This window comes from Fodinicola acaciae, from assembly GCF_010993745.1.
Taxonomy (GTDB): domain Bacteria; phylum Actinomycetota; class Actinomycetes; order Mycobacteriales; family HKI-0501; genus Fodinicola; species Fodinicola acaciae.
This window is the reverse complement of sequence record NZ_WOTN01000001.1, coordinates 115,344-171,049: the sequence shown is the minus strand read 5'-3', so window position 1 is coordinate 171,049 and position 55,706 is coordinate 115,344. Positions and strand designations below refer to the sequence as shown.

Annotated in this window: 59 protein-coding genes and 2 pseudogenes (2 of these 61 cut by a window edge); 34 read left to right on the top strand and 27 right to left on the bottom strand. The window is 67.0% G+C overall.

The features are described 5' to 3' along the window. Positions 1-143, bottom strand: partial view of an LLM class flavin-dependent oxidoreductase gene (locus tag GNX95_RS00785; protein WP_163504927.1) — the 5' portion only. The gene continues 757 nt to the left of window position 1, outside the view; 143 of the gene's 900 nt are visible here — the first part of the coding sequence; its start codon is at positions 141-143; its stop codon lies off the left edge, out of view. Between the two features lie 86 nt (positions 144-229). Between GNX95_RS00785 and GNX95_RS00780 the strand changes: the two genes are divergently transcribed. The 4 genes and pseudogenes from GNX95_RS00780 (at position 230) to GNX95_RS42910 (ending at position 2,579) form a co-directional block, all read left to right on the top strand. Then, the gene (locus GNX95_RS00780; protein WP_163504924.1) at positions 230-1,024 is read left to right on the top strand and encodes a helix-turn-helix domain-containing protein; all 795 of its coding nucleotides are present in this window, start codon (positions 230-232) and stop codon (positions 1,022-1,024) included. A gap of 4 nt (positions 1,025-1,028) precedes the next feature. After that, positions 1,029-1,685, top strand: a complete 657-nt coding sequence (gene merB / locus GNX95_RS00775) for an organomercurial lyase (protein WP_222853319.1) — start codon at positions 1,029-1,031, stop codon at positions 1,683-1,685. Positions 1,686-1,894: 209 nt separating this feature from the next. Beyond that, a pseudogene (locus GNX95_RS44120) lies at positions 1,895-2,158 on the top strand (Scr1 family TA system antitoxin-like transcriptional regulator); the annotation flags it as partial. Position 2,159: 1 nt separating this feature from the next. Next, positions 2,160-2,579 carry a Scr1 family TA system antitoxin-like transcriptional regulator gene (locus GNX95_RS42910; protein ID WP_163504922.1) on the top strand — a complete coding sequence of 140 codons (420 nt, stop codon included), beginning with the start codon at positions 2,160-2,162 and terminating at the stop codon, positions 2,577-2,579. An 81-nt stretch (positions 2,580-2,660) separates the two neighbouring features. Here GNX95_RS42910 and GNX95_RS00765 read toward each other — a convergent pair whose 3' ends face one another. Next, positions 2,661-3,275, bottom strand: coding sequence for a bifunctional 4-hydroxy-2-oxoglutarate aldolase/2-dehydro-3-deoxy-phosphogluconate aldolase (locus tag GNX95_RS00765; protein ID WP_163504920.1), 615 nt, complete (start codon positions 3,273-3,275; stop codon positions 2,661-2,663). A 44-nt stretch (positions 3,276-3,319) separates the two neighbouring features. On the opposite strand from GNX95_RS00765, the gene GNX95_RS00760 reads away from it, so the two are divergent. The 7 genes from GNX95_RS00760 to GNX95_RS00730 all read left to right on the top strand — a co-directional run bounded on the left by GNX95_RS00760 (position 3,320) and on the right by GNX95_RS00730 (position 12,568). Continuing rightward, on the top strand, positions 3,320-4,111 hold the full coding sequence (locus tag GNX95_RS00760) for an IclR family transcriptional regulator (RefSeq protein ID WP_163504918.1): 792 nt from the start codon (positions 3,320-3,322) through the stop codon (positions 4,109-4,111). A gap of 49 nt (positions 4,112-4,160) precedes the next feature. Beyond that, positions 4,161-5,192 (top strand): LacI family DNA-binding transcriptional regulator, encoded by a 1,032-nt coding sequence (locus GNX95_RS00755; protein ID WP_163504916.1) that lies wholly within the window; start codon positions 4,161-4,163, stop codon positions 5,190-5,192. 190 nt (positions 5,193-5,382) lie between these two features. Then, complete coding sequence (locus GNX95_RS00750; RefSeq protein ID WP_163504915.1) at positions 5,383-6,744, top strand: ABC transporter substrate-binding protein; 1,362 nt, start codon at positions 5,383-5,385, stop codon at positions 6,742-6,744. Positions 6,745-6,751: 7 nt separating this feature from the next. Next, positions 6,752-7,690: a carbohydrate ABC transporter permease gene (locus tag GNX95_RS00745; RefSeq protein ID WP_163504913.1), complete on the top strand. Its 939-nt coding sequence runs from the start codon at positions 6,752-6,754 to the stop codon at positions 7,688-7,690. Between the two features lie 10 nt (positions 7,691-7,700). Further along, positions 7,701-8,591: a carbohydrate ABC transporter permease gene (locus GNX95_RS00740; RefSeq protein ID WP_222853318.1), complete on the top strand. Its 891-nt coding sequence runs from the start codon at positions 7,701-7,703 to the stop codon at positions 8,589-8,591. A gap of 26 nt (positions 8,592-8,617) precedes the next feature. Beyond that, positions 8,618-10,231 (top strand): glycoside hydrolase family 13 protein, encoded by a 1,614-nt coding sequence (locus tag GNX95_RS00735; protein ID WP_246281473.1) that lies wholly within the window; start codon positions 8,618-8,620, stop codon positions 10,229-10,231. A gap of 51 nt (positions 10,232-10,282) precedes the next feature. Further along, entirely contained in the window at positions 10,283-12,568 is a 2,286-nt protein-coding gene (locus GNX95_RS00730; RefSeq protein WP_163504911.1) for a discoidin domain-containing protein, read from the top strand. 450 nt (positions 12,569-13,018) lie between these two features. On the opposite strand, the gene GNX95_RS00725 is transcribed toward GNX95_RS00730, so the two are convergent. Both GNX95_RS00725 and GNX95_RS00720 read right to left on the bottom strand, forming a co-directional pair. Beyond that, complete coding sequence (locus tag GNX95_RS00725; RefSeq protein ID WP_163504909.1) at positions 13,019-14,053, bottom strand: MBL fold metallo-hydrolase; 1,035 nt, start codon at positions 14,051-14,053, stop codon at positions 13,019-13,021. Further along, positions 14,050-14,553 carry a gluconokinase gene (locus GNX95_RS00720; protein WP_222853596.1) on the bottom strand — a complete coding sequence of 168 codons (504 nt, stop codon included), beginning with the start codon at positions 14,551-14,553 and terminating at the stop codon, positions 14,050-14,052. Before GNX95_RS00720 ends, GNX95_RS00725 begins: the two co-directional genes overlap by 4 nt. Positions 14,554-14,652: 99 nt before the next feature. On the opposite strand from GNX95_RS00720, the gene GNX95_RS00715 reads away from it, so the two are divergent. From GNX95_RS00715 to GNX95_RS00700, 4 genes are read left to right on the top strand one after another with little or no spacing between them, the layout of a single operon-like run. Continuing rightward, positions 14,653-14,952: a Dabb family protein gene (locus GNX95_RS00715; RefSeq protein WP_163504908.1), complete on the top strand. Its 300-nt coding sequence runs from the start codon at positions 14,653-14,655 to the stop codon at positions 14,950-14,952. 60 nt (positions 14,953-15,012) lie between these two features. Next, positions 15,013-15,339, top strand: coding sequence for a DUF3224 domain-containing protein (locus GNX95_RS00710; protein WP_163504906.1), 327 nt, complete (start codon positions 15,013-15,015; stop codon positions 15,337-15,339). 44 nt (positions 15,340-15,383) lie between these two features. Further along, positions 15,384-15,773 carry a VOC family protein gene (locus tag GNX95_RS00705; protein ID WP_163504904.1) on the top strand — a complete coding sequence of 130 codons (390 nt, stop codon included), beginning with the start codon at positions 15,384-15,386 and terminating at the stop codon, positions 15,771-15,773. Between the two features lie 34 nt (positions 15,774-15,807). Further along, positions 15,808-16,239, top strand: a complete 432-nt coding sequence (locus GNX95_RS00700) for a hypothetical protein (protein ID WP_163504902.1) — start codon at positions 15,808-15,810, stop codon at positions 16,237-16,239. Here GNX95_RS00700 and GNX95_RS00695 read toward each other — a convergent pair. Both GNX95_RS00695 and GNX95_RS00690 read right to left on the bottom strand, forming a co-directional pair. Then, on the bottom strand, positions 16,224-16,925 hold the full coding sequence (locus GNX95_RS00695; protein ID WP_222853317.1) for a helix-turn-helix domain-containing protein: 702 nt from the start codon (positions 16,923-16,925) through the stop codon (positions 16,224-16,226). The genes GNX95_RS00700 and GNX95_RS00695 overlap by 16 nt on opposite strands. A gap of 41 nt (positions 16,926-16,966) precedes the next feature. Then, complete coding sequence (locus GNX95_RS00690) at positions 16,967-17,965, bottom strand: LCP family protein (protein WP_163504900.1); 999 nt, start codon at positions 17,963-17,965, stop codon at positions 16,967-16,969. A gap of 87 nt (positions 17,966-18,052) precedes the next feature. Between GNX95_RS00690 and GNX95_RS00685 the strand changes: the two genes are divergently transcribed. The 6 genes from GNX95_RS00685 to GNX95_RS00660 all read left to right on the top strand — a co-directional run bounded on the left by GNX95_RS00685 (position 18,053) and on the right by GNX95_RS00660 (position 21,716). Next, entirely contained in the window at positions 18,053-18,697 is a 645-nt protein-coding gene (locus tag GNX95_RS00685; protein ID WP_222853316.1) for a LysE family translocator, read from the top strand. A gap of 70 nt (positions 18,698-18,767) precedes the next feature. Beyond that, a complete protein-coding gene (locus tag GNX95_RS00680; protein ID WP_163504898.1) occupies positions 18,768-20,108 on the top strand; it encodes an acyltransferase family protein in 1,341 nt (446 codons plus the stop codon). Positions 20,109-20,210: 102 nt separating this feature from the next. After that, complete coding sequence (locus GNX95_RS00675; RefSeq protein WP_187369578.1) at positions 20,211-20,492, top strand: DUF6879 family protein; 282 nt, start codon at positions 20,211-20,213, stop codon at positions 20,490-20,492. 215 nt (positions 20,493-20,707) lie between these two features. Next, positions 20,708-20,866, top strand: coding sequence for a helix-turn-helix domain-containing protein (locus GNX95_RS44115; protein ID WP_163507736.1), 159 nt, complete (start codon positions 20,708-20,710; stop codon positions 20,864-20,866). 205 nt (positions 20,867-21,071) lie between these two features. Continuing rightward, a complete protein-coding gene (locus GNX95_RS00665; protein ID WP_343034738.1) occupies positions 21,072-21,446 on the top strand; it encodes a Scr1 family TA system antitoxin-like transcriptional regulator in 375 nt (124 codons plus the stop codon). 57 nt (positions 21,447-21,503) lie between these two features. Beyond that, positions 21,504-21,716, top strand: a complete 213-nt coding sequence (locus GNX95_RS00660; protein WP_163504894.1) for a hypothetical protein — start codon at positions 21,504-21,506, stop codon at positions 21,714-21,716. Here the strand turns inward: GNX95_RS00660 and GNX95_RS00655 are convergent. Further along, the gene (locus GNX95_RS00655; RefSeq protein WP_163504892.1) at positions 21,713-23,689 is read right to left on the bottom strand and encodes an acetoacetate--CoA ligase; all 1,977 of its coding nucleotides are present in this window, start codon (positions 23,687-23,689) and stop codon (positions 21,713-21,715) included. The genes GNX95_RS00660 and GNX95_RS00655 overlap by 4 nt on opposite strands. A 76-nt stretch (positions 23,690-23,765) precedes the next feature. On the opposite strand from GNX95_RS00655, the gene GNX95_RS00650 reads away from it, so the two are divergent. Further along, complete coding sequence (locus GNX95_RS00650; RefSeq protein WP_163504890.1) at positions 23,766-24,359, top strand: sugar O-acetyltransferase; 594 nt, start codon at positions 23,766-23,768, stop codon at positions 24,357-24,359. Further along, entirely contained in the window at positions 24,353-25,309 is a 957-nt protein-coding gene (locus GNX95_RS00645; protein WP_163504888.1) for an LLM class flavin-dependent oxidoreductase, read from the top strand. The genes GNX95_RS00650 and GNX95_RS00645 overlap by 7 nt, the downstream gene beginning before the upstream one ends. A 60-nt stretch (positions 25,310-25,369) precedes the next feature. On the opposite strand, the gene GNX95_RS00640 is transcribed toward GNX95_RS00645, so the two are convergent. The 4 genes from GNX95_RS00640 to GNX95_RS00625 all read right to left on the bottom strand — a co-directional run bounded on the left by GNX95_RS00640 (position 25,370) and on the right by GNX95_RS00625 (position 28,703). Next, complete coding sequence (locus tag GNX95_RS00640; RefSeq protein WP_163504885.1) at positions 25,370-26,137, bottom strand: beta-ketoacyl-ACP reductase; 768 nt, start codon at positions 26,135-26,137, stop codon at positions 25,370-25,372. Between the two features lie 99 nt (positions 26,138-26,236). Then, the gene (locus tag GNX95_RS00635) at positions 26,237-26,977 is read right to left on the bottom strand and encodes an SDR family oxidoreductase (protein ID WP_163504883.1); all 741 of its coding nucleotides are present in this window, start codon (positions 26,975-26,977) and stop codon (positions 26,237-26,239) included. A 60-nt stretch (positions 26,978-27,037) separates the two neighbouring features. Then, a complete protein-coding gene (locus GNX95_RS00630) occupies positions 27,038-27,949 on the bottom strand; it encodes an alpha/beta fold hydrolase (RefSeq protein WP_163504881.1) in 912 nt (303 codons plus the stop codon). A 1-nt stretch (position 27,950) separates the two neighbouring features. Next, positions 27,951-28,703: an SDR family oxidoreductase gene (locus GNX95_RS00625; protein WP_163504879.1), complete on the bottom strand. Its 753-nt coding sequence runs from the start codon at positions 28,701-28,703 to the stop codon at positions 27,951-27,953. Positions 28,704-28,823: 120 nt separating this feature from the next. Between GNX95_RS00625 and GNX95_RS00620 the strand changes: the two genes are divergently transcribed. Further along, positions 28,824-29,885 (top strand): CapA family protein, encoded by a 1,062-nt coding sequence (locus GNX95_RS00620; RefSeq protein ID WP_163504877.1) that lies wholly within the window; start codon positions 28,824-28,826, stop codon positions 29,883-29,885. On the opposite strand, the gene GNX95_RS00615 is transcribed toward GNX95_RS00620, so the two are convergent. From GNX95_RS00615 to GNX95_RS00590, 6 genes are all read right to left on the bottom strand, one after another. Continuing rightward, a complete protein-coding gene (locus GNX95_RS00615) occupies positions 29,874-30,815 on the bottom strand; it encodes an RICIN domain-containing protein (RefSeq protein ID WP_163504875.1) in 942 nt (313 codons plus the stop codon). The genes GNX95_RS00620 and GNX95_RS00615 overlap by 12 nt on opposite strands. Positions 30,816-30,876: 61 nt before the next feature. Next, positions 30,877-31,473, bottom strand: a complete 597-nt coding sequence (locus GNX95_RS00610; RefSeq protein ID WP_163504873.1) for a C40 family peptidase — start codon at positions 31,471-31,473, stop codon at positions 30,877-30,879. 68 nt (positions 31,474-31,541) lie between these two features. After that, positions 31,542-32,123: a CHAP domain-containing protein gene (locus GNX95_RS00605; protein ID WP_163504871.1), complete on the bottom strand. Its 582-nt coding sequence runs from the start codon at positions 32,121-32,123 to the stop codon at positions 31,542-31,544. Positions 32,124-32,228: 105 nt separating this feature from the next. Next, on the bottom strand, positions 32,229-33,857 hold the full coding sequence (locus GNX95_RS00600) for an acyl-CoA dehydrogenase family protein (RefSeq protein WP_163504869.1): 1,629 nt from the start codon (positions 33,855-33,857) through the stop codon (positions 32,229-32,231). Beyond that, positions 33,841-34,473 (bottom strand): TetR/AcrR family transcriptional regulator, encoded by a 633-nt coding sequence (locus GNX95_RS00595; protein WP_163504867.1) that lies wholly within the window; start codon positions 34,471-34,473, stop codon positions 33,841-33,843. The genes GNX95_RS00600 and GNX95_RS00595 overlap by 17 nt, the downstream gene beginning before the upstream one ends. Positions 34,474-35,015: 542 nt before the next feature. Next, positions 35,016-35,441 carry a hypothetical protein gene (locus tag GNX95_RS00590; protein WP_163504865.1) on the bottom strand — a complete coding sequence of 142 codons (426 nt, stop codon included), beginning with the start codon at positions 35,439-35,441 and terminating at the stop codon, positions 35,016-35,018. A 106-nt stretch (positions 35,442-35,547) separates the two neighbouring features. Here GNX95_RS00590 and GNX95_RS43985 point away from each other — a divergent pair, with 106 nt between their 5' ends. From GNX95_RS43985 to GNX95_RS00565, 5 genes are all read left to right on the top strand, one after another. Then, positions 35,548-37,689 carry a cytochrome P450 gene (locus tag GNX95_RS43985; RefSeq protein ID WP_222853313.1) on the top strand — a complete coding sequence of 714 codons (2,142 nt, stop codon included), beginning with the start codon at positions 35,548-35,550 and terminating at the stop codon, positions 37,687-37,689. Beyond that, positions 37,689-39,062, top strand: a complete 1,374-nt coding sequence (locus tag GNX95_RS00580; protein ID WP_222853312.1) for an aldehyde dehydrogenase family protein — start codon at positions 37,689-37,691, stop codon at positions 39,060-39,062. Before GNX95_RS43985 ends, GNX95_RS00580 begins: the two co-directional genes overlap by 1 nt. Beyond that, a complete protein-coding gene (locus GNX95_RS00575) occupies positions 39,059-39,859 on the top strand; it encodes an SDR family oxidoreductase (RefSeq protein ID WP_222853311.1) in 801 nt (266 codons plus the stop codon). The genes GNX95_RS00580 and GNX95_RS00575 overlap by 4 nt, the downstream gene beginning before the upstream one ends. A gap of 40 nt (positions 39,860-39,899) precedes the next feature. Continuing rightward, positions 39,900-40,937, top strand: coding sequence for a copper resistance D family protein (locus tag GNX95_RS00570; protein ID WP_163504861.1), 1,038 nt, complete (start codon positions 39,900-39,902; stop codon positions 40,935-40,937). Between the two features lie 81 nt (positions 40,938-41,018). Next, complete coding sequence (locus tag GNX95_RS00565) at positions 41,019-42,404, top strand: hypothetical protein (protein WP_163504859.1); 1,386 nt, start codon at positions 41,019-41,021, stop codon at positions 42,402-42,404. A 2-nt stretch (positions 42,405-42,406) separates the two neighbouring features. Here GNX95_RS00565 and GNX95_RS00560 read toward each other — a convergent pair whose 3' ends face one another. From GNX95_RS00560 to GNX95_RS00550, 3 genes are all read right to left on the bottom strand, one after another. Further along, positions 42,407-43,399 (bottom strand): LacI family DNA-binding transcriptional regulator, encoded by a 993-nt coding sequence (locus GNX95_RS00560; protein ID WP_163504857.1) that lies wholly within the window; start codon positions 43,397-43,399, stop codon positions 42,407-42,409. A gap of 68 nt (positions 43,400-43,467) precedes the next feature. Continuing rightward, positions 43,468-44,412: a ribokinase gene (locus tag GNX95_RS00555; protein ID WP_163504855.1), complete on the bottom strand. Its 945-nt coding sequence runs from the start codon at positions 44,410-44,412 to the stop codon at positions 43,468-43,470. Then, the gene (locus GNX95_RS00550; protein WP_281356857.1) at positions 44,409-45,044 is read right to left on the bottom strand and encodes a KpsF/GutQ family sugar-phosphate isomerase; all 636 of its coding nucleotides are present in this window, start codon (positions 45,042-45,044) and stop codon (positions 44,409-44,411) included. Before GNX95_RS00550 ends, GNX95_RS00555 begins: the two co-directional genes overlap by 4 nt. Before the next feature lie 181 nt (positions 45,045-45,225). Between GNX95_RS00550 and GNX95_RS00545 the strand changes: the two genes are divergently transcribed. Continuing rightward, positions 45,226-45,768, top strand: a complete 543-nt coding sequence (locus GNX95_RS00545; protein WP_163504853.1) for a YbhB/YbcL family Raf kinase inhibitor-like protein — start codon at positions 45,226-45,228, stop codon at positions 45,766-45,768. A gap of 120 nt (positions 45,769-45,888) precedes the next feature. On the opposite strand, the gene GNX95_RS00540 is transcribed toward GNX95_RS00545, so the two are convergent. Further along, positions 45,889-46,932, bottom strand: coding sequence for a GDSL-type esterase/lipase family protein (locus tag GNX95_RS00540; RefSeq protein WP_163504851.1), 1,044 nt, complete (start codon positions 46,930-46,932; stop codon positions 45,889-45,891). A gap of 94 nt (positions 46,933-47,026) precedes the next feature. Here GNX95_RS00540 and GNX95_RS00535 point away from each other — a divergent pair, with 94 nt between their 5' ends. Together GNX95_RS00535 and GNX95_RS00530 are read left to right on the top strand one after the other, a co-directional pair. Beyond that, on the top strand, positions 47,027-47,536 hold the full coding sequence (locus GNX95_RS00535) for a tetratricopeptide repeat protein (protein WP_246281472.1): 510 nt from the start codon (positions 47,027-47,029) through the stop codon (positions 47,534-47,536). Between the two features lie 7 nt (positions 47,537-47,543). Further along, complete coding sequence (locus GNX95_RS00530; protein WP_343034854.1) at positions 47,544-48,566, top strand: DUF222 domain-containing protein; 1,023 nt, start codon at positions 47,544-47,546, stop codon at positions 48,564-48,566. 155 nt (positions 48,567-48,721) lie between these two features. Here GNX95_RS00530 and GNX95_RS00525 read toward each other — a convergent pair whose 3' ends face one another. The 5 genes from GNX95_RS00525 to GNX95_RS00505 are packed head-to-tail and all read right to left on the bottom strand — an operon-like array spanning position 48,722 to position 54,407. Beyond that, entirely contained in the window at positions 48,722-49,411 is a 690-nt protein-coding gene (locus GNX95_RS00525; RefSeq protein ID WP_246281471.1) for a gamma-glutamyl-gamma-aminobutyrate hydrolase family protein, read from the bottom strand. Continuing rightward, positions 49,408-50,172, bottom strand: a complete 765-nt coding sequence (locus GNX95_RS00520) for a 3-oxoacyl-ACP reductase (protein WP_163504847.1) — start codon at positions 50,170-50,172, stop codon at positions 49,408-49,410. Before GNX95_RS00520 ends, GNX95_RS00525 begins: the two co-directional genes overlap by 4 nt. Positions 50,173-50,182: 10 nt before the next feature. Then, positions 50,183-51,538: an aldehyde dehydrogenase family protein gene (locus GNX95_RS00515; RefSeq protein WP_163504845.1), complete on the bottom strand. Its 1,356-nt coding sequence runs from the start codon at positions 51,536-51,538 to the stop codon at positions 50,183-50,185. After that, positions 51,535-52,893, bottom strand: a complete 1,359-nt coding sequence (locus GNX95_RS00510) for a glutamine synthetase family protein (RefSeq protein ID WP_163504844.1) — start codon at positions 52,891-52,893, stop codon at positions 51,535-51,537. Before GNX95_RS00510 ends, GNX95_RS00515 begins: the two co-directional genes overlap by 4 nt. Further along, positions 52,890-54,407, bottom strand: a complete 1,518-nt coding sequence (locus tag GNX95_RS00505; protein ID WP_163504843.1) for an amino acid permease — start codon at positions 54,405-54,407, stop codon at positions 52,890-52,892. Before GNX95_RS00505 ends, GNX95_RS00510 begins: the two co-directional genes overlap by 4 nt. 66 nt (positions 54,408-54,473) lie before the next feature. On the opposite strand from GNX95_RS00505, the gene GNX95_RS00500 reads away from it, so the two are divergent. Next, a complete protein-coding gene (locus tag GNX95_RS00500) occupies positions 54,474-55,178 on the top strand; it encodes a FadR/GntR family transcriptional regulator (protein WP_163504842.1) in 705 nt (234 codons plus the stop codon). On the opposite strand, the gene GNX95_RS42895 is transcribed toward GNX95_RS00500, so the two are convergent. Then, a complete protein-coding gene (locus GNX95_RS42895; RefSeq protein WP_425483871.1) occupies positions 55,179-55,382 on the bottom strand; it encodes a winged helix-turn-helix transcriptional regulator in 204 nt (67 codons plus the stop codon). Between the two features lie 24 nt (positions 55,383-55,406). Between GNX95_RS42895 and GNX95_RS44110 the strand changes: the two are divergent. Further along, a pseudogene (locus tag GNX95_RS44110) lies at positions 55,407-55,706 on the top strand (MFS transporter); its annotated part runs 3 nt beyond the window's last position; the annotation flags it as partial.

Here is a 55,706-nt window from a genome sequence, read left to right as displayed (position 1 = left end):
GTACGCGCCAACACGGATTCGCCGGTCCACACCGAGTCGAGGCCCGCTTCCTCGGCGCGCCGCGCGAACCGCACCAGGCCTGCCGCGTCGTGCCGGCCGGTCATCGCGGTCTCACGGCTCGGCAGCATGATCCCGATCTGCATGGTCGCATCCTGACCGGCCGCGAGAACGGCGTCCATTACCTCGGAGGTAATAGGCTTCCGGCACCCGCCGCCGTAGAGTCGCCGTTGTGGTCGCTCCTCAACAAACGCTGCGCATCGGTCCGCTGCTGCGCGACTGGCGGCAGCGCCGGCGGCTGAGCCAGCTTGAGCTCGCACTGATCGCCAACATCTCGGCGCGCCATCTCAGCTTCATCGAAACCGGTCGCGCGCAGCCGAGTCGCGACATGGTGTTGCGACTGGCCGAACATCTCGACGTGCCGGTCCGGGCGCGCAACGCACTTCTGGTCGCCGCCGGCCACGCACCCGCATACTCGGAGACTCCGTTGGATGCGCCGGAAATGCACGACGTACGCGTCGCGATCGACACGATCCTGGCCGGCCACGAGCCATATCCGGCGCTGGTCATGGACGAGAGCTGGACCTTGGTCGCCAGCAACACCGGCATGACCGCATTGCTCGACGGCATTTCGCCTGAACTGCTCAAGCCGCCGATCAATGTCATGCGGCTCGCACTGCATCCGGACGGCGCCGCGACGCGGATCGTCAATTTGGCTCAGTGGCGCGAACATCTGCTCGCTCGGCTGCATCGGCAGATCGTCGCGAGCGGCAGCGAGGCGCTGAAGAAGCTCTACGACGAGGTTGTCGCGTACGGCGCTCCGGTCGATGACCACCCGGCTTTCCCTTCCGCCGCAGACCTTGTCATTCCGATGCGGATCCGCCAAGGTGACGCTGAGCTGTCTTTTTTCAGCACTATCGCCACCTTCGGCACGCCGATGGACATCACCTTGACAGAGCTGGCCATCGAGTCGTTCTTCCCCGCCGACGAACCGACGCGACGCGCGTTTGCCGGCGCTGTACGGTGAAAACGTGGATGAGGACGTACGCCTTGCCGTTTATGCTCGCCTGAGCGCCACCGGCATCGAGCCGACTGTCGCGGACCTGGCCATGGACACCGGACTGGACGTCGCAACCGTCACCGCCGCACTCGGCCGGCTGCACGAAAGCCGCGACCTCGTGTTGCGCGACGGACACATCGTGATGGCGCATCCCTTTGCCACCATCCCGCTCGGATTTTCCGTGATGGGGACCAAAACCCTGTGGTGGGGTGGCTGCGCCTGGGACTCCTTCGCGATCCCTCACCTGGTGCCGGCCGAGCCGGAGGTGCTGGTCGCCACCCGCTGCCGCAACTGCGGCACGCCCCACGCCTGGACCGTACGCGCCGACGAGCCACCACCGGGACCGCAGGTCGCGCATTTTCTCCTGCCAGTCGCCAAAGTCTGGGACGACGTCGTGCGCGCGTGCGACAACCAACGGATTTTCTGCGACTCCGCCTGCGTCACCACCTGGCTGGCCCGTACGCACAATCCGCGCGGCTACGAAATGGACCTGGCCACCCTGTGGCGGCTCGCACGAGGCTGGTATGCCGGCCGCCTGGACCGCGGCTACCAACGCCGCGAGCCGTCATCCGCCGCCTCGTACTTTGCCTCCGTCGGCCTCACCGGCCCCTTCTGGGGTCTCGGCTAGCGACCTCCTGGCTACACTCCGCTATTGACGCATACCCTGGCATACAAAGGCCGGTACGCTCCCGGAGGCCGAGTTGACCGAAGATCCCGAGACACTCGTCAGGTGCAACTACACGTCTGACCGGCCAGCAGCTCGCGGAGCCGCACGGTTGGCACCAGAGCAAGGTCTCGCGGATCGAGGCCGGCAAGTAAACGCCGTCAGACGCCGACATCCGAGCATGGACAGCCAGCTGTGACGCGACGAGCGAAACAGCGAACCTGCTCGCGGCACTTCACACGCTCGAAGATCATTATCGCCAATTCCGCCGCCAGCTGCGCTACGGCCAGGCGTCCTATCAGCGCGACTACTCGAAAATCGAGGCGAACAGCAGCGTTGTCCGAAACTTCGAGTCGGCGCTGATCTCAGGTTTGTTACAGACTCCGGAATACGCCTACACACTCCTCGAACCAGGCATGGACTACTACGGCGCGCCGGATGATCTGGACGACGCCGTGGCTGCTCGCATGGGGCGGCAACAACTGCTTCTACCGGCGAGGCAGGCGTATTCACATCGCGCTAACCGAAGCTGCGCTGCGATACCGAGTGTGCACACCAGAGATAGTGCACGGCCAGTTCGACAGACTCGTGAGCGCGACCACAATTCCTAGCCCGCGTTTTGGGGGCATTCCGGATGAATCTCAGCCTGCCGTTCCGCCAATGCATGGCTTCTGGGTATACGACCAAAACATCGTCAACGCGGAGACATTCGCGGCCGATCTCCACATCACCGAGCCCGACGAGATAGCGATTTACCTCCGGATCTTCGGCGAGATGGCCAAGATCGCACAGTATGGATCGGAGGCACGCTCAATAATCCTGCGCGTCCAGGCTGAGTGGAGCGGGGATGCGCCATAGCCGTGCGGTGGTTCGGGATAGCACCGGAGATCTCAGCCAGGGTGACCTGGATGACGGATCGGCCGGACGCCGCGAATGTGGCTATTGAGCGCTAATGACGGCGGCGAGTTTGGCGGCGATGTCTCCATCGGCGTAGAGATCGCTGCCGACTCCGACCGCGAAAGCACCGGCGGCAAGCCATTTTGGTACGTCCGCGACGGAAATTCCGCCGGTGGGAACGATTTTCAGGCCAGGCAGGATGGCCATCACCGACTTCAGGAAACTCGGTCCGCCGACGTGTGCGGGAAAGAGTTTGCCGATGCCGGCCGACATGGTCACCGCCAGCTCTCCTGGGGTCATGCCACCTTCGATGAACAGAATCCCCGCCTCCGCCGCAAAACTCCGTACGGCGGCAGCCGGATAGGGACTCACCAGGAAATGCGCGCCGCGGTCGACGGCGACCTGCGCGTCAGCGGCAGTGGTGACCGTGCCCATGCCGATCAACGCGTCCCCGGCGTTCTTGACCACATCCGGCAACAGCTCCTGCCAGCCGGGGATGGTCGCCGTCAGCTCGATGGCCCCCAGGCCGGCACGCCGCACCGCCTGCACATAGCCGTTCGCGGTCTCGACGTCCGCCGCGCGCAGCACCGGCAGCACCTTGGCCGCACCAATACGATCGACGACCGCCGAATTCTGGTGAGCGGAACGTGATTCCATTACCATGAACGGGAGCCTATGGACGCAGCGGCGGAGGTGTCAACGTGACGGTCCCGGCCACGGACCAGACGGAGCAACCGGTGGATGGCGCGGCGCTGCGAGCACTGCGCATCCTGGAGGCGGTGGCGACCGGCGTCGGTCCGCACCGGCTCGGCCACATCGCCGCCGAGACCGGCGTCAGCAAGCCGAGCGTGCACCGGATTTTGGCCCAGCTGGGCGAAGCCGGCTTCGTCAGCGCGGACGGTTCCGGCCGGTACGCGCCGGGTCCGCGGTCGTACGCGCTGTCCGCGCGGCTGGCCGGCGCGCACGGTGCCGGCGCCGAGTCGATCCTGCGGCAGTTCCAGTCCACTGTGGACCACACCGTGCATGTGGCGCTGCGCAGCGGAAACCAGGCCGTCTACGTCAACAAGATCGAGGGAAATCAGCCATATCGGATGGCCTCGCACGTCGGCATGCAGCTTCCGTTGCACAGCACGGCGATCGGCAAGGCGATCCTGGCGCACCTGCCGTCCGCCGAGCGCCGCCATCTGCTCGCCGAGTCCGGTCTGCCGGCGCGCACCGCTGCGACGATCACCGATCCCGACCAACTCGAAACGCACCTCGCGGAAGTACGCGAGCAAGGTTATGCGTTGGACGACGAGGAAAACGAGCCGACCATCCGGTGCGTCGCCGCGCCACTGCTCGACCGGCGCGGGCGGCCGATCGGCGGCCTGAGCGTGTCGACGGTGACCTTCCTGGTCGGCATCGACGAACTCCTCGGCTACGCGCCGCGGCTCACCGAGACAGCCGCGCTGCTCGCACCGTGGTACGTCGCCAACGCGACACCGCAACCATAGCTTGCAAAGATTTTGCAAGCTTTCGCAAGCCGTGCCGTAAGATGCTCGCATGGCGCGTAAAAGGCTGGCCGAGGTCGCCGAGAAGGTGGGAGTCAGCGAGGCGACGGTCAGCCGCGTCCTGAACGGCAAACCCGGCGTCGCGGAGGCCACCAGAGTGGCCGTGCTGACCGCGCTTGACGTGCTCGGATACGAACGGCCGACGCAGTTGCGCGGCGAGCGCGCCAAACTCGTCGGTCTGGTGGTGCCGGAGCTGCAAAACCCGATTTTTCCCGCTTTCGCGGACGTCGTCGGAAATGCGCTCGCGCAACGCGGCTTCACGCCGGTGTTGTGCACCGGTACGGCAGGTGGCGTCTCGGAAGCCGACCACCTCGATCTTCTGCTGCAGCAGCACGTTTCTGGTGTCGTCTTCGCCGGTGGCCTTTATACGCAAGCCGCCGCGCGGCATGACCACTACCGCGCTTTGATGGAACGACGGCTGCCGACCGTGTTGGTCAACGCGGCAGTGGATGGCCTGGATTTTCCTCGCGTTTCCTGCGATGACGCGGTTGCCGCGGAACAGGCGCTGACCCATCTGGTCGCGCTCGGCCATCGCCGCGTCGGGTTGCTGCTCGGTCCGCCTGACCACCTGCCGTCCCGGCGTAAGCTGGCGGCTTTTCGCGCGTACGCGAGAGAAGTCGGCCTCCCAGCGACACCGGACGTGATCGAGCACGCGATGTTCTCGCTGGAAGGCGGACAAGCCGCGACGGTGCGCCTGCTGCGCAACGACGTCACGGCGGTGGTCTGCGCGAGCGATCCGCTGGCGCTCGGCGCGATCCGTGCCGTACGCCGCGCCGGCATGCGGTGTCCGACCGGAGTTTCCGTTGTCGGATACGACGACTCCGCGCTGATGACCTGCGTCGACCCGCCGCTGACCACGATCCGCCAACCGATCGAAGCGATGGGATACGCGGCCGTCGAGTTGCTCGCGACGCAGTTGGACGGCGGCCATGTGCCGACCGAGGAGCTGCTGTACGAGCCGGAGCTGGTCGTACGCGGATCGACGGCGCCGGCGCTGCAACCAACGTCAGCCGCTTCACACTGACCACGTCGTCGCCGACCGAATTGTCGGCAATTCACTGCTTGCTTGATGTTTGACCGTTGCAAAACTTGCCTTCTCTTGCAGCCTGTCAGGATTTTACGAATTTCCGTCGTGATATTGCGTCGCGCTGCATCGGCCGCTTATGGTGCCAGTCACACATCGGCCTCCCCACGCGCAGGAAGGCGCTGCACCGATGACCTTTTCCCGCACCACGAGAACGCTCGCACTCATCGGCGTCGCCGCCGTGTGCCTGGCCGCGACCGCCTGCGGCTCCTCCCCCGGCGACGCCAACGGCAAGGTGGTCATCTCGATCAACGGCCAGCCACCGAAGAGCCAGGCATTCGACCGGAAGATTTTCGACCAGGACGTGGCCGCCTTCGAGAAGGCGCATCCCACCATCGACATCCAGCCGCACGAAGGTTTCATGGATCCCAAGACCTTCAACGCCAAGCTGGCCAGCGGCAAGCTCGAGGACGTTTTCTATGTCTATCTCACCGATCCGGCGCAGCTGATCGCGCGCCACCAGGCTGCGGACATCACGTCCTATCTGCCGTCGGTCGCGCACTACCAGGACATCCAGCCGCAACTGCGCGACGTTTTCAGTGACGGCAAAGGCAAATACTACGGCGTGCCGACCGCCAACTACACCATGGGCCTGCTCTACAACCGTACGCTCTTCACCAAAGCAGGCCTCGATCCCAACAAACCTCCGAAAACCTGGGACGACGTACGCGCCGCGGCCAAGAAGATCGCAGCGCTCGGCAACAACACCGTCGGATATGCCGACTACAGTAAGAACAACCAGGGTGGCTGGCATTTCACCGCCTGGATGTATGCGATGGGTGGCGATGTCGCGGTCAGGAGCGGCGACACCTGGAAGTCGGATTTCAACAACGACAAAGGCCGCGCGGCACTGACGTATCTGCACCAGATGCGCTGGGATGACAACTCGATGGGATCTCGGCAGCTGCTGCAGATCGAGGACGTACAGCGGATGATGGGAGCCGGCCAGCTCGGCATGTATCTCGCCGCGCCGGACAACGTGCCGGTGCTTGTCAACCAGTTCAAGGGAAACTACGCCGACTACGGTCTGGCCGCGATGCCTGGCGGCCAGGGCACGCTGGTCGGCGGCGAGGGCTACATGCTCAATCCGAAGGCGACGCCGGCCAAGATCAAGGCCGGTCTGACCTGGCTGCAGTGGAAATTCCTCAACCCGGACCGGATCGAGACCAACCTCAGGCGTTATGTCGCGGACAAGCAGCCGGTCGGCCTGCCGGTCTCGCCGGTCACCGACATCTGGACCGCCGGACCGGTCCGCGACCGGCAGGAGCAGCTCAAGAAGGCCAATGCGACCGTGCCGGTGCGAAACTACCAGCCCTATGTCGACGGGGTCACGGCACTGAAGCAAAACGTCGAGCCGCCAAACGCGCAACAGGTCTATGCCGTGCTGGACAACGTCATGCAGGCCGTGTTGACCAACCGTGACGCGGACATCAACAAGCTGTTGGCTGACGCGCAGGCCAAGGTCGACGCGATCTACGCACAGGCACGGTGACCGCGCGATGACGTTGCTGAGCAGGCGCGCCGCGGAGCAGATCGTTACGGAATCACCGCCGGTCCGCCAAAACGGACGGTTGCGGCGGCTGGTGACCGACAACCTGACTGCGTACGGTTTCCTCTGTGCCGCGCTCGTGGTCTTCGCGGTCTTCTCCTGGTATCCGATCGTTCGCGGCGTGCTGCTCAGCTTCCAACAGGTCGACTTCGTCAACGCACCGGCCTGGGTCGGCCTGGACAACTTCGCAAAACTCGTCAAGGACCCGCTTTTCCTGGTGGCTTGGCGAAACACGCTCTACTTCACGGTGTTGGCGCTGGTGCTCGGATTCGCAGTGCCATTCGCCACCGCGGTGGTGCTCAACGAGCTGCGACACCTGCGTGCGTACTTCCGGCTGCTGGTCTATCTGCCGGTGATGCTGCCTCCGGTGGTCGCCGCGCTGTTGTGGAAATGGCTGTATGACCCCGGTCCCGGCCCTTTCAACAGCGTCCTGCGGATTTTCGGCCTGCCACAACCGGCCTGGCTGGACTCGACCAGCACCGCGATGATCTCGCTGGTGTTGGTCTCCACCTGGGCCAACATGGGCTCGGCCACGCTGATCTATCTGGCCGCACTGCAAACCATTCGCGGCGACCTGTACGAGGCGGCCGAGCTGGACGGCGCCGGACTGTGGCAGCGGCTGCGGCACGTCACCATCCCGCAGACCCGGTTTGTGCTGCTGATTCTGCTGCTGCTGCAGATCGTGGCCACCATGCAGGTTTTCACGGAGCCATACATCCTCACCGGTGGCGGGCCGGAAGACTCGACGGTGACCGTCCTGCTGCTGCTCTATCGATATGCGTTCGTCTACAACGACTTCGGCACGGCCAGCGCGTTGAGCTTGTTGCTTTTCCTGGTGCTGGCAGCGTTTTCCGGCCTCTACCTGCGGCTGACCCGGTCCGAGAGCTGAGCGGAGCATCATGGCGACCATCGACCGTCCGATCAGGACACTCGTGTCACCTTCAGCCCTGCGGAGCACGCGTGGACGCGTCATCTACTGGACCGTCTTCTGCCTGGTTTTCATCGCGTTCACAGTGGCTTTCGTCCTGCCGTTGGTGTGGATGGTGCTCGGCGCGATGAAGCCGGCGGCCGAGTTGGCGCGCGTGCCACCGACCGTTCTCCCCCAGTCGTGGCAGCCGCAGACCTATCCGCAGGCATGGGACAAGCTGGAGCTCGGCCACTACTTCGTCAACACGCTGGTCGTCACGATCGGCGCCTGGCTCGTCCAACTGACGATAGCGGTGCCGGCAGCGTACGCGCTTTCCAAACTGCGGCCGAAACTCGGCCGGCTCGTGCTCGGCATGATGCTGGCGACGCTGATGCTTCCGGCCTCGGCCGTGCTGGTGCCGACGTACCTGACGGTCAGCGACGTGCCGCTGATCCACGTCAACCTGATCAACAACCCAGCGGCTGTCTGGCTGCCGGCCGCGGCCAACGCCTTCAACATCTATTTGTTGAAGCGGTTCTTCGACCAGATCCCCGCCGAGCTTATCGACGCCGCCAGGATCGACGGCGCCGGTCCGGTGACGACGCTCGTACGCGTCGTCCTGCCGCTGGCGCGTCCGATCCTCGCAGTGGTCTCGATTTTCGCGGTGGTGGCCGCCTGGAAGGACTTCATCTGGCCGTTGCTGGTCTTCCCCGAACCGGACAGCCAGACGCTCAGCGTCGCGCTGCAGCGGGTCGTCGAGTTCACGCCGATCAACCTGCTGCTGGCCGGACTGGTGCTCACCTGCCTGCCGACGATCGCGCTTTTCCTGCTGTTCCAGCGACACATCATCGCCGGCCTGACCGCCGGCGGCATCAAAGGCTGATCTCTCCGACAGAAAGGCGTCACGACGTGCGTTGGTGGCGAAGCGCCGCGATCTATCAGGTATATCTCCAGAGTTTCGCGGACGGAAACGGCGACGGCATCGGCGACCTCGCGGGCCTGCGCCAGCGGTTGCCGTATCTGGCCGACCTGGGGATCGACGCGATCTGGATCACTCCATGGTATCCGTCGCCGATGGCCGACGCCGGCTATGACGTCTCCGACTATCGTTCGATAGAGCCGAAGTATGGCACGCTCGCGGAGGCAGAGGCGGTCATCGCGGAAGCACACGAGAAAAACCTCCGCATCGTCCTGGACATCGTGCCAAACCACTGCTCCGACGCACATCCGTGGTTTGTCGACGCGCTCGCCGGCGGTCCCGGCTCACCGGCCAGAGAGCTGTTCTGGTTTCGCGACGGTCGCGGCGAAAACGGCGAGCTGCCGCCGAACAACTGGCGCTCCAGGTTTGGCGGACCAGCATGGACCAGGGTGACCGAGCCGGACGGCTCGCCAGGCCAGTGGTACCTGCACATCTTCAGCCCGGAACAACCCGATCTCAACTGGGACAACTCGCGCGTACGCAAGGAGTTCGAGGACATCCTGCGGTTCTGGCTGGAGCGCGGCGTCGACGGCCTGCGCATCGACGTGGCCGACGGGCTGGTGAAACAGGACGGCCTGCCGGACATCGTCGACTTCGAGTCGCCGGCGACGCCGTACTTCGACCAGGACGGCGTGCACGAGATCTATCGCAGCTGGCGGAAAATCTCCGACGCCTACGACGGCGACCGCGCGTTCGTCGCGGAGATGTGGCAGCCGGATCCGGACAGATTCGCCCGCTATCTGCGATCCGACGAACTGCACACCGCCTTCAACTTCGACTTTCTGTCCTGTCAGTGGAAAGCTGGTGCGCTGCGCGCGGTAGTCGACCGTACGCTCGCGACGCACGCGCCGGTCCAGGCGGCGCCGAGCTGGGTCCTGTCCAACCACGACGTGACCCGCCACGTCACCAGATATGGCCGCGAGGACACTGGATTCGACTTCGGCGACCGGCAACACGGCGCACCGACCGACCGCGCGCTTGGCACCCGCCGAGCCAGAGCCGCGGCGCTGCTGGCGATGGCGCTGCCGGGCAGCGTTTACCTTTACCAAGGCGAGGAATTCGGTCTCGCGGAGGTCGAGGACCTGCCGGACGAGGTGCGCCAGGACCCGGTCTGGACGCGCTCAGGACACACGGACCGCGGCCGCGACGGCTGCCGTGTGCCGCTGCCGTGGAGCGGATCCGCGCCGCCGTACGGATTCAGTCCACCGGACTCGGCCGCACCGTGGCTGCCGCAGCCGGCGGACTGGTCCGACGTCACGATGTCGGCGCAGGCCACCGACCCCGGCTCCATGCTCGCCCTCTATCGCGCGGCGCTTGGGTTGCGGCGCACCGAAACAGCGCTCGGCGACGGCGATTTGCGGTGGTCCGGCGGCTTCGGCCCGGACGTGCTGGCGTTCGAGCGAGACCCGAGTTTTGCCTGTGTCGTCAACCTCTCCGCGACACCGGTCGGGTTACCGAAACACCGGCACATCCTGCTGTCCAGCAGTCCGCTGGACAGCGGCCTCCTTCCGCCGGACACCACCGTCTGGCTGCGTATCGGCTAGGAACACCTGTCCTTGCCCCCGACAGTCTCACGCAAGTCGAAAGGAGCGCAGATGTCCAGCCAAACCACGCGAAACTGGCTGACCACCAGCTTCGCCGCCGGACTGGCCGTCGCCGTGGTCGCGCTCGGCGCGGTCGCCGTCACGAGTTATGAGGCGTACGCACCGAAACCCGCGGCGGCCGCGGCGGCGACACCGGCCGTCAGCGTGCCTGGCCGCGGCGCGACCGTGCCGTTCACACAGTACGAGGCGGAAAACGCGGCCACCAACGGCTCCGTGCTGGCGCGCAGCCGTACGGCCGGCACGCTCGCCTCGGAAGGAGCCGGCCGGTCAGCGGTGACCCTCAGCGGCAGCGGCCAATACGTGGACTTCACGCTGACCGCGGCGGCCAACGCGGTGAACCTACATTACAGCGTGCCGGACACGTCGAACGGCTCCGACTACACGACGACGATCGCGGTTTACGTCAATGGCAGCAAAAACCGCGACCTCACGCTGACCAACCGGTTCAGCTGGTTCTATGGCTCGTATCCGTTCACCAACGACCCCGGTGACGGCAAGCCGCACCATTTCTACGACGACGTGCGGACGATGTTTGGCAGCACGCTGGCCGCCGGCACGCACGTACGCTTCCAGCGCGACTCGAGCTCGGTGCCGATCACCGTCGACACCGCGGAGTTCGAAAATGTGGCGGCACCGATCGGCCGGCCGGCCAACTCGCTGTTGGTCACCGACTATGGCGCGGATCCCAGCGGCGCGGCGGATTCCGGCAGCGCGATCCAGAACGCCGTGAACGCGGCGTCCTCGCAGGGTCGCGTTCTCTATGTGCCGCAGGGCACTTACACCGTCAACCAGCACATCATCGTCAACAACGTGACAATCCAAGGCGCCGGTCAGTGGTATTCGGTGCTGCACGGCAACGGCGTCGGCGTCTACGGAAACTACGCGCCCAACCCGAGCAGCAACGTCCACCTCCAGGATTTCGCGATATTCGGCGAAACCACTGACCGCAACGACGGCGCGCAGGTCAACGCGATAGGCGGCGCTCTCGGTGGGGGCTCGGTCGTCGACCACGTCTGGATGCAGCACACCAAGGTCGGCCTGTGGCTGGACGGACCGTTCGACGGCCTGACCGTACGCAACTGCCGGATCCTCGACCAGACCGCGGACGGTTTGAACCTGCACAACGGCATCTCCAACACGACCGTCACGCAGAACTATGTTCGCAACACGGGCGACGACGGGCTGGCGATGTGGTCGGACCAGAATGCCGACCACAACAACACATTCTCCTGGAACACCGTCGAACTTCCCATTCTGGCCAACAACATCGCGATCTACGGCGGCCGTGACATCAGCGTGACCGACAATGTCGTGTCGGACACGCAAACCCAGGGTGGCGGGTTGCATGTCGCCAACCGGTTCAACTCCGTCGTGCTCGCCGGCACGATCACGGTCGCGCGCAACACGACGCTGAGAGCCGGCGTGCTCGACCCCAACTGGCAGTTCGGCGTCGGCGCGCTGTGGTTCGATGCCTTGAACGGCAACATAAACGCGACGATCAACGTGACCGACACTGATCTGCTGGACAGCTCGTACGAAGGCATCCAATGGGTCGAGGGCGGCTCGATCACTGGCGTGAGCTTCAACAACGTACGCATCGACGGCGCCGGGACTTTCGCGCTGCAGATCCAAACGTCCGGCTCGGCGAGCTTCACCAACGTGACCGCGGCACACATCGGTTATTCGAACCCGATCTACAGCTGCATGGGGACCTCGTTCACCATTAACCAGGGCAGCGGAAACTCCGGCTGGTACACGGCAAACCCGTACTGCGGTGGCTGGCCTCCGCCGGTCTACACCTATCCGGGCAACCCGACCAGTCCCCCGCCGACCACGCAGCCGCCAACCGAGGATCCGAACGCCAACCTGGCGCTGGGCAAGTCGATGACCGCCAGCGGCTACACGCAGGTGTACGGCCCGGCCAATGCGAACGACGGGAACGCCAACAGTTACTGGGAAAGCGTGAACAACTCGTTTCCGCAGTGGCTGCAGGCCGACCTCGGCTCGGCCACCAATGTCGGCCGGATCGTGCTGAAACTGCCGCCGTCCACGGCGTGGGGCACACGTACGCAGACGTTGTCGGTCACCGGCTCGACGGACGGATCCAATTTCAGCAGTGTCGTCGGATCGGAGAGTTACACCTTCAATCCGGCCACCGGCAACACGGCGACGATCACGTTTTCCGCGCGGTCGCTGCGCTATCTGCGGCTGAGCTTCACCGCCAACACCGGCTGGCCGGCCGGCCAGGCCGCCGAGTTCGAGATCTACCACAGCTGAGCTGGCGACCAGCAGCGCCGCTGGTCACTCGCCGGTAAATGTCCAGTTTGATGGCATGTTAAACAAGTATTACGTAGACTGACCGCACTCACCTGCATTACCAGTCACACCAGCACCACCCCGCCCGCCACTCAATGGGCGCATGGCCACCAAACACAAACCGGCAAGACGGACATGTAGCGCTACAGGAAGATCGTTTGGCGTTCATACCAACGGGCTACTTCCCGCACGTGACCTGGCTTGCTCGTTCTCTCCGTCGACGGGCGCAGCCAACCACATTTTCGGAGGGGCCGCCGCCCACCAAACGCAACCACGTACGCAAGCTCGGCGGCCTACCCCGAAAACGTGGTTCCCTCCAGGGCGCCGACGGGAGAACGAGCAAGCCCAGAAAACCCAACCACCTCCCCACCGCAACACCACCCCAGAACCGCCCGCTGGTCGTACGCGCCGTCAGCTAGAATAGCGCCACACACCGTCCACTTTGGACGATGTGAGCCGACCCTGCAGCACCAGTACGTTCAGATGCGCGCTGGTCTCGAAAACCGCGAGCATCTGGTTGAACGGATCCAGGTCGAGCAGCTTCTTCTCCCGTCGCGTCCAGCCGATCAGCCCAGCCGCCTCGTAGGCCGTACTCGCGCCTTTCTCAACCGCGGCAAGCGAAAGGTCCAGGCGATGGTCATGGTGCTCGAGCAGCTCGTCGACCCTGGCGTGGACACTCTCGCGTGCCGGACCGTGCGCCGGCAGCATCGCGGTGTCCGGCATGCCGCGCACCAGCTTCAGCGAGCCGAGATAGTCGGCGAGCGGAAGTTTCACCGGCACCGCCTCGAAACCGATCGACGGCGTGATGTGCGGCAACACGTGGTCGCCAGTGAAGGTCAGGACATTGGCGTCGTCGCGGAAAACGAGGTGGCCGGCGGTGTGGCCAGGAGTCGGGATCGCCGTCAGGGAACGAGAAACCAGCTTGATGTCGCTTCGGCCCTCGATCCACTCGTCGGGCATTTCCCACATGTCCGACGGCTCCGGCGGCGGCCGGTCCATGTTACGGAACAGCTCGATCAGCGGATCCGCGCCAACACTGCGAAGTCCTTCGAAGCCACGCAGGGCACGCGGTGTGCCGGCGGCGATCAGCGACTCCTTCTCGCCGATGCCCAGCGCGACCTCGTTGCCAAACTTGCGGCGTATCGTCACCGCCTGCGTGTAGTGGTCACGGTGTACGTGCGTGACGAGAAACCGCCGGATATCACCGAAACCAAAGCCGAGCGCGCCGATCGCCCGCCCGAGCCGCTGCTCCGACTCGGCCAACGCCCATCCGGAGTCGATCATCGTCAGGCCACCGTCGTCGACGATCGCGTAGACGTTGACCGCGCGCAGGCCGTCGTTTGGCAACGGCAGCGGAATGCGATAGACGTTGTCCGCGACCCGGAAGACACCGGGCTGCGTCCAGTCGGTCGCGTCGCCTTCCTCGCGTACGGCGAACTCGCTCACCGGACCACCTTCTTTCCGTACTCGACCGCCTGTTCGACGATCCGCGCCGGCGGCTCCTCGACGCTGACGACCAGCCCCGGTTCGTCCGGTCCGAGCGGCTCCAGGTCGGCGAACTGCGACCGCACCATCGACGGTGCCATGAAATGCTGCCCGCGCCGGCGCGACCGCTCTGTAATGAGCGCCTCCGAGCCGTCCAGATGCAGAAACCAGGTCGCCGGGTTGTCCTCGCGGAGAAGGTCTCGGTAGGCGCGTTTGAGCGCGGAGCAGGTGACGACCCCACCGCCGTCCTGGTGTCGGTGAATCCAGCCGGCGAGCGTACGCAGCCACGGCCAGCGGTCGGTGTCGGTCAGCGGCTCGCCGCGGGACATCTTGGCCACGTTTTCCGCCGGATGGAAGTCGTCGGCCTCGGCGAACGGCACACCGAGCCGGTCGGCCAGTTGCCTACCCACAGTGGACTTGCCGGAGGACGAGACCCCCATGACGACGACCACTGTGCGCACACTCACCTATTCGTCATACCAGCCGGGCAGGCCACAAAACGCTTACCGTGCACTAGCCTTCTGTGGAATCAGCCACAGGTGGGACGAACGGAGCGGCCAATGATCATGCACGTGGTGACGTTCACCTGGCGGCCGGACGCGTCGGAGGACCAGATCCGCGCGCTGACCAAGGAGCTCGCCACGCTGCCGTCGAAGATCCCCGCGCTGCGCTCCTATCACTTCGGCCCCGACCTGCGGCTGCGCGACGGCAACGCGGACTTCGCCGTCGCCGCGGTGGTGGACGACGCCGACGGCGTACGCGGCTACCTCGAGCATCCCGCGCACGTGGAGCTGGTGAAGAACTTCGTGCAGCCGATCGTGGCCGGCCGCAACGCCGTCCAGATGGCGATCGCCGACTGACCGAACCTGTCAGGTATGTACGACACGATGGCTCCGACACCGACTTCGAGGAGCCATCTGATGAGCAAGCGCGCCACCGCCACCTTCACGCTGGACAAGACCTACGCCGGCGAGCTGGCCGGCACGAGCGTCACCAGGCTGCTGTTCGGCAGCAAGGCCGAGGACTCGCCGGCGTACGGCGGATTCGAGATCGTCACCGCCGACCTGCAGGGCCGCAAAGGCACCTTCATGCTGCATCACCGCGCCGCGCAGGGTGACCAGGGGTTTTTCGACCTGACCGTGCTGGCCGGCTCCGGCACCGGCGACCTGAAAGGCCTCACCGGCAGCGCGCAGATCGAGATCGACGAAGCTGGCGGGCACACCATCCGGCTCGACTACGACGTCTGATTCGTCAAAGACCGCGTACGGCGGTCGCGGCTAGCGTCACGGCCATGACACCAAAGCTGAGCGTTGTCCAGATCGTCACGAACGACATCGACGCGAGCCTGGCCTTCTATCGGCGGCTCGGCCTGGCGGTGCCGGAGGACCTGACCGACAAGTCGCACGTCGCGTACGAGCTGCCTGGCGGCATGTCGATCAGCTGGGACCCGGTGGAGACGGTGAAGTCCTTCGATCCCGACTTCACCATGCCGACCGGCTCCGGCCTGGCGCTGGCCTTCGACTGCGCCACACCGGCCGGCGTCGACGAGATCTTCTGCGACCTGATGGACGCCGGCTACCAGGCAAAACACAAGCCGTGGGACGCCTTCTGGGGCATGCGGTACGCGACCGTACTCGACCCGGACGGCTATGGCGTCGACCTCTTCGCACCGCTGAAGTAAGGAACCAACGCGGCGGCGGCCGCGTCCTAGCGATATGCGCATCCTCCCGCTCTGCGCCGCCGCCGTCGCTGTCGCCGCGTTGCTGGCAGCCTGCGGACCGACCGGCGGCACGGCACCGCTCGTATCGCCGTCGGCGACCTCGTCACCGTCGGCATCAACCTCACCGTCGGCGTCAGGCTCACCGTCGACACCGGCCACGCACCCGCCGATCCGCAAACCGCCTGGTCGTACGCAGCCGCCACCGGCCGCTTTGGAGAGCCACCAAGGCACTGTGACCAACGGCGTCGAAGGCGGCTGCCTGATCCTCAACGCGGCGGACGGCAAGTTCGAGCTGATCGGCGGCGACCGTACGGTCCTGCGCGCGAACGCGAAAGTGGTCGTGCACGGCTATCGGACGAAAGGCAAGATGAGCCACTGCATGCAGGGCACGATGTTCCAGGTGGTGTCGGCTCAGCCGGCTTCCTGAGTCAGCAGGCCGCGCAGCGACACGCCGGCCAGCGCCTTCACGTCACGCGCGAAGTGCGCCTGGTCGGCGTAACCGTTCTCGATCGCGACCGTCGCGTACGGCGTGCCGATCCGCGCCGCGTCCAGCGCGCGGCCAAACCGGATGATCCGCATCAGCGTCTTGGGGCCATAGCCGAAGGCCTGCCGGCAGCGTCTCAGCAGCTGCCGCTCGCTCAGGCCGGCGGCACCGGCTGCGTCCGCCACGGACACGCCTTTGCGCAGGTCAACGGCCAGCGCGCGGGTCAGCGGGTCGGGCTCTCGGCCGGCCAGCGCGTCGCCGGCGATCCGCTCGAGCGCGTGGCCGCGGTCGTGCGCGGCCGAGACCTCCCCGGTCAGCCGGCGTACGCGGCCGGCCGGCCACAGCTCGGCCAGCGGCACGCGGCGGTTGACCAGCTCGTACGCCGGAACGCCGAATACCTCCGGGCCCAGGCCCGGCCGGAACCGGATGCCGGCGTAGTGGCGGCCGGGACTGGCCGGCGAGAGCTGCGCGACCGTGTCCGGGCCGGCGACCATCAGCTCGCCGTCGACCCAGATCAGGTCGATGCAGCCGTCCGGCAGCACGCGGGTCGGGGCGGCGGCCGGGACGAGCGGATCGGTCCGTGTCCACAGCAGCGCACCTGGCAACCGCGCCAGCCGTTCCTCGTACACATCCCGATGATGTCACCGGCCACCGACAGTCGCCGAGCGCGCTACGCGCCGTGCGTCACCGCGTTCGGTGCGTACGCACGCCAGTAGGCCGCGTAGTTGTCGGACTTGATCGCGCGCGCGAGCGCCGCCACCGCGGTCGGATCGACCTCCTGATACTGGATGTGGTTGATCGTCATCGCGCCTTTCATGTGCAGCGAGCCGTACGTGATCGCGCCGACGTCGAGCTTCGCGACCGCCACCGCGAGGTTCTTGACCGGCATGCCCCTGTCGACGGTGGTCGACTTGGCCACCGCCGACAACGCTTGGTCGAGCCGGATGACATCGCCGCGCATGCCGAGCGAGAGACCCTTGTACATCAGCGCGCGCAGGAATTGCTGGTGTCGCTTCATCCGGTCGAAGTCGCCGTTGGGCAGGCCGTGGCGTTGGCGCAGGTAAAACTCCGCCTGCTTGCCGGTGAGGTGGTTCCAGCCGGCCGGCCAGTGGATGTGGAACTGGTTGTCGTAAACCGGTTTGTCGATCTTCACGTTGACGCCGCCGACGGCGTCGGTCGCCGTGTGTACGGCGCCGAAGCCGACCACCATGACGTGGTCGATCCGCACGCCGAGCAGGCCCTGCACCGTACGCACCGCCAGCGGCGCCCCGCCGTACGCCAGCGCCGCGTTGATCTTGGTCTTGCCACCGTGCCACGGCCCGGCGGCCGGCACGTTGACGTACGCGTCGCGCTGGATCGAGATCGCCGAGACGTGCCGGAAGTCGCGGTCGACGTGCAGCACGATGATCGCGTCCGACCGCTGGCCGGTGATCCCCTGATAGCCGCGGTTGTTCTCGAAGTTGTCCGAGCCGAGCATCAGGATCGTCATCGGACCTCGCGCGGCGGTGGCACCCGGCAGCAGGTCGGCACGGTTGACCTGCGCCGCGTAGCGTTCGGCGACCCGGTCGATCACCGCGTCCCTGATCGCCGCCGCCGTCGTCGGCAGGACGGTGGCCGCCGCGAGCAGGATCATCGTCGGCAGCATGGCCAACAGCAGTCGTCTGTTCATCGTCCCCCCAAGTTGAGCTGCGCAAACATCAAACGCCGATGGGATCTTTTTCGCAATTCGGACACGCGGGGAGGGTTATCGTGTGGCGTGACCAATCTGAGCCTCGTCCTCGGCTTCGCGCTGACCGCCTTCCTGATCATCGTCGTGCCCGGTCCGAGCGTGCTGTTCGTGGTCAGCCGAGCCGTCTCGTACGGCCGGCGGACCGCGCTGGTGACCGTGCTCGGCAACGCCGTCGGGGTCTACGTGGTGGTGCTCGCGGTGGCTTTCGGCCTCGGCGCGGTCATCCAGACCTCCGACACCGTGTTCACCGTCGTCAAGCTGGTCGGCGCCGCCTACCTGGTGTTTCTCGGCGTACGCGCGATCCTCGACCGCCGGTCGCTGGGCGACGCCGCCGCGCGGCCGAGCACCGAGGTGCGGCGGTCGGACCGCCGCGCGTTCCGCGCCGGCGTGTGGGTCGGCTTCTCGAATCCGAAGACGTACGTGCTGTTCGGCGCGATCCTGCCGCAGTTCGTCGCGCCTGCGGCCGGCCATGTGTGGCTGCAGATGATGGTGCTGGGCCTGATCGCGGCGGTGATCGGCCTGGCCGCGGACAGCGCGTGGGCCCTGGCGGCCGGCGCGGCGCGTACCTGGCTGAGCCGGTCGTCCAACCGGCTGTCGCTGCTCGGCGGCGCCGGCGGTGTCGTGATGATCGGACTCGGGGTCGAGCTGGCGATCACCGGTCGCCACGACTGAGTAGTTCTACCCGGCCGATCGTCGCGGTTGTGCTCAGGAAATCGCGGTCGGCGGCCGGCAGCCTGAAAGCATGACAACGACAACGCTGCCGGCGACCGCCGCCGAGCTGGCCGCTGCCACGACTGACAACCGCGACCGCTACGTCGACTTTCTGCGCGTCTTCTCGATCGGCGCGGTCGTCGTCGGCCACTGGTTCCTGGCGCTGATGCTGGTTCACAACGAGATCTGGCTGGCGAAGACCTTCGCGGTGCAGCTGGTGACCTGGCTGTGGCAGGTCATGCCGCTGTTTTTCTTCGTCGGCGGCTTCTCCCACGCCGTCACGCTGCGCTCGCTGCGCAAACGCGGTGGCACGAACGCGGATTTCCTGCGTGCGCGCGTACTGCGGCTGCTGCCACCGGTCGTCCTCATGCTCGGCAGCTATGCCGCCCTGTCGGTGATCCTGGAAACCGTTGGCCTGTCCGGAAATCCGTACGCGCTCGCGGCGGAGACGGTGACCGGTCCGCTGTGGTTCATCGGTGTTTATCTGGCTGTTGCCGTGCTCGCGCCGGCGATGGACCGTCTGCATCGGCATTACGGCGCGAGAGTCGTCGTTTTTCTGGTCGTGGCAACGGCTGCCGTCGATGTGTTGCGTCTGGCCGGGCACCTGCCGGTGCTCGGCCTGGGCACCGAGCTGCTGGTGTGGCTGACGATCCACCAGCTCGGCTTTTGTTACGCCGACGGCTCCTTGGTCGCCGCCGGTCGCCGGTTTGTCGCGGTGATGACATTTGGCGCACTGGCCGTCACGACTGTTCTGACGCTCGGCACTGGTATCTATCCAGTCGCGATGGTCGGCTTCGCCGGCATCCCGTCCAACGCCGGCCCGGCCAGCTTTGCGTTGCTGTCACACGGATTCTGGATCGTCGGCCTGGCGATGCTGCTGCGGCCGGTCGTCAACCGCTGGCTGCGCAACCGCCGCGTGTGGACCGGCGTGATCGTCGGAAACGGTGTCATCATGACGATATTCTGCTGGCACCTGACCGCGACCTTCCTCGCCGAAGGCGCACGATTGCTCACCGGAATTCCGGTGCCGGCCGCCGGCACGGCCGCGTGGTGGACCGTCGCCGTACCGGTCTGGTTCGGTGCCTGCACCATCGCACTCGTCGCATTGGTTGCGATTTTCCGCCGCTTCGAACGGATCCCGTTGCCGTCGGCCTCTCGGTCAGGCGTCGGTTACCAGGTGGCCGCGGTCGTCGGCACCGTACTCGCCGGCCTCGGCATGTTCGCGGTCGCCGCGACCGGACTCGACGGCCTGCTGTCGTTCTCGACCGAACTGGTCGACGGCATCCCGATGACCGGCCTCGGCGCGTTGGCGATCCTCTTCTCCGGAGTGGCGCTGCTCTACGCCAGCGGCTCGCGAAACCCGGTGCGGTAGCGGCGAAAGGACGCTTATGCGGTAACGCGCATAACCCTTGACCGAGCCGGATTTTGTCCCTCTACCTTCACGTTACGTGTTCAACCAACCGGGGAGAGTAACGTGAAGCTCAAACGAATCGCTCATGGCGATTGCTTGCAAGGTGACGTACGTGTTCGAGGCTACCGCCAGTCAGGCAAGTGGATCGGCCGAGTCCACGTCATTAGGCGTCCGCTGACGGACTACCTCCGCTTCGAACTTGCCGCCTACCGGTACAACGTTGCCGCTGGAGAAGACGTACGCATCCTCGACGTCACCGATCGGCCGAATCCCGGTCTACCAGACCAGGATTTCTGGATGTTCGACGAGACCAACAAACCCGGACGGCACGCAGATCGGACGTGAACTTCTCGAAGGCGTCGACCCGGCACCATACGTCGCTTGGAAACATCTGGCTATGGAGCACTCAGTCCCGTATCAGGAGTGCCTGAAGGCTAAAATAGACGGGTGAAGCTCGACCCCGCGCAGGCCGGACGTGATCGCGAAAGCCTGGCGGATGCGCTGGCGAACCTGCGCCTGCGTCGGGTCTGTCGGGAGATCGACTAGCCCGGCGCTGTGGCATGCGCCAGAGCAAGGTCAGCCGGATCGAGACAGGACGGTTGCTTCCTAGCGTCGTCGACGTTCAGCAGATACTCGCAGCCCTCGGTGTCGACCAACCGACGCAGGCGGATCTGGTCGCACTCGCGCAAGTCGCCAACACCGAATATGAAGACATATGAGCACTCGTACGCAGTGGGCTTCATCATCGCCAACGAGGGCTGGCGACGCTCGTGTCGAACGCCACACTCATGCAACATGTCCTGCCGAGTCTCATCACTGGACTCCTCCAAACGCCTGAATACATGCAAGCGGCGATGAACACACCAGTCACTCCGGCAGGCGCGGATCCGTCCAGAACCATCGACCTGAAGCTCGCACGCCAGGGTGATCTTGCGTGACTCCAACAAGGAGTTCAGGTTTCTGCTGACCGAACCGACCGTCAGGTGGCGGCTCTGCGATCCGTCAATCATGGCGGCGCAACTCGACCACCTGACTGAAGTCTCACGGTTGCCGAATATTCGGATCGGTGTCATCCCGTTGACCCGACAGGTCCCGCACGGCGCCTTCGATACCTTTGTCCCGTACGACCGACGGCTTGTCACGATCGAGCTCTTCTCCGGCCGGGTAGTCCTGCGAGATCCCAAGGACATCGATCATTACCGAGATCTGTTCGACTTTTTCAGTGAGTACGCGGTGTGGGACAACGAGGCACGCGGCCTGCTGGAGACCCTTGCTGACGACTTTCGGAGTGGCAAATAATTCGAGGACGTGCACAGCACTAGCGGGCGCGAGTGCCTGATTCCTAGCATTTTCGTTATGAGAAAGGCACAGCCTGTCGAGACACTGCGCGGCCTGCTGGCCTTACGACGACAGATCGAGCAGTCCAAAGTGGACACCAAGGCTCTGTTTCAGGCGGCTCGATGCCGGGCGGACAACGTTCGAGTGGCACATTTCGTCGGCAAGCTGCTCGCCTTTCAGTTGATACTCGACATGATCTCGATCGAGGTCGACTCCTTCGACCGTGACTAACGCGCGAACGCGACGAAAGTGTCCAGGGCGGCCGGGTTGGCGAGAGCGTCGCGGCTGACGGCTTTCTCGGCCGGTGTGCCGGCGAGGATCTTCTTGACCGGCACCTCGCATTTCTTGCCGTTGAGCGTACGCGGAACGTCATCCACGACAACGAAAGAGTCAGGCACGTGGCGAGGCGACAGTTCCGTACGCAGCGCGGCCTTCACCTTCGGCTTCAGCTCCTCAAGATCTGCGCCGGGAGCCAGCACCAGGAAGCACAACAGCTCGCCTTCGGACTCACCGCCGAGCCTGGTCGTGTCAATGACGAGAGAGTCAAGCACCTCGTCAAATCCCTCTACGACACGATAGAACTCGGCGGTCCCCATGCGTACGCCGCCGCGGTTGAGGGTCGAGTCGCTGCGGCCGAAAATCACGCAGGAGCCGCGGTCGGTGACCATGAACCAGTCACCGTGCCGCCACTTTCCCGGATACATCTCGAAATATGCCTCGCGCAGCCGAGTGCCGTCCGGGTCGTTCCAGAAGAACACCGGCATCGATGGCATCGGGCGCGTGACGACCAGCTCGCCGACCTCGCCGACGACCGGTTTTCCGGCTTCGTCGTACGCGTAGGCCGCAGAACCGAGCGAGGCGCAGGACATCTCGCCCATCCACACGGGCACGGTGGGCGCGGCACCGATGAAGGCCGTGCACAGGTCGGTGCCGCCGGAGGTGCTGCAGATCTGTACGTGCTCACCGACCGCGTCGGCGATCCACCGGAAGCCCTCGGTGGACAGCGGCGACCCGGTGGAGCCGAGCGCGCGGATGCCGGTCAGGTCAACGTCATCGCGCGGCCGCAGCCCCTTTTTCAAGCAACTCTGGACAAACGGCGCCGACGTACCAAAGAAGTCGACGCGCGCCTCGGCGGCCAGCCGCCACAGCACGCCGAGATCCGGGAATCCGGGGTTTCCATCGAAAAGTACGATCGTGGAGCCGACCAGCAGGCCAGAGATGAGGAAGTTCCACATCATCCAGCCGGTGGTGGTGAACCAGAAAAACCGCGATCCCGGGCCGAGGTCACAGTGCATCGTCAGCACTTTGAGGTGCTCGACCAGGATTCCGCCGTGACCCTGCACGATGCCTTTCGGCAGGCCGGTCGTGCCGGACGAATACAGCACCCACAACGGATGGTCGAAGTCGACCGCCTCGAACGCCAGCTCGTCACCGGCGCCACCGGCCAGAAAATCGTCCCACGCGAGCGTCCCATCCAAGGAGGGGCCGTCGACGTAGTCGACCAAAACCGTGGCGCGAAGGCTGGGGATCTCGTCGCGCAGCCGTTGCACTGTCGGCGTGGCGTCGAAGGTGTTCCCACCGTAGCAATAGCCGTTCACCGCGAACAGCACGACGGGCTCGATCTGCGCGAACCGGTCGAAGATCGCACGCGGTCCGAAATCCGGCGAACAGGACGACCAGACCACGCCGAGGCTGGCGGCGGCCAGGAAGGCGACCAGTGTTTCCGGAGAGTTTGGCGAAAGCGCGACGACGCGGTCGCCTTTGCCTACGCCGAGCTCGACCAAACCGGCGCGAGCGGCGGCAACGCGCGATCGCAGCTCAGCAAGCGTCAGCTCGGCGGATTTGCCGTCCTCACGCCGAAAGACGACCGCGACGTCACCGGGGTCGCGACCAGGCACATCACGCAGCGCGTGCTCGGCGTAGTTGAGCGTCGCACCAGGAAACCACTTGGCGCCAGGCATCGAGTCGTCGGCGAGTACGCGCGACGGCGCAGCGTGGAAACGTACGTCGAAAAACTCGACGGCCGCGCCCCAGAAGCCCTCCAGGTCGGTCACCGACCACTCGTGCAGCGCCGCGTATCCGCCGACCGGGTCAGGCAGGTCGACGCCGCGGTTGTCGCGTACCCACCTGGTGAACTCGGCCAGCCGGCTGCGGTCGGCGCGCTCCGGATCCGGCCGCCACAGGACCTCGGGTTCCTCCGGCATCGGCGTCTCCCTCTCCGTTCGGTGACTCGCGCTTCATTGTTACCCCATCACACCGCCGTGCGAGGATCTGCAGATCATGAGCGAACACCGCGACCGGATGATCAGCGGCCAGCCCTACCTGGCCAGCGATCCCGAGCTCGTCGCCAACTACGTCCGCTGTCAGCAGCTGCTGGAGCGGTTCAACGCGCTGTCGATCGTGGAGCGCGAGCAGCGGCGGGCCCTGCTCAAGGAGATGCTGGCCGAGGTCGGCGAGGACACCAACGTGCGCGCGCCACTGCAGATCGAGTACGGCGACCTGCTGTCGATCGGCGCGCGCACGTTCATCAACAACGGTTTCCTGGTGATCGACTGCGCACCCGTACGCATCGGGTCCGACGTGCAGATCGGTCCGCGAGTGCAGCTGCTGACCGCGACGCATCCACTCGATCCGGCCGTACGCAGGACCGAGTGGGAGGCCGCCGAGCCGATCACCGTCGGCGACGGCGTGTGGCTCGGCGGCGGTGTGATCGTGTGTCCCGGCGTGACCATCGGCGACAACACCGTCGTCGGCGCCGGCAGCGTAGTGACACGCGACCTGCCGCCAAATGTCATCGCCGTCGGCAATCCGGCGCGCGTGTTGCGGCCGGTGCCGACCGGCGGACGTACCGAAGGGATTCCCGATCCATGGTGACCATTGGCACGACCTTTCCCTGCCAGATCTCGCCGCGCCGGCTGCCGGCGTACGCGAAACGAGCCGAGGCCGCCGGCTTCGGCCAGCTGTGGGTCGTCGAGGACTGCTTCTTCGGCGGCGGCATCGCGGCCGGTGGCACGGCACTGGCGGCGACCGAGCACATCACCGTCGGCGTCGGCATCCTGCCGGCGGCGGTGCGCAACGCGGCCTTCACCGCGATGGAGTTCGCCACGCTGGCCGAGCTGCATCCCGGCCGGCTGATCGCCGGCATCGGCCACGGCGTACCCGACTGGATCCGCCAGGTCGGCGCCTGGCCGGCGTCTCCGGTCACGCTGTTGGAGGAAAACCTGCGGGCCATCCGCCGGATCCTGGCCGGTGAGCGGGTCACGATGGACGATCGGTATGTGCGGATCCGCGACGTGGAGCTGGTGCACAAGCCGGAGATCGTGCCGCCCGTGGTCGCCGGCGTACGCGGTCCGAAGTCGCTGGCCGTGGCCGGCCGGTCGGCCGACGGCACGGTGCTCGCCGAGCCGGCGGCGCCGGCGTACGTGCACGCCACGCGTCAGCAGATCGCCGCCACCGGTCCACACACGGTGATCGCGTACGCGTTGTTCGCTTGCGCCGAGGACCCGGCCGACGCGCTGGCGATCGTACGAGAGAGGGCCAGCCACGCGCTGTCCAACCCGGAGACCGACGCACACGTGTCGATGCTGCCCTTCGCCGACGAACTGCGTGCGCTGCGCACGTCTGCTGGCTCGCGTGAGGAGTTTGCCGCCGGCCTGAAGGACGAGTGGCTGCGCGAGCTGGCGGTCGTGGGGACGGTTGACGACTGCGTACGCGCGATCGGTGAGCTGGAGTCCGCTGGCGCCGACGCGGTCGTCGTGCATCCGGCGCTCGACCTCGACGCTCACCTGGTGTCGGCCGAGCCGCTGCTGGCCGCCTTACGCTGAGCGGTCGCATGGCCACCATGCTTGCGTTGGACGCACGCATGGTGGCCATGCGACCACACGCTAGCTGGCCATCTTCCGGCCGCCGTCGACGTAGAGCACCTGGCCGGTGATGAACGACGACTCGTCGCTGGTCAGGAAGGCGATCGCGTTGGCGATGTCCTCCGGATAGCCGACCCGGCGTACGGGTGTGGCCTCCGCGGCGGCCTGCTGCAGCTGCTCCGGCGTGACGCCGACGCGGCGGGCGGTGTCGTCGGTCATGTCGGTGACGATGAAGCCGGGCGCCACCGCGTTGACGTTGATGCCGAAGGGGCCGAGCTCGATGGCGAGCGTACGGGTGAAGCCCTGCAGGCCGGCCTTGACGGCGGAGTAGTTGGCCTGACCGCGGTTGCCGAGCGCGGAGATGCTGGACAGGCTGACGATCTTGCCGTACTTGCGCGCCACCATGTGTTTCTGCGCGGCCTTGGTGGTCAGGAACGCGCCTTTGAGGTGGACGGCGATGACCGTGTCCCAGTCCTGCTCGGTCATCTTGAACAGCAGGTTGTCCCTGGTCACGCCGGCGTTGTTGACCAGGATGTCGACCGAGCCGAACTCCTTGGCCAGCCGGTCCACCGCCGCGGTGATCTGGTCGGCGTTGGACACGTCCGCCCCGAGCGCCAGCGCCTGGCCACCGGCCGAGGTGATGGCGTCGACGGTGGCGCCGCAGTTGGACTCCTCCAGGTCGAGTACGCCGACCGCCGCACCGTCGGACGCCAGCCGGCGCGCGACCGCGGCGCCGATGCCGCGCGCGGCCCCGGTGACCAAAGCGACTCTCTGCTCGGATGTGGCCATCAGTTCGTCTCGCCTTTCCGTTGGCACCAGTTAGCCGAAACTCTAGAACGGGATTCGGTTTGCCGCCGCGCCGGTGTGAGCTATCCCCCGGCCTGAGTGTCAGCGACCGCCGGCGACGCGCAGGATGGCGCCGGTGGTGTACGACGCGTCGTCGGAGAGCAGCCAGCAGATCGCGGCGGCGATCTCGTCGGGCTCCCCGGGCCGGCCGATCGGAACCCCCGGCGCCATCCGCTCGACCCGTCCGGGGTCACCGGCGTCGGCGTGGATGCGGGTCGCCACCAGACCCGGTGCGACCGCATTGACCCGGATCCCCTGGCCGCCGACCTCCTTGGAGAGGCCGACCGTGAAGGCGTCCACCGCCGCCTTGCTCGCCGCGTAATGCACGTACTCGCCGGGACTGCCGATCGTCGCCGCGCCGGACGACAGGTTGACGATCGCTCCACCGCTGCCACCGCGTTCGGTCGACATGACTTTGACGGCTCGCTGCGTGCAGTATTCGAGGCCGAGGATGTTGACCTCAACGACGCGGCGGAGCACGTCGCCCGTTACGTCCGGAAACGGTCCGAGAGGTCCGGTGTAGCCGGCGTTGTTGACCAGGCCGGTGACCGGCCCGAACTTCTCCGTCGTACGCGCGAAAAGCTCGTCGACATCGGTCTCCGAGGCCATGTCGCCGCGTACCGCGAGCGCGTTGTCGGCGCCGAGCTCGGCGACCAGCTTGTCCGCACTGTCCACATCGGACAGATAGCTGAGCGCCACGGCGTGACCGCCGGCCACCAACCGCCGCGCCGTCGCCGCGCCGATCCCCCGGCCGCCACCCGTCACGATCGTCACCTTCGCCATGATCACGACGGTAACCCACCATCAGTTGGCACAACCGACGCGAGGGTGGCGTGGTCGCGGTCAGGCGGTGGCGTGGACCATTTTTCGGATGGGCGCGGCGACGACGTGTGGACGTTCCATCAGCAGCATGTGGCCGGTGTCCGGCTCGACGTGCAGGGTTGCCGACGGAATGGCCTCGGCGATCTCGCGGCTGTGCCGCACCGGCGTCAGCTGGTCGTTACGGCCAACCACAACCGAAACCGGTACGCGCGCGAGCGCATTCAGTTGCGTACGCATGTCATGGCGCAGCAACACCGGATAAAACTCAACGATGGTGCGGAAAGGCGTGGCCTCGATCATCGCGGCGGTGGCGCGTACGACCTGCGGGGCCGGCTCCGGGCCGAAGCCGACGCGTTCGAAGCGGCGCAGCATCGGCTTGTGGCGCAACGAAAAAATCCGTCGCGCACGGTCGACGCCGCGCGGATAGCGTTGGCCGACGGCGACCAGCGGCGCCGGCACGTTGCGGACGAAATGGGCGATCGGACCGCGCCGCGGATGCCGCTCGGCCAGGCCGCCGGCCGCCGTGCTCACCAGTACGACGCCGGTCACCAGATCGCCGAAGATCTCCGGATGCGAGCCGGCCAGCGACATGATCGTCATGCCACCCATCGACATGCCGGCGAGCACCACCGGCCCGGTCGGCGCGAGTGCCCGCAAAACCTGGAAAAGATCCTCACCGAGGCGTGCCACGGTGACCGGGTCGGTCCCCCAGGTCGACTGGCCGTGGCAACGCTGGTCATAGCGTACGAACCGGGTCCCACCGACCTCCGCGTCATGTGCGAGCGGCCGCAGCGCGCGCAACACCGGCGTCCACGACTGCGCGCGCAACGTCCAGCCATGTGCGAGCACGACGGTGACGGCGCCGTCGGGGTCGCCGGTGATGTCGGCGTGCAGCCGCGCGCCGTCGTCAGTGGACACGGTCCGTACGCGCACGTCAGACCCCGCCGCGCAGCGTGATCCCACCGTCCAGAAGGAGCGTCTGGCCGGTGATCCAGCCGGCCCGGTCGGAGGCCAGGAAAGTGACCGCGGCGGCCACGTCCTCCGGCACGCCGAGGCGCTGCAGCGGATAATGCGCGGCGACGCCGTCCTCGTCGGCGGCATACAGCTTCTCGGCGAACCGCGTTTTCACGACGGCCGGCGCGACCGCATTGACGCGTACGTTCGGCGCCAGCTCCAGCGCGTACTCCTGCGTGATGTGGATCAGGGCGGCCTTGCTCGCACCGTACGTGCCGATGCCCGGTGCCGGCCGCAGGCCGCCGAGCGAGGCGACGTTCACGATCGACCCACCGTGCTGCTCCATCCACGCGGCATGGACGCGGGATACCCAGGACATCGCGGCGAACACGTTGACCTCGAAGATCTTCGACACAGCGCGCGGCTCGATGTCGACCATCCGGCCGAAGACCGGATTGGTGCCGGTGTTGTTGACCAGTACGTCCAGGCTGCCGAAGGTCTTGATGACCGTCTCCACCACCTCGGCCTGGTGGTCGGGGTCATGTGCCTTGCCGGCGATGCCGATCGCGTGCTGCTCACCGCCGAGCTGCCGTACGGCCTCGGCCAGCGGCTCCGCGGACCGCGCGGTGACGCAGACCTTGGCTCCGCTGTCGACCAGCTCCCGCGCGACCGCCAGACCGATGCCACGGCTGGCGCCGGTCACCACCGCCACTTTCCCGTCGAAACCGCCCATGCCGCCCTCTCGCCTACTGGTTGGTAACACTTGACCGTAACCCGAAGCCGGTGGCTGCCGCGAGATGACGCCACATAAGGCCAGTACAGTGCGGTTGTGTGCTTACGACGGCACGCGAGAATGCGTGCGATTGTCGCGATCGCGGTCGTCACGGCCGCGATCGCCGGATGTTCCAACGGGGCCCCTCAGACACCTCGGAAGTCCGCCGCGCCGGCGCCGGACGTGACCACCAGGGCCGAGGCTGACGCCGACAAACCGATCACCATCGCGTTCGCCGGTGACGTGCACTTCGCCGGCCGTACGGCCAAACTGCTCGACGACCCGGCGACCGCCTTCGGCTCGATCGCCGCCCAATTCCAGTCGGCAGACCTCGCGTTCGTCAATCTGGAGACCGCGATCACCGACGGCGGCACCGCCGAGCCGAAGCAATATCACTTCCGCGCTCCTGGCAGCGCCTTCGACGCGTTGAAGGCCGCCGGCGTCGACGCGGCGATGATGGCCAACAACCACGCGCTGGACTACGGCAGGTCCGGGCTCGCGGACACCTTGGCGCTGGCCGAAAAGCACCAGTTTCCGGTCGTCGGCATCGGGCACAACGCCACCGAGGCGTGGAAGCCCTACACCGCGACCGTACGCGGCACGAAGATCGCGATCGTCTCGGTCAGCCAGCTGCACGAGCTGTCCGACAGCTGGACCGCCACCGACAGCCGGCCAGGCGAGGCGTCCGCATGGGTCGACCTGCCGCGTACGCTCGCCGCCATCCGTGCCGCCAAACAGCAGGCCGACATCGTCATCGCGTACGTCCACGGCGGCACCGAAGGCCAGCAGTGCGCCACGCTCGCCCAGCAGAAGCTGGCCAAACAGCTGTCCGACGCCGGCGCCGACGCGTTCATCGAGACGCACGCGCATCTGCTGCTCGGCGACGGCTGGCTCGGCCGGACCTATGTCGCCTACGGACTCGGCAACTTCCTTTGGTGGAAGGACAACGAGCTGAGCAACGACACCGGTGTGCTGCGCCTGACGATCGACGGCAAGAAGGTCACCGGGTCGACGTTCGTACCGGCGTGGATCACCAGGACCGGCCAGCCGGAGGTGGCGACCGGCGCCGAGGGCAACCGGATCAGCCGGAAGTTCCAGCAGCTGCGCGCGTGCACGAGGCTGGCCGGCGCGTCAACCTCCTGACTTGTCGAAGGCGAAGACCTGTCCCGGCGCCGTACGGTCGCAGGTCAGCTGCCGGATCGGTGCGCCGCTTCTGGTGGAGTTGTTGGGAACGCCGAGGCAGAGTCCACTGTGGACAGGGTGGATACGAAAGCCGCGCAGCGGCACGGTCACCGGCTCCAACGTGTATTCCACCGCGTCACCCGAGTCGCAGTAACCGTTGGACACCACCGCGCCGGGATTCGGATCGGCGTGGCTCACGCCGACGCAACCGGGTCCGAGCTTCGGATGCTGCGTGGCCAGGTGGTAGGTGCCGGTCGGCTGTTTTTCCAGGGCGATCGGCGGAAAAGCGTACGCACAGGCGGTCTGGAAGTCCAGGCCGGAGTAGTTGGCCGGGTCCTCGGAGAAGCACATGCCGGAGCGCGGAAGGCGCAGGCGGTAGGTGCCGTCCGGCGGGACCGCCGGGGTGACCGCCAGCGACGCGGACGGCTCGCCGGTGGGTTGCGCCCGCGTCTGGAGCAGCGACGCACCGGGACCTGCGAGCAAGAACACGGTCAGCAGCGCGCCGACCAAAGCCCACACCGGCCGGCTGGCGAGGCCGAAAAACCGCGCCAGAAACGACTTTCCCGGCCGGCCGGCGGACGTGTCCGGCGGTTCCTCCGGCGCGGCGGCGAGCCGCTTACGCACGTCGACCCAGACCTGCGCCACCGACTCGTCGCCACCGGTCGCGCGTACCAGCGCCGTCACCAGCTCCTCGCGTGGCAGGCTCGGCCGGCTGAGCATCGTCGCCGCGGTGCTCCGCGGCAACACACAGCCGGCCGCCGCGGCCTTCTGCTCGAGCTGCCGGTAGGTCAGACCTGACTGGTCTTTCAACCGTCGCAACAGGTCCACGTACTCCGCGGCGGTCCGGGCCGGCCGCGGATCCGGATCCAGAACCGTATCGGGCTCCGACATAGCCCCACTTTGTCGCACGTAGGCAAGCGTGCGGGGCCAAATCAACGAAAACGGCCTCTGCTCAGACTGGCGAGACGAAGCCGGTCGCCTTCGCGCCACCACCGGACATCGACCCGATCTTGCGCCAACCACGGTCGGTCACCTTGTCCCCGAAATTGCCTTCGACCGTACGCACCTGCGAGACGTTGCCGTGGCTGTCGTACTTCACGCCCACCACGACCCCGACATGCCGGCTGTCCGGATAGTTGCCGTAGACCACCACGTCACCGGGCGCGGTGCTCTTCTTGCTGATCGGCTTCCAGCGGTGCTGCGCCTTGCCCCACTTCTGCCAGTAGGTGGCCCAGTGCCCCTGGTTGGTGCCGCTGCCGGTCATGTTCGGCCGCTTGGTCGCGCCGCCCTTCCACCAGGCCCAGTTGGCGAAGATGCCGCACCAGGCGGCCGGCCGCAGGATGGCGCTGCTGATCTTGTACGCCTTCGGGTAGTAGTTGTTGCCGGTCTCCTTCTTGCCGATCTGGCTGATCGCCGCCTTCGCGATCGAGTCACGGATGTGCGCGCTCGGCGGATCCGCGTACGCCGCCGTCACCGGCACCAGGCTGACCGACCCGGCCAGCGCGAACGCGAGCGCCACGACCAGCGCCGCCGTCAACCGTCTCACCATCGGATCTCCTTTCCAGAAGGGAAAGTCCGGCCCGGCGGCCTCCCTCCTCCGCCGGACCGGACGTCGGGCTAGAGAGCCACCGGCGACGCGAAACCGGTCGCCGAGGCGCCGCCGCCGGTCAGGCTGCCGATGTTGCGCCAGCCGCGGTCAGTGACCTTGTCCCCGAAGTTGCCTTCCACGCTGCGGATCTGGGTGACCTTGCCGTCGCTGCCCTTGCGCACCTGCACGACGACGCCGACGTGCCGGCTGTCCGGGTAGTTGCCGTAGACGACCACGTCACCGGGCGCCGGGTTCTTGTTGGCGATCGGCTTCCAGCGGCTGTGGTCCTTGGCCCACTTCTGCCAGTAGGTGGCCCAGTGACCCTGCGCGGTGCCGGAGCCGGTCATGTTCGGCCGCGCCGTCGCGCCGCCCTTCCACCAGGCCCAGTTGGCGAAGATGCCGCACCAGGCGGCCGGCCGGACGATCGAGTCGTTGATCTTGTACGCGATCGGGTAGTAGTTCGTGCCGGTCTCGGCCTTGCCGATCTGGCTGATCGCGGCGTCGGCGATCGCGCTGCGTACGTCGGCCGATGCCGGGCTGGCCGGCAGCGCGCTGAGCAGGCCGGCCATCGCGACGGTCGCGACGGCGAGCGCTGCGAGTCTTCGGACCATGACATCTCCTCACATAATCGGGATGTCAGGCCATTGACGCAGATGTGACTTTACGATCGCTGAATCGCCGCGGTGAAGCGCGGTTGACGACGTTGGAAAAGGCTCCTACGACGTACGCGCGCGGTCGATTATCGCGCTGGTGTCCAGGCCTGCCGGCAGCGTACCGAAGGCGACACCCCAGTCCTCTGCCAGCCTCGACGCGCAGAACGCCGACGCGACCGCCGGGTGGCCGTCGCGCACCAGCAGCGACCCCTGCAGCACCAGCGCCATCCGCTCGACGATCCGTCGCGCCCGGTATTCGAGGTCGGCCAGGTCGGACAGTTCCTTGCGCAGGTGCGCGACCGCGGTGTCGAGCCGCACGTCGGCGCCGGTGGCCAGCTCGACCTCGGCGAAGAACGCCTCCACCGACTCCGGCTGCTTGGCCATGGCCCGCAACGCGTCCAGCGCGGCCACGTTGCCGGAGCCTTCCCAGATCGAGGACAGCGGCGCCTCGCGATAGAGCCGCGGCATGCCGGACTCCTCGACGTATCCGTTGCCGCCGAGGCATTCCAGCGCCTCGGCGGCATGCGCCGGAGCGCGCTTGCAGACCCAGTATTTGGTGACCGCCAAGGCCAGCCGCCGGAACGTCTCTTCGTTGCGATCGCCGTTCGCGGCGAGGTCGGTGGCGCCGGCCAGCCGCATCGAGACGATCGTCGCGGCCTCCGACTCGACCGTCAGGTCGGCCAGTACGTTGGCCATCAGCGGCTGATCGACGAGCAGGGCACCAAAAGCTCGGCGGTGTGCGCAGTGGTGGACGGCGTTGACGACGGCCAGCCGCATGCCGGACGCACCGCCGAGCGCGCAGTCCAGCCGGGTGTTGTTGACCATCGCGATGATCGTCCGGACGCCGCGGCCTTCCTCGCCGATCCGCCAGCCGAGCGCGCCGTCGTACTCGATCTCGGCCGACGCGTTGGACTTGTTGCCAAGCTTGTCTTTGAGTCGCTGCAACAAAATCCGGTTGCGCGTGCCGTCAGGCAGGACCCGCGGCAGCAGGAAGCAGGTCAGGCCGCCGGGAGCCTGCGCGAGCGTGAGGAACAGGTCCGACATCGGCGCCGAGGTGAACCACTTGTGCCCGACCAGGTGATACATGCCGCTCGCGGTCGGTTTGGCGACCGTGGCGTTGGCGCGTACGTCCGAGCCGCCCTGTTTCTCGGTCATCGACATGCCGGCGATCAGGCCGTTCTTTTCGGTCGGCACACGCAGGCCGTAGTCGTATGTGCGCGCGCCGAGCTTGCCCTCGAACTGCCTGGCCAGCTCCGGCTCGACCCGCAGCGCCGGGATTGCCGCGTACGTCATGGAAATCGGGCAGGTGTGACCCGCTTCGACCTGCGACCACACGTAGAACTTGGCCGCGCGCGCCACGTGCTCGCCGTCGCGGAGCATCAGCCACGGCGAGGCCTGCAGGCCGTTTTTCACCGCGACCTTCATCAGGTCGTGCCAGTGCGGATGAAACTCCACCTCGTCGATCCGGTTGCCGAAGCGGTCATGGGTCTTCAGCGCCGGCGGATAGGTGTTGACCAGCCGCCCCCACTCACGCGCTTTCTCGCTGCCGGCGAGCTTGCCGAGCTCGCGCACCTCGCGCTCGGCCCAGTCCGCGCCATACTTTCGCATGCCGTCGAGCAAAGTCGGGTCGTCGGCCACGTTGTAGCCGTCGATCGGCGGAACCTGGTTGGTGACCTCATGGGTGGCCGGCATCGGATGCTCCTAGGGTCTGTTTCGAAGTCCCTAATGCTCGTAAGGCAAAACTGACCAGATTCGGGACGACGTCGGGATGCGGCTGGCCGTCGGCGAGCGGCCCGACCAGCACCTCGCCGACCGCGCCGATCAGCGCGGCGGCCGCGAGTTCGGGATCCTGTGGCGGAAGCGCGTTCTCGCGTACGGCCTCCGCGATCTGTTTCGCCGCCGCGTCCCGGAACGTACGCCGGAAGACCAGCCGCTCCGCCTCCACCGCCGGATCCACCGGCTCCGCCAGCAGCGCGTACGCGAGCCGGGGCGATTTCAACGCCCTGCCAGCGAAAGTTTCCAGAAACGCGACGACCCGCTCGGTCGCCGTGCCCGGCAGGGCCATGGCATCGTGAACCGCCGCGACTTCCCGGTCGACGACCGTGCGGAACAGCTCGACAGCGAGATCGGCCTTGCCGGGAAAGTGCTTGTAGACCGTACCCGTCGCGACGCCAGCCCTGGCCGCGACCGCCGCCATCGAGCAGCCGGCGTATCCGCGGTCGGCAAGCAGGTCCGTCGCGGCGGCGACGATCGCGGCGCGTTGGGTGTCCAGGCGGGCTTGGACGCGGGGGGTGCGGCGGTAGGGCACTCAAGAAGTGAATCAGGGGTTCATAGCTTCGCGCAAGTCGGGGGTGGTGAGGGGGATCGAGGGGTTGGGGTGGTCGTCTGTGTGGCGTCGGGGTGAAGGGTTGGTTTTCTGGTTGATGCGTTGGGGTGGCGGCTTCGCCCGCTCGTTGCGTGTGTGGGTGGTCGGTTTTTCGCCTGCGCGGCGGGCGCGCCTGCGCGGCGAGCGACCTCAAGGGAGGAGGCGCGGGAACGCCAATCATGTGCACGAGGGGTGCGGGCGGCGGTTTATGGCGGGGCTGGGCTCTCTCTGGACTTGCTCGGTCACGCGCGGGAAGCAATCCGTCGGTCTGGATGCCAACGATCGTGCTGTAGCGCTACATATCCGTCTTGCCGGTTTGTGTTTTGGTAGCAGGGCCTTCTTACGTGCGCCCGACGCACGCATGGGGGCCTTGCGAACTTCCCAGGAAGGCCAGGGTGGTGCGGGTGTGACTGTTGGGGCTGACAATGCTGGCGAGGCGGGCTGACTGCGTAATACTTGCTTAACAAGGCATCAAACTGGGACATTTAACGCGTCGAGTTGTCCGGAGCGGGACCGTTGATCCAGGCGGTGACCTCCGAGCGGAACGCCAACACGAGTACGGCGACGGCCAGAGCGATGCCGACGACGCCGGTGAAGACACCGGTGACCACGTTGATCAGGCCGTACAAGACGGCGATCACCTCGATGATCGCCACCAACTGCCGGACCCAGTAACGCTTCTGCGCCACGATCATCGCCGCGCAGACGATGGCGGCGGCGCCGACGATGATGCTGACGACGGTCAGGACGTACGCGAGTGGGTTGACGTCCTGGCCGTGGTCGAAGCGGGTTTTGATGTCCAGCGTGAGGCCGAGGACGCCGAGGAGCGTGGCGGCGCCTTGGATGTAGAGGATCACGCGTACGGCCTGGAGTGCGGCGGGCGCCTTTGGCGGAGCGACTGGATCAGTCATGGGCACACGCTAGTCAGGTCGAGCAGGGACCGGTCCCAGCGTACGTCTTGATACGGCGAGACAAAATTTGATATTTGTATTACAGGGCGTCCGGCAGGAGGCGATCATGACGGTGACCGCGGTTGCGCAGGCTCGGCCAGAGCTGATGGCGCTCTCCTTCTGGGCCAGGCCGGAGGCCGAGCGGCTCGCGGCGTTCGCGCGGTTGCGGGCGGAGCCGGCGCCGCTGTTCTTCGACATCCCGAAGGTGCCGCTGTTTCCGTCAGGCAACGGCGCGTACGCGCTGGTCACGCATGCCGACGTGAGCGAGGCGAGCCGCAATCCGAAGCTGTTCAGCAACGAGCCGACGGCCAACGCGATGGTGGACATGCCGCGGTGGTTCGCCACCTACTTCGGCTCGATGATCAACATGGACGACCCGCGGCACGCGCAGATCCGGCGGGTCGTGTCACAGGCGTTCACGCCGCGGGTGCTGGAGAGCATCGAACCGGAGCTGCAGCGGCGCGCGACCAGGATCGTCGACGAGCTGATCGCGACCGGACCGTACGATTTCGTCGGCCAGGTGGCGGCGCGGCTGCCGGTCGAGGTGATCTGCGACCTGCTCGGCATCCCGGAGCGCTATCAGCCGATGGTGTTGCGGCGTACGAACGTCATCCTCGGCAACACCGACCCGGAATACATCGGCCTGTCCCGCGACCGGCTGCTGTCCGGCAGCGTCAACCACGCCGACATGATGCTCGCGTCGTTCCGGCTGATCAGCGCCGGCCGCGACCTGTTCCGGCTGGTGGAGCGGCTCGGCAGGGAACGCAGGCGCAGGCCGACCGGTGACGTGATCTCGCGGCTGGTCAACGCAAACGTCGACGGCGAGTCGCTGACGCCGCAGGAGCTCGGCTCGTTCTTCATCCTGCTCGTGGTGGCCGGCAACGAGACCACGCGTACGGCCATCGCGCACGCGCTGCGCCTTTTCACCGTCCACAAAGGACAACGCGACCTGCTGCTGTCCGACTTCGACGGCCGGATCGCCGGCGCCGTCGAGGAAATCCTGCGCTACAGCACGCCGGTCATCCAGTTCCGGCGCACGGTCACGCAGGACTGCGAGCTCAACGGCCACCGGTTTCGCAAAGGCGACAAGGTCGTGCTGTTCTACAACTCGGCCAACCGCGACGAGGCCGTCTTCGAGGATCCGGACCGCTTCGACATCACCCGCTCCCCCAACAAACACGTCGGCTTCGGCGGCCCCGGCCCGCATTACTGCCTCGGCGCGCACCTCGCCCGGCGCGAGATCACCGTGATGCTGCGCGAGCTTTTCACCAGGCTGCCCGACATCCGCACGGTCGGCGAGCCGGAGCGCCTGCTGTCCAACTTCGTCAACGGCATCAAGCGGATGCCGTTTGACTTCACCAACCCCACCGGCCAGCCGGCGCCGCTCGGCCCCGGCTCGCTCACCTGGCAGTTCTTCGGCGACACAAGGATGTTGCTGGTCGGTCCACGCGCCGGTGTGCTGCAGAACATGCTGCCGGCGCTCGGCCAGGGCGTGCTCGACCACTCGGTCTTCTTCGCCGAGACCTTCGCGCGCACGAAAAGATCGGTCGGGCCGATCATGAACACGGTCTACGGCGGTGCGCGTGCCGCTGAGACCGGGCGTAAGGTCCGCGACTTTCACCTGGACATCAAAGGGAAGTTTCCGGACGGCACGCGTTATCACGCGCTCGACCCGGAAACGTACTACTGGGCACACGCCACCTTTCTGGACAACCTGATCTACGGCGTGGAGACCTTCATCCGGCCACTGTCCACAGTGGAGAAGGAACAGCTCTATCAGGAGTCCAAGACCTGGTTTCGGATGTACGGCGTCAGCGACCGGGTCATGCCGGCGGACTGGCCGGGTTTCCAGGAATACTGGCAACGAATGCTGCGTGAACAGATCGAGCCGCACAAGACGGCACGTTACGGCGTCGGCTATGTCACCAAAGGACTGCCGGCACCCAAGCGCGTGCCGGGCTGGCTGTGGCGAGCGGTACGTCCGCCGGCCAACACCCTCGCCGCGTTCGTCACCACCGGCGGCATGCCGCCGTCGACGCGCGAGCAGCTCAGGCTGCCGTGGAGCGACCGGCAGGAACGCCGCTATCGCCGCTTCAGTGCGGCCGTACGACGCGCCGATCCGCTGTGGCGGACGCTGCCGGAGGCCGTACGCTATCTCCCGCAGGCGCGCCGCGCATTCGCGCGCGATGGTCGTCCCAGGAGGTCCTGATGCTGACCGGGCAGGTCTCGTCCATCGCCGCGCGCGTCGACGGTCTGCGCGCCACTTTTCGCAGTGGCCGCACGAAAGACGCCGCCTGGCGGATCGCGCAGCTGGCCGCGCTGGAACGCATGCTGACCGCGCGCGAGGCGGATTTCTCTGCCGCACTGGAAAAAGACCTGCGCCGGCCGATGGCCGACGGGTGGCTGCTCGACATCGCGCCGACCATCGCCGAGGCCGCGTACGCGCGCAAGCACCTGCGGCGATGGATGCGCGACGAGCGCGTCGGCATGCCGTTGACCGTACGACCCGGAAAGGCGTGGATCCGCCACGAGCCGCTGGGGACCGTGCTGGTCATCGGCGCCTGGAACTATCCGATCGCACTCACGCTGACGCCGTTGGTCGCCGCGTTGTCGGCCGGAAACTGCGTGATCGTCAAGCCGTCCGAGCACGCACCGGCGGTGTCCGCGCTGCTGGCCGAGACGATCCCGGCCTATCTCGACCGGGCCGCGGTGATCGTCGTCGAAGGCGCCGTCGCCGAGACGCAGGAGCTGATCGGCCAGGGCCTCGACCACGTTTTCTTCACCGGTGGCACCGAAGCCGGCAAGGCGGTGATGGCGGCGGCCGCGCCGCACCTGACTCCGGTGACGCTCGAACTCGGCGGCAAGAGCCCGGTCATCGTGACCTCCGACGCCGACATTTCCGTCGCGGCGAAACGGATCGCGTGGTCGAAGCTGGCCAACTCCGGCCAGACCTGCATCGCGCCGGACTACGTGCTGGTCGAGGAATCCGTACGCGACAAGCTCATCGACGGCATCGTGGCGTCGCTTGCGACTTTCCGCGTGGACAAAGCAGTCCCGCTGGTCGACGGCCGCCAGGCGAGCCGGCTGCAGCGGCTGCTGGGAGAAACCGGCGGGCGTACGGTCACCGGTGGATCGCTGGACCTGGCGACCCGCACCTGCGAGCCGACGGTCATCCTCGACCCCGACCACGACTCGGCGGTGATGACCGAGGAGATTTTCGGCCCCATCCTGCCGGTTCTGACCGTGTCCTCTGTGGACAGTGCCATCGACTTCGTACGCCGGCGCGCCAAACCGCTCGCGGTCTATCTGTTCAGCGCGTCCAAGGCGACGCAGCGACGCGTACTCGCCGAGGTCAGCAACGGCGCCACGGTCATCAACCACCTGATGTTCCATTTCCTGGTCAACCAGCTGCCCTTTGGCGGGGTCGGCACCAGCGGCATGGGCTCCTACCACGGAAAATGGGGCTTCGAGACGTTCAGTCACCGCAAATCGGTGCTGCGCAAGCCGACCTGGCCCGACCTGGCGTTGCTCTATCCGCCATACACGCCGGAAAAACTGCGCGCGCTGCGGAGGTTCATGTGACGGTCGTCGCGATCACCGGTGGCGCGCGTGGCATCGGCCTGGCCACCGCGCGCACTTTGTTGGCCACTGGCGCCAAAGTCGCGATCGGTGACCTCGACTCGGCGGCGTCCGCGGCCGACGAGCTGGGCTGTTTCGGCACCGACCTCGATGTCACCGACCGCGCGTCTTTCGCGCGTTTCCTTGACGAAACCGAGCGCGAGCTCGGTCCGATCGACGCGCTCGTCAACAATGCCGGCATCATGCCACTCGGCACATTCGCCGACGAGGACGACGACCTCACGCACCGGATCGTGGACGTCAACCTGCACGGCGTGATCCTCGGCATGAAGCTCGCGATCGCGCGGATGGTGCCACGCGGCCGTGGTCACATCGTCAACGTCTCGTCCGGCGTCGGACGTGTGGCGTTGGCCGGCGCGGCGACCTACAGCGCCACCAAACACGCGATCATCGGCCTGAGCGAGGCGACGCGCGCGGAGCTGCGCGGCACGGGCGTCGACGTGTCCGTTATGGTGCCGATGATCGTCAACACCGAGCTCGGCTCCGGTCTGTCGACGGTACGCGGCGCTCGTACGGTCGAGGCCGCCGACGTGGCCGCCGCGATCGCCGGCGTCCTGCGCAAACCGCGCTTCGAAACGTGGATCCCGCGGTCCGGCCGGCTGCTCTATCGGATGGCCGTGCTGCTCCCCCGGCCGCTGGCCGAGGCGCTGGGGCGCGGCACCGGCGCCGCCGACGTGCTGGCCACCGCGGACACCGCCGCACGCGACGCGTACGAGAAACGCGCTCGCAACGGAGCCTGACGTACGCTCGTACGGCCGACTGCCGAACCCGCGAGACGAGATGACCACCGAGACCACCAAGCCGGCGACCCGGCGCGACTTTCCGAGGTATGCGCTCGGCGGGTCGCTGGCCGGCGCCGCGATCCTGGCGGCACTGGTGGCGACCGCGTACACGCTGGCCAAGCCGGTGCCGGGGTTGGTGCTGCCGAGCCCGGCGATCGAGTACGGCATCGCCGTCGCGCGCGCCGCACTGGACATCAGCGCGGTCGCGACCGTCGGCCTGAGCGTCGTGCCGCGGCTGCTGCCGCCGGAACACCTGGCGGCCGCCGAGTCCGCGCTGGCCAGGACACGACCGGTCGCCGTGCTCACGGCGGCCGTGTGGGCCATCAGCGCGCTCTCGGCGCTCGTGCTGCAGACCGCCGAGCTGCTGCCGGGCGCGCCCGTGACGGTCGACGCGATCATCGACTACGTACGCCGCATCGGCGCCGGCCAGGGCCTGGTCTTCAGCGGCGGCTTCGCGCTCGGCTATCTGGTGTTCGGCGTGCTGGCCGTACGGTTCGGCGAGGCGGTGCCGGCCGAACTGCGCGCCGGCATCGCGCTGTTCGGCCTGCTGCCGCTGCCGGTGACCGGCCACGCCTCCACCTGGCGGCTGCACGACCTGACGATGGTCTCGATGGAACTGCACGTCGTCGGCGCCTGCCTGTGGACCGGTGGCCTGCTGTCGGTCATCGTGCTGTTCGCGCGGCGGCCGGAGCTGCTGGCCGGCGCGTTGCCGAGATTTTCCAAGCTTGCCACGCTTTGCCTGTCCGTCGTCGCCGTCACCGGCCTGCTCAACGCGGTGACCGAGCTGGTCTTCACGCCCGGCGTGAGCTTTCCGGCGTCACTGGTCACGACCGCGTACGGCCAACTCGTGGTCGCGAAAATCGTGTTCGTGACGGCGTTGGCGGCCACCGGCGGGTTCATCCGCTATCGCCTGCTCGTCCCGATCGCCGCTGGCCGGCGAACGGCGGTCGTCGGCTGGGTCGGCCTCGAACTGACCGTGATGGGGCTCGCGTACGGCGTCGCGATCGTGCTCAGCCGCGCGCCGGTCATCTCGTAAAACTCTTTCCTCGTCATCCCCACAGGTGCCGCATCACTGCTATCCTACGAGATATCGATTTCTTTTTCGGGATGGTGAAAGATGAGAGGGATCCCGGCAGGCGGGATGCGAGCCGCGCTGACTGGCGGCAACACGATCGGTGCGGCCGTACGCGAGAAGAAGCCAAGGGCCGACGGCTATCTGCACATCGACACGCCGGCGCTGATCGCGAAGCTGACAGATCTCGGCGCCAACAGCTATCTCTACGGCGTGTGGGACTCGCCGACCGACTGGGACGACCTGCGACTGGAGTTCGCACCGGCCGCGCTGGAGGCCGGGATCGCCATCTGTCCGTATCTCGTGCCGCCGTCGGAGACCCGACAGGACGGCAAGGCGTCCCGGCCGTACATGACCGACTACGTCGCCTGGGCCAAGGCGATCGCGGAGCTGTCGGTCAGCGTGCCGAGCGTCACCTCGTGGGCCATCGACGACTTCCAGTTCGACATGAACGCGAAGCTGTTCACCGACTCCTACATGCAGCAGATCGTTGCCACCCAACGAGAAATCAACCCCGAACTCGGGTTTTACACGTGCGCGTACTATGACGCGGCGATCGACGACGGATTTCTGGACCGCTACGGGCCGTACATCGACGGCATCATCTATCCGTATCTGGACGGCCACCGGTCCAACACGCACATCGCCAGCACCGCCGGCGAATGCCTCGACGCCATCCGCGCGAAAACCGAGCCGCGCGGACTCGGCCTGCTGCAGCTTGTCTACAGTGGACGGTTCCTCGACGCGCCGATCCCCCTCACCGAGGACTACGTGGCGCAGGCCATCGCGACCGGGCTGGAATACACCGCCGACGGCCGGATCGACGGCGTGATCGCGTACGGCCTGCAGTGGGACAACGCGCCGACGCCGAGCACCGACCGCAACTCGATGTACGGCGACGGCCGGCTCAGCCTGGTCGTGCCGGCGATCCCGGTCGGCGCCGGAAACTACGCGCAGGCCTCGACGACCGTACGCGTCGACCCGGACGCGCCACGGCACGAGCTGTCCTTCTGGCACTATCGCGCTTTCACGCGCCGCTATCCCAAACCTGGCGACTATGCCATGGAAGTGTTGATCGACAACGAAATCGTCTGGGAGACCGACGTGCTCGGCCATCCGTGGCTGCTGTGGATCCAGGGTGAGGGGCTGCAGGGGCCGGTCGACGTGACCCGCTGGCTGCGCGGGAAAACCACCGCCACGCTGGCCTTCCGCCTGCGCGCGTACGCGCAGACCACGCCGGTGAACCTCAACGTCGGCTTCGACCAGCTGGAGAGCATCGGTTTCACCATCGACAACCCCGATTTCGAGACCACCGACGACTGGACCTTCACGGCGACCGGCACGATCCCGCCGCCCGCCATCGAAATCTTCGCGCCGGACCGGCCGGCCCGCATCCTGGCCGCCGTCCGCGACCAGTTCAGGAAAGGCTAGAACTAGCGTCGTGAGCTGTCGCGCACGTTGAGCTTGGTCGACAGGGTGATCGTGGCGTATTCCTCGTCCGGGTTTTCCAGTCGTTTCAACAACAACTGCGCGGCAGTCTGGCCCACCTCGTAGGTCGGCTGAGCGACCGTGGACAGCGACGGCCGGACCAGGTCGGCCCAGGGCAGCTCGTCGAAGCCGACCACGCCGACCGGGTCCGGGATGCCGATGCCGCGCTCGGCCAGCGTTTCCAGCGCGCCGACCGTCATCAGGTTGTTGGTGGCGAAAACCGCGTCGGGTCCGACGCCGGAGTCGAGCAGGTCGGCCATCGCCTGTTTTCCACCGCTCTCACGGAAGTTCGAGAAGCGGACCAGGTTTTCGTCGTACGGCCGGCCGGCCTCGCGCAGGGCGTCGCGATAGCCCTGCAGCCGTGACGTCGCGGTGGTGACGTCGCGCGGACCGGTGATGCAGGCTATCCGTGCGTAGCCCTGCTCGATCAGATGCGCGGTGGCGGCCTGCGCGCCGCGCTCGTTGTCGACCAGCACGGCGTCGGTGTCCACATCGGACACCTCACGGTCGATGGTGACGACGGCCCGGCTGCCCTCGACCAGTTGCGCGATGCTTTCCGACCTGGTGCTCGGCGAAATGATGACGCCGGCGATCTGCTGCGCCAGCACCGCGGTGACGTAGCTGGACTCCTTGTCCGGGTTTTCGTCGCTGTTGCACAGCAAAACCGAATATCCGGCCTGTTGCGCGACATCCTCGACGCCGCGCACCAGCGAGGTGAAGAACGGGTTGTTCACGTCCGAGATGATCACGGCCCACAGGTTGGTCTGGCTCTTGCGCAGGTTGCGGGCGAGGATGTTGGGCTGATAGCCGAGCTCCTCGGCGGCCGCGCGTACGCGGGTGGCCAAGGTCTCGTCGACGGTGCGATGACCGTTCAGCACACGCGACACCGTCGCCGCGGACACACCGGCGTGCCGCGCCACATCGTGGATAGTCGTCATCCACCCTCCGCTCTCGACCGCGGCGCTCAGTCTAGACGATGTTCGCCGTGCCGCCCGGCAGGCGAAACTCAGTCGTCGACCAGGGTGGCCTTCGCGAGAAGCGCGGAAATCGCCTCGGTCGACGGAATTCCGTCCACCGCGCCGGCGATCGTGGTGGACAGGCCACCGGCGGCGTTGGCGTATCTGGCCGCCTCGACCAGGCTGTCGCCGGCAGCCAGTCTTGCCGCCAGAGCACCACAAAACGCGTCTCCGGCGCCGACAGTGTCCACAGTGGCCACCTGATGTGCCGGCAACCACACCGGATCGCCGCCCTCCACGACGATCGAGCCGCGTTCCCCGAGAGTGAGTACGCAGCCGCGCCGGCAAAACCGCTCGGCCGTCTCCACCGCGACCGCCAACGCCTCGTCGCCATCGCAGTGCCGGCCGGTGAGTTGCTCGGCCTCGACCGCGTTCGGCACGACGATGTCCGCGTACGCGAGCAGATCCGGCGGCAGCGACGGATGCATCGGCGCCGGGTTGAGGATCGTGGTGGTGCCGGCGGCCGAAGCGATACGCAACGCCTCCACCGCCGTCTCCATCGGCAGCTCCAGCTGTACGGTGACGATCGACGCGCCGGCGATCCGGTCCGCGGCGGCACCGATGTCGGCGGCGGTCAGCGTCGCGTTGGCGCGCGGCACGATGACGATCGCGTTGGAACCGTCCGGCTCGACGACCGGCAGGCCGACGCCGGTGCCGGCACCTTCGCGTACGCTCACCCGCTCCGCGTCGATGCCTTCGGCGGCCAGCAGCGCCAGAAACTCCTCGCCATAGCGGTCGGCGCCGAGCCGGCCGACGATGGCCGTACGCGCGCCGGACCGAGCCGCCGCAACGGCCTGGTTGACGCCTTTCCCACCGAGGAACTCGGCGAAATCCTCGCCGTGCAGCGTCTCGCCGCGCCGTGGCAGCCGCGGGACCCGGGCGACCAGGTCCTTCATGAAGCTGCCGACGACGCAGACGTCGAACTCGCCGCTCATTCGCTGCCCAGCAGCCGCCGGCCGAGGGAGCCCCCGGGATGGAAGGTCGCGAAGTCACTCTCGGTGAACTCTCTGCGTACCATCAGCGCGATCGCCAACGCGTCTCCCATGGCGAGCTGCGCGGTGGTGGAGGTGGTCGGTGCGAGGTTCAACGGGTCGGCCTCCCGCGGCACGCTGACGTCGAGTACGTGGCTGGCCAGGTCGTTCAGCCGGCAGGCGGCCCGGCCGGTCATCGCGATCACCGGGATGCCGCGATTCGCGACCAGCTCGGCGAAATGACAGACCTCGGCGGTCTCGCCGGAAGCCGACAGGGCGAGGACGACGTCGACCGGCGTGACCATGCCGGAGTCGCCGTGCAGTGCCTCCGCGGCGTGTACGAACACGGTCGGCGTGCCGGTGCTGGCCAGTGTCGCCGCGATCTTGCGGCCGATGATCCCGGACTTGCCGAGACCGGTCACCACCACCCGGCCGCTACTGTCCGCGATCAGGTCGACCACCGCGGCGAACCGGCCGTTCAGCCGGTCCTCCAGTGCCGCGACCGCCTCGGCCTCGGACCGGATCGCCGCGCGGGCCGCCGCCATCGCCGGCACGTCCGCCGGGATGGGCCGCTCCGACGTAGGCTGCGTACTCACCGTGTCTCCCCGCTGAGGTCCATGGCTGAGAAATCGATTGCTCAGACCGTATGGGACGGCTTGGCCAGTGTCAACGCGTACGGCCGAACCCGCCGCTTCCGGTCCATCCCGATCAGCGGGTAAGACGTGCTCTGACTAGGCTTTCCAGTGGTCTAACGAACCCTCGACGAGGAGGCGCCGCGTGTCCGCCAACCGGCCACCCAACCCGTACGACTTCCTGCCGCAAGTGCCCGCGCTGACCGTGACGAGCAGCGACGTGGCCGACGGCCAGACGCTGGCCAACGCGCACGTCAGCGGCATCTTCGGCGCCGGCGGCGAGGACCGGTCGCCGCAGCTGTCCTGGTCCGGAGCGCCGGACGGTACGAAGAGCTACGCGGTCACCTGCTATGACCCGGACGCGCCGACCGCGAGCGGCTTCTGGCACTGGGCCGTCTTCAACATCCCGGCGTCGGTCACCGAGCTGCCGACCGGCGCCGGAGACCCGGACGGCAAGGACCTGCCGGCCGGCGCCGTCACACTCGTGAACGACGGCGCCGTACGCCAGTACATCGGTGCCGCGCCGCCGGCCGGTCACGGTCCGCACCGCTATTTCTTCATGGTGCACGCCGTCGACGTGGAGACCCTGGACATCCCGGCCGAGGCCAGGCCCGCGTTCCTCGGCTTCAACCTGTTCTTCCACACGCTCGCGCGCGGCGGCGTCACGCCGGTCTACGAGCAGAAGTAGATGATCTGCGAGGCCTGCCGGGACAAGCGGCACGACGAGTGCCGTGGCGGTTCGTGGTGCGACTGCCAGCACCGCGAGCCGCCGCCGGCGGAGCCGGCCACCGGTCCGCCCGGAGAGTGACTAGAGATACGGCGAAGTGGTCACTGGCGCCACCATGATCGCGTCGATTTCGGCGCCGCACTGGCCGCCGGTGAAGGTCAGCGTGTTGTCACCCTGGTCGACGTGGAGCGTGACCGCGGTGATGCCGTAGACGTCCCAGGCCGGCCAGCCGGCATACCTGACCGTGACCGGTACGCCGTCCTTGCCGTAGATCTGCTGGTCGCAGGCCTGCCCGGTGCCATTGTCCGCGCGGATGTAGACGCGCTCGTCACCGGCCTGGCCGGCGGAGAAGGTCACCACGAGCGAGGCGCCGGCGGCCAGCGCCGCGGCCTTGGTGCCGCCGGACGCGGTCGGCGTTCGCAGCTCGGACGCGCCGGTCAGATTGGCGTCCTCCGCCTCGAAACGCGGCAGTTGCGTGCCGAGCAGGGCGGCGTACCAACGTGCGGCCATCCGGGAGAATCCGCCGCCGGTCGGCCGGATGTTGTCGTAGACGTCGGTGGTGTCCAGCGCCGAATACAGGTCGACCAGGTGCACGTTTCGCAGCTTGTTGAGCGCCTTGTTGAAATCGACGATCTTGGCGTCGAGTTTTTCGTTGGGAGAAGGCAGAAGCGTGCCGACGAACAGTCGCACCTGTGGCCGTACGGTCAGAATCGTCGAAACCAGATGCGAAACAGCGCTGGCGGTCTGGTCCGGTGAGCTGCCGCGGCTCAGGTCGTTGATGCCGATCTGCAGCAGGACGACGTCCGGCGCGTACGTCCGCAGCCATCCGCCGACGTGGCCGTCGATGTCGGCGACCGTCCAGTCCGGATGGCCTTCGTGGTCGGGATCGCGCAACGGCGGCTGCGCCGACATCCGCGAGCCGACGAAGTTGACCGCGTATCCGTCGGCCGTGAGCAGCTGCCACAAATCGTTGCGATAGGCGCCAGGTGTGCCGTCGGGCGCGGTGAGACCGTCGGTCGTGGCGTCGCCGATCGGCAGGATCCGCACCGGCGGCTTCTCGGCCGCGGCCGTCACCGCGAACAGCAGGCACACGGCCAATCCGGCCGCCAACCACCGTGTCGGCATTCCGATCATCCCCCCACAGAATTCCCGGTGAGGACATGATCACTCGCGGTGTTGCCGTTGTCGACTCGGACGCGCCGTTTGGCATCATGACCAGGTGACCACCGAACCGACCGCGGAGCTGGCAGCGACCATCGAGAAGGCGTTCGCCGCGCGCGACCGCGACAACATGCGGCCGACCATCGACTTCTTCGAGGATCTGCTGACCCGGCATCCCGGAAATCCGTACGTCCTCTACGAGGTCGGCGGCTCGTACGACACCGACGGCCAGGAGGAGAAGGCGGCCGGTTACTACGAGCAGGCGCTGCCGGGACTTTCCGGCGAGACCAAGCGGAAATGCCTGCTGCAGTATGGAAGTACGCTGCGCAACCTCGGCCGGCTCGACGAGTCGCTGGCGGTCTTCGAACAGGCTCGCGCGGAGTTTCCGGAGTCGGAGTCGTTGCGTGTTTTCCAGGCCTTGACCCTGCACGCGGCCGGTCACCACGACAAGGCGCTCGCGGCGATGCTCCTGCTGGTGGCGGATCGGCTCGACAGCGCGGAAATCACCCGCTATGAGGCGGCGATCCGCGGCAACGCCGAATACCTGGCCTCTCGTCAGAAAACGTGAGGGTTGACTGGGCTGTCGTGAGGCTCGCGGCTACAGGCCACAAACATCCAGCAGCTGCTGGATAGACCAGCTGCTGCTCTCCCCGACCGAAGCCAGTCACCGAGTGCAGCACGCCCGCGCATTCTGTCCCGGCATGGCGGTGACCGGTGAAATGTTGGCGCCAAAGCTGGACATCGCCGCCGAAGCCAGGCGCCGCGGCGACCTCGCCGACTCGCAGTTGGACGCGATCCGTACGGTGATCACGAAGTTGCCGGCGCACGTGGACTTCCAGCAGCGGCGTGAAGCCGAGGCGGCGATGGTCGAGGGCGCCAAACACATCGACGCCGGCCGGCTCTATCGCCTCGGCACCCGCCTGCACGCCTACCTCGACCCCGACTGCGCCGCACCCTCAGACAAAGAAGACGCCAAGCCGCGCCGCGAGCCGCATCTGCACACCGGCCGCGATGGCCGCCTCGCGCCGCGCGTCATCCTGGACGCGGAAACCGGTTGCCTGCTCCAGGAAGTGTTGTCACCTCCGGCCACACCGGCGGGTGAGGACGGCAAGCCCGACCCTCGGTCGGCGGCCGAACGTAATGGTGACGCGCTGGCGGAGATTCTGAACTTGGTGGCTGATGCGGGGAAGTTGCCGATCCAGGGTGCCGAGCGGCCGCATCTGACGGTGACGGTCGCTTGGGAGATGCTGCGCGACCGTCTGGGTGTGGCGAGCGCGTACGAGGGCCTGACGATCAGCCCGGAAACCGCGTGTCGGCTGGCCTGCGACGCCGACATCATCCCGGTCATCCTCAGCTCCGAGGGCGTACCGCTGGATGTCGGGCGCAAGGAGCGGCTGGCCGGGCCGGAATTGCGGAAAGCGTTGATCGCGCGGGACAAAGGCTGCACACGGCGGTTGTACGCGGCCGGTCCGGCACACGAGAGCGCACCACATCATTTCCTGGGTGGATGGTGGCACCACTTGCCTGGAAAAATTGCGTGTTGCTCGGTGACCGGCATCATCGCGAAATTCACCATACTGACTGGACTGTACGGATGAACAAGGCCGAGACGAGGAACAGGCGCGGCCCCATGCACTTTTCGTGTGGGGAATGGTGAAGCGCCCCAGCATGCTCCTCGGACCCACCTACGCAGCGTCTCCGTCACTCACCTGATCACGAACCAGACGAACCGCCTTCGCCCCGCGTCTCACCACTACCCTCCCGCGGACACGACGGCCTCGAACAGGCGCGGATCGTCGCTCATCTCCGGATGCCATTGGACGCCGACGGTGAAACGATGACGAGGATCCTCGACCGCCTCTATCACCCCGTCGGCGGCACGACCGGAGATTGTCAGCGAACCCGCGTCTGCGGCGCCTTGATGATGGTACGACGGCACATCCACGCGGTCGCCGAGCAGCCGGCCGACAACGCTGTCGCGTTCCAGCGAAACCCCGTGCGTGCCGAAGACACCGATTTTCGCGCGATGGCCGTCATGACCGACAGCATCGGGCAGATGCTGCTCCAGCCGGCCGCCGGCGGCGACGCACATCAGCTGCATTCCCCGGCAGATCCCCAAAACCGGCAGGTCGCGCGCGTACGCGGCGGCCAGCAGGGCCAGCTCACTCGCGTCGCGGTCCGGCCGTACGCCGACGGTCTCGGCATGCGCATCGGCACCGTAAGCGGCCGGTGAGATGTCGGCGCCACCGGCCAGAATCAGGCCGTCGAGGCGCGCGACCAAGCCTTCGGCATCCGACGAGAGCGGCGGAACGACCACCGCCACCCCGCCGGCAGCCTGCACCTTTTGCACGTACGCATGCGGAATCAGAGCGGCCGGCAGCTGCCAGACACCCCACGACGCCGTTTCCACGTACGATGTGATGCCGATCAGCGGCGCACTCACAGCGGTGTCACGTACGCGGACGTGATGCCGCCGTCCACCAGGAAAGTCGACGCCGTGATGAACGACGAGTCGTCGCTGGCCAGGAAAAGCATCGCCGACGCGATCTCCTCCGCCTTGGCGAAGCGGCCCATCGGAATGTGCACCATCCGCCGCGCCGCACGCTCCGGATCGGAGGCGAAAAGCTCGCGCAGCAACGGAGTGTCGACCGGCCCCGGACAGATCGCGTTGACGCGTACGCCCTGCCGCGCGAACTGTACGCCGAGCTCACGTGACATCGCCAGCACACCGCCTTTTGAAGCGGTGTAAGAGATCTGCGAGGTCGCGGCCCCCATCACCGCGACGAAAGACGCGGTGTTGACGACCGATCCACCGCCGCGCTCAAGCAAGTGCGGGATGCCGTATTTGCAGCACAGGTAGACCGACGTGAGGTTGACTTTCTGCACCAGATCCCACACGTCCTGCTCGGTGTCCAGGATGGAGTCGTCCTCCGGCGGCGAAATGCCGGCGTTGTTGACCAACACGTCGATGCCGCCGAAGCGCTCGACCGCCGCCGCGAAGGCCGCCCGCACGTCGTCGGCGGAGGTCACGTCGGCGCGTACGAACAGGCCCTCGACCTCCTTGGCGATCGCCGAACCGGCGTTTTCGTCCATGTCGACGGCGACCACCGAGCCGCCTTCGGCGGCAAACCGGCGTGCCGCGGCCGCGCCGATGCCACTGCCGGCGCCGGTGATGACGCAGACCTTCCCGTCCAGCCGTGCCACGAAATCGCTCCTAGTCCTCGGTCGAGATGAACACGTTTTTGGTCTCGGTGAACGCGTCCAGCGCGTCCGGTCCCAGCTCGCGGCCGAGACCGGAACGCTTGAACCCGCCGAACGGCGTCCAATACCGCACGGAGGAATGCGAGTTCACCGAGAGATTTCCCGCTTCGACGCCGCGCGACACGCGCAGCGCCTTGCCGACGTCGCGGGTCCAGATCGAGCCGGACAGGCCGTACGGCGTGTCGTTGGCGATCCGGATCGCGTCGGCCTCGTCGTCGAACGGCAGCACGACGACCACCGGTCCGAAGATTTCCTCGCGTACGCACCGATCCTGCGCCGACTCCGGCGCCAGGACCGTTGGCGGAAACCAGAAACCCGGGCCGTCCGGCACCTCACCCTGGATGATGACCGGCGCGCCCTCGGGCACGTACGACCAGACCTTCGCGCGATGCGCGACGCTGATCAGCGGCCCCATTTCGGTCTCGTCCAGCGACGGATCGCCGACCTTGACGCCGCGTACGGCCGGGTCGAGCAGCGACACGAAGTCGTCGTACGCCGATCGCTGCACCAGGATCCTTGACCGGGCGCAGCAGTCCTGGCCGGCGTTGTCGAAGACGCCGTACGGCGCGGTCGCCGCTGCCTTTTCCAGGTCGGCGTCGGCGAAAACGATGTTCGCGGACTTGCCGCCGAGCTCGAGGGTGACCGGCTTGACCTGTGCCATGCAGCCGGCCGCGACCTTCGTGCCGACCTCGGTCGAGCCGGTGAAGACCACTTTGGCCACCTCCGGATGAGTGACGAAACGCTCCCCCACAACGGATCCGGCGCCGGGGACGATCTGCAGCACGTGCTCCGGCAGGCCGGCCTCCAGCGCCAGCTCGCCGATCCGCAGCGCGGTCAACGGCGTCAGCTCGGCGGGCTTGAGGACGACCGCGTTGCCGGCCGCCAGCGCCGGTCCGAACCCCCAGCCGGCGATCGGCATCGGAAAGTTCCACGGCACGATCACGCCGACGACGCCCAGCGGCTCGGCGAAGGTGATGTTCACCCCGCCGGGCACCGGAATCTGCCGGCCGAACAACCGCTCCGGCGCGCCGGAGTAGTAGTCGAGCACGTCGCGTACGTTGCCGGCTTCCCAGCGGGCGTTGCCGATCGTGTGTCCGGAGTTGGCGACCTCCAGCCGTGCCAGCTCCTCGATCGCACCGTCCACAGTGGACGCGAACCGGCGCAGCAGCCGGGCCCGGTCGGCCGGCGCCACCTTGCGCCAGCTCTCGAACGCCTTGCGAGCACGAGCGATCGCCGCGTCCACGCCAGCGGCATCGGTGGCCTCGACGTCGCCGACGATCTCCTCGGTCGCCGGATTGACCAACTTCACAGCCGTTCGAACCCCCGCATCATTTCCCAGTCGGTGACTGCCGCGTCGAAGGCCTCCAGCTCGACGCGAGCCATGTTCGCATAATGCGCCACCACGTCGTCGCCAAAGGCAGCGGCCGCGAGGTCGCTGGATTTCCACAGCTCGGCGGCTTCTCGCAGGGTCGTCGGCACGTGCGGCGCGCTCTGGTCCTGGTACGCGTTGGACGTGTACGCCGCCTCCAGCGGCAGCTCGTTCTCGACGCCGTACAGGCCGCCGGCGACGATCGCGGCGACCGCCAGATACGGGTTCACGTCGCCGCCAGGCGTACGGTTTTCCACCCGCAGCGAGGATCCATGGCCGACCAGCCGCAACGCGCAGGTGCGGTTGTCGCGGCCCCACCGTACGGCCGTCGGCGCGAACGAGCCGGGGACATAGCGCTTGTAGGAGTTGATGTTCGGCGCGTACATCAGCGTCAGCTCACGCAACGCGGCCAGCTGTCCGGCCAGGAAATGCTCGCCCAGCTTGGACATCCCTTTGCCGTCGGCGAAAACCGGCTCGTCGCCCTCGCGTACGGACAGGTGGATGTGGCAGGAGTTGCCTTCGCGCTGGTTCGGCTTGGCCATGAACGTCAGGCTCATGCCCTGCTGTGCCGCGATCTCCTTGGCGCCGAGCTTGTAGATCGTGTGGTTGTCGCAGGTCGTCAAGGCATCCGCGTAACGGAAAGCGATCTCCTGCTGGCCGAGGTTGCACTCGCCTTTCGCCGACTCCACGACGAGCCCGGCGCCGGTCATGCCGCGCCGGATCGCCCGCAACAGCGGCTCGATCCGGCCGGTGCCGAGCAGCGAGTAGTCGGTGTTGTAGAGGTTGGCCGGCGTCAAATCGCGGTAGCCGCGGTTCCAGGCATCCTCGTACGAGTCGCGGTAAACCACGAACTCCAGCTCGGTGCCGACGTACGCGGTCCAACCGCGGTCGGCCAGCCTGGCCAGCTGCCGTTGCAGGATTTGGCGTGGTGCGGCGAAAGCCGGCTCGCCGTCGGTCGTCTCGATGTCGCACAGAACCAGCGCCGTGCTCTCATGCCAGGGAATCCAGCGCAGCGTCGACAGGTCGGGTACGGTCACGAAATCGCCGTAGCCCTGTTCCCAGGACGAGTTCGCATAGCCGGACACCGTCGACATCTCGACGTCCACTGCGAGCAGATAGTTGCAGGCTTCGGCGTGATGGCGCAGCACCTCGTCGACGAAAAACCGCGCGTCCGTACGCTTTCCCTGCAACCGGCCCTGCATGTCCGGAAACGCCACCAGCACGGTGTCGATCCGGCCGGCGTCCACCTCGGCCCGCAACTGTTCCACGGTCACGGCCGGTCTCGCGTCAGTCACACGCTCTCCAGGTCACTCTCGATCGCGGCCAGCTCCTCGGCGCTGCCCTGCACCTTGGGGCCGGTGAACCAGTTCCGCGCCGAGACTACCCACCAGATGCCGGCGAAGCCGAGCACGACCAGCACCGCGACCGGCGTGTAGTTGAAAGTGGCCGGCGTGATCGGATAAACCTGCGGCAGCATGAACAGAATCGTGATGATGACCACCCAGACGACCGCGACGACCCCGATCGGCCTGCTCCACCGGCCGAGATGCCAGGGCCCGCGCTCGAAATCCGCGCCGCGCAACAGCCGCAGGAAGGTCGGCAGCACGTACGCGATGTAGAGCCCGATCACCGCGATCGACGTGACCGCCGCGTAGGCCGTGCTGTTCCACAGATATGGCAGGCCGAGCACGAAAGCGCCGCCGGCGGCCAGCCAGATCGCGTTGGTGGGCGTACGCGTGCGTTTGTTGATCTGGTGCCAGATCCGCGACGCCGGCAGCGCGCCGTCGCGGCTGAACGCGTAAATCATCCGCGAGTTGGCGGTCACAGACGACATGCCACAGAACAGCTGCGCCACGATCACGATGACGAGCAGCAGCTTACCGCCGACGTTTCCGAGCGCGTCGAGGAAAATCTGCGCGGGCGGTACGCCGGTGGCGCTCTTCAGCGCGCCGTCGTAATTCTGGATCGCGAAGGTCAGGCCGACCAACAGGATCCAGCCGGCGATCAGCGACACCACGATCGAGCCGACGATGCCGCGCGGCCCGGACACCGAGGCGTCTTTGGTCTCCTCCGTCATGTGCGCGGACGCGTCGTATCCGGTGAACGTGTATTGCGCGACGAGCAGGCCGATCAGCGTCACATAAATCGGTGAGGTCCAGCCGGTGTTGTTGACGAAGCCGCCGAAGACGAAGCTCGCCGACTGGTGGTGCGAGGGGAAAATCGCCAATGCGCCGACGATGACGAGCACGCCGAGGACGTGCCACCAGACGCTCACGTCGTTGAGAAACGCCACCAGCTTCACGCCAAAGGTGTTCAGCAGCCCGTGGATCAACAGGATAATGCCGAAAAGCAGGATCGTGTGCCACGGACGCGCGTCGAATCCGAACTGCAGATCCAACAACGCGTTGAGGAAGAAGGCCGCGCCGAAGTCGATGCCGGCGGTGACCGCGACCTGGCCGAGGAAGTTGAACCAGCCGGTGAACCACGACCACATCGCCGGATTTCTCGGCGCCAGCTTGGCCGACCAGTAATACAGGCCGCCGGCGGTCGGATAGCTGGAGCACACCTCGGCCATCGCCAGGCCGACGATCAATGTCATCACGCCGACGAAGATCCAGCCCCAGACGATGATCGCCGGACCGCCGGTGTTCAGGCCGAAACCGTACAGGGTCAGGCAGCCGGACAGGATCGAGATGATCGTGAACGAGACCGCGAAGTTGGAGAAGCCGGACATGCTGCGCTTGAGTTCCTGCGCGTAACCGAGTTGGTGAAGCCTTTGTTCGTCGGAGGAGTCAGCGGAGACAGGCATTTCGGCTCCTAATGGTCTAGTCTCAGTCCATTGACGTGTGCGACAGCGTGGCAGGAGGCTTGACGCGTGTCAACCGCACGGATCACCTCGGTCGCCGACGCCGTCCTGCGTCCGGTACGCGCCGGCAACGCCTTCGAGGAGGCGGTGGAGGCGCTGCTGCGTACGCTCCGGCTCGGCGTCGTGTCGGCCGGCGACCGGTTGCCGCCGGAACGCGAGCTGGCGACCCGGCTCGGCGTCAGCCGCGCGACCGTACGCGAGGCGATCGCCGCGCTCACCGACTCCGGTCACCTGGAGAGCCGCCGCGGCCGATACGGCGGCACCTTCGTCGTCTCCCCCGCCGCGCCGTCGACCGAGCTGGCCCCGGAAACCGCCGCGGCACTGGAAAACGTCCTCACCTTCCGCGAGGTGGTCGAGGTCGGCGCGGCCGAGGCCGCGGCCAAGGCTCGGCACGCCGATCCGGCCAACCTCCTGGCACACCAACAGGCCTGCGCGTGCGCTGCGGACTATCGGCCGGCCGACTCGCGTTTCCACCTGGCGATCGCCGAGGCGACCGGCTCGGAGCTGCTGATCAACGCCGTGGCGGAGGCGCGCGTACGCGTCAACGAACTGCTCGACGCGATCCCCCTGCTGCCAAAGAACATCGAGCACTCCGAGCGGCAACACCGAAGGCTCGTCGACGCGATCGCGGCACACGATCCGGAGCGCGCCAGAGCCGCGATGCACGAACATCTGGAAGGCACGGCCGCGCTGCTCCGCGGTTTCCTCGGCTGATCAGGCCTTCTCGTCGTACGCGGCGCGCGCTTCGGCGATTTCCCCGCGATGCGTCTCGGTCGAGACGACCAGCGCCTGGATCGTCTCGCGCAGCCTGCAACCAAGCTCGGTCAGCGCGTAGTCCACGCGCGGTGGCACGACCGGATAAACCGTACGGCTGACCAGGCCGTCACGCTCCAGCTGGCGCAGCGTGACGGTCAGCATGCGCGTCCTCGTCGCGACGTCGCGATGCTCAACGTCGCCGTACCGTCGATCCGCGCCGACCTCGGCATCGGCGAGAGCTCGCCGCACTGGGTCGTCAGCGCCTACGTCCTCGGCTACGACGGGTTTCTGCTGCTGGGCGGCCGGGCGGCTGACCTGCTCGGCCGGCGGCGGTTGTTCCTCGCCTTCGTCACCGTCTTCCTGGTCTTCTCCGGTCCTGGCGGACTCGCCAACGAGGAGTGGCTGCTCATCGTCGCGCGTTTCGTGACCGGTGTTTGCGCCGCGTTCATGGCACCGGCCAGCCTCTCGATCATCACGACGTCGTTT

What these genes read in the sequence shown, in the direction of transcription:
- GNX95_RS42910 (WP_163504922.1), top strand. Translation starts at nt 2,160, where the DNA reads ATGATCTGGACGACGCCGTGGCTGCTCGCATGGGGCGGCAACAACTGC.
- GNX95_RS00765 (WP_163504920.1), bottom strand. Translation starts at nt 3,275, where the DNA reads ATGGAATCACGTTCCGCTCACCAGAATTCGGCGGTCGTCGATCGTATT.
- GNX95_RS00755 (WP_163504916.1), top strand. Translation starts at nt 4,161, where the DNA reads ATGGCGCGTAAAAGGCTGGCCGAGGTCGCCGAGAAGGTGGGAGTCAGC.
- GNX95_RS00750 (WP_163504915.1), top strand. Translation starts at nt 5,383, where the DNA reads ATGACCTTTTCCCGCACCACGAGAACGCTCGCACTCATCGGCGTCGCC.
- GNX95_RS00745 (WP_163504913.1), top strand. Translation starts at nt 6,752, where the DNA reads ATGACGTTGCTGAGCAGGCGCGCCGCGGAGCAGATCGTTACGGAATCA.
- GNX95_RS00740 (WP_222853318.1), top strand. Translation starts at nt 7,701, where the DNA reads ATGGCGACCATCGACCGTCCGATCAGGACACTCGTGTCACCTTCAGCC.
- GNX95_RS00730 (WP_163504911.1), top strand. Translation starts at nt 10,283, where the DNA reads ATGTCCAGCCAAACCACGCGAAACTGGCTGACCACCAGCTTCGCCGCC.
- GNX95_RS00715 (WP_163504908.1), top strand. Translation starts at nt 14,653, where the DNA reads ATGATCATGCACGTGGTGACGTTCACCTGGCGGCCGGACGCGTCGGAG.
- GNX95_RS00710 (WP_163504906.1), top strand. Translation starts at nt 15,013, where the DNA reads ATGAGCAAGCGCGCCACCGCCACCTTCACGCTGGACAAGACCTACGCC.
- GNX95_RS00705 (WP_163504904.1), top strand. Translation starts at nt 15,384, where the DNA reads ATGACACCAAAGCTGAGCGTTGTCCAGATCGTCACGAACGACATCGAC.
- GNX95_RS00700 (WP_163504902.1), top strand. Translation starts at nt 15,808, where the DNA reads ATGCGCATCCTCCCGCTCTGCGCCGCCGCCGTCGCTGTCGCCGCGTTG.
- GNX95_RS00690 (WP_163504900.1), bottom strand. Translation starts at nt 17,965, where the DNA reads ATGAACAGACGACTGCTGTTGGCCATGCTGCCGACGATGATCCTGCTC.
- GNX95_RS00680 (WP_163504898.1), top strand. Translation starts at nt 18,768, where the DNA reads ATGACAACGACAACGCTGCCGGCGACCGCCGCCGAGCTGGCCGCTGCC.
- GNX95_RS44115 (WP_163507736.1), top strand. Translation starts at nt 20,708, where the DNA reads ATGCGCCAGAGCAAGGTCAGCCGGATCGAGACAGGACGGTTGCTTCCT.
- GNX95_RS00660 (WP_163504894.1), top strand. Translation starts at nt 21,504, where the DNA reads ATGAGAAAGGCACAGCCTGTCGAGACACTGCGCGGCCTGCTGGCCTTA.
- GNX95_RS00655 (WP_163504892.1), bottom strand. Translation starts at nt 23,689, where the DNA reads ATGCCGGAGGAACCCGAGGTCCTGTGGCGGCCGGATCCGGAGCGCGCC.
- GNX95_RS00650 (WP_163504890.1), top strand. Translation starts at nt 23,766, where the DNA reads ATGAGCGAACACCGCGACCGGATGATCAGCGGCCAGCCCTACCTGGCC.
- GNX95_RS00645 (WP_163504888.1), top strand. Translation starts at nt 24,353, where the DNA reads ATGGTGACCATTGGCACGACCTTTCCCTGCCAGATCTCGCCGCGCCGG.
- GNX95_RS00640 (WP_163504885.1), bottom strand. Translation starts at nt 26,137, where the DNA reads ATGGCCACATCCGAGCAGAGAGTCGCTTTGGTCACCGGGGCCGCGCGC.
- GNX95_RS00635 (WP_163504883.1), bottom strand. Translation starts at nt 26,977, where the DNA reads ATGGCGAAGGTGACGATCGTGACGGGTGGCGGCCGGGGGATCGGCGCG.
- GNX95_RS00625 (WP_163504879.1), bottom strand. Translation starts at nt 28,703, where the DNA reads ATGGGCGGTTTCGACGGGAAAGTGGCGGTGGTGACCGGCGCCAGCCGT.
- GNX95_RS00620 (WP_163504877.1), top strand. Translation starts at nt 28,824, where the DNA reads ATGCGTGCGATTGTCGCGATCGCGGTCGTCACGGCCGCGATCGCCGGA.
- GNX95_RS00615 (WP_163504875.1), bottom strand. Translation starts at nt 30,815, where the DNA reads ATGTCGGAGCCCGATACGGTTCTGGATCCGGATCCGCGGCCGGCCCGG.
- GNX95_RS00610 (WP_163504873.1), bottom strand. Translation starts at nt 31,473, where the DNA reads ATGGTGAGACGGTTGACGGCGGCGCTGGTCGTGGCGCTCGCGTTCGCG.
- GNX95_RS00605 (WP_163504871.1), bottom strand. Translation starts at nt 32,123, where the DNA reads ATGGTCCGAAGACTCGCAGCGCTCGCCGTCGCGACCGTCGCGATGGCC.
- GNX95_RS00600 (WP_163504869.1), bottom strand. Translation starts at nt 33,857, where the DNA reads ATGCCGGCCACCCATGAGGTCACCAACCAGGTTCCGCCGATCGACGGC.
- GNX95_RS00590 (WP_163504865.1), bottom strand. Translation starts at nt 35,441, where the DNA reads ATGACTGATCCAGTCGCTCCGCCAAAGGCGCCCGCCGCACTCCAGGCC.
- GNX95_RS43985 (WP_222853313.1), top strand. Translation starts at nt 35,548, where the DNA reads ATGACGGTGACCGCGGTTGCGCAGGCTCGGCCAGAGCTGATGGCGCTC.
- GNX95_RS00580 (WP_222853312.1), top strand. Translation starts at nt 37,689, where the DNA reads ATGCTGACCGGGCAGGTCTCGTCCATCGCCGCGCGCGTCGACGGTCTG.
- GNX95_RS00570 (WP_163504861.1), top strand. Translation starts at nt 39,900, where the DNA reads ATGACCACCGAGACCACCAAGCCGGCGACCCGGCGCGACTTTCCGAGG.
- GNX95_RS00565 (WP_163504859.1), top strand. Translation starts at nt 41,019, where the DNA reads ATGAGAGGGATCCCGGCAGGCGGGATGCGAGCCGCGCTGACTGGCGGC.
- GNX95_RS00560 (WP_163504857.1), bottom strand. Translation starts at nt 43,399, where the DNA reads ATGACGACTATCCACGATGTGGCGCGGCACGCCGGTGTGTCCGCGGCG.
- GNX95_RS00555 (WP_163504855.1), bottom strand. Translation starts at nt 44,412, where the DNA reads ATGAGCGGCGAGTTCGACGTCTGCGTCGTCGGCAGCTTCATGAAGGAC.
- GNX95_RS00540 (WP_163504851.1), bottom strand. Translation starts at nt 46,932, where the DNA reads ATGCCGACACGGTGGTTGGCGGCCGGATTGGCCGTGTGCCTGCTGTTC.
- GNX95_RS00505 (WP_163504843.1), bottom strand. Translation starts at nt 54,407, where the DNA reads ATGCCTGTCTCCGCTGACTCCTCCGACGAACAAAGGCTTCACCAACTC.
- GNX95_RS42895 (WP_425483871.1), bottom strand. Translation starts at nt 55,382, where the DNA reads ATGCTGACCGTCACGCTGCGCCAGCTGGAGCGTGACGGCCTGGTCAGC.